General features: G+C 59.5%; 55 protein-coding genes (2 of these 55 running past the window's edge). 29 read left to right on the top strand and 26 right to left on the bottom strand.

The window, feature by feature from the left end:
* The 4 genes in view from K5E80_RS13045 to K5E80_RS13030 are tightly spaced (at most 51 nt apart) and all read right to left on the bottom strand, a layout consistent with a single transcriptional unit that may run on beyond the window.
* Positions 1-891, bottom strand: the beginning of a protein-coding gene (locus K5E80_RS13045) for an AsmA family protein (RefSeq protein ID WP_220636568.1). Its footprint begins 1110 nt before the window's first position; only the first 891 of its 2001 coding nucleotides appear in the window; its start codon is at positions 889-891; its stop codon lies off the left edge, out of view.
* A gap of 10 nt (positions 892-901) precedes the next feature.
* Positions 902-1546, bottom strand: coding sequence for an MBL fold metallo-hydrolase (locus tag K5E80_RS13040; RefSeq protein ID WP_220636567.1), 645 nt, complete (start codon positions 1544-1546; stop codon positions 902-904).
* 51 nt (positions 1547-1597) lie between these two features.
* Positions 1598-2017, bottom strand: coding sequence for a large conductance mechanosensitive channel protein MscL (gene mscL / locus K5E80_RS13035; protein WP_220636566.1), 420 nt, complete (start codon positions 2015-2017; stop codon positions 1598-1600).
* On the bottom strand, positions 2014-2613 hold the full coding sequence (locus K5E80_RS13030) for a ubiquinone biosynthesis accessory factor UbiJ (protein ID WP_220636565.1): 600 nt from the start codon (positions 2611-2613) through the stop codon (positions 2014-2016). The genes mscL and K5E80_RS13030 overlap by 4 nt, the downstream gene beginning before the upstream one ends.
* Before the next feature lie 76 nt (positions 2614-2689).
* On the opposite strand from K5E80_RS13030, the gene K5E80_RS13025 reads away from it, so the two are divergent.
* The 12 genes from K5E80_RS13025 to K5E80_RS12970 all read left to right on the top strand — a co-directional run bounded on the left by K5E80_RS13025 (position 2690) and on the right by K5E80_RS12970 (position 13458).
* On the top strand, positions 2690-3481 hold the full coding sequence (locus K5E80_RS13025) for a tRNA threonylcarbamoyladenosine dehydratase (RefSeq protein WP_220636564.1): 792 nt from the start codon (positions 2690-2692) through the stop codon (positions 3479-3481).
* Positions 3482-3715: 234 nt separating this feature from the next.
* Entirely contained in the window at positions 3716-4486 is a 771-nt protein-coding gene (locus K5E80_RS13020) for an alpha/beta fold hydrolase (protein WP_220636563.1), read from the top strand.
* Positions 4487-4737: 251 nt separating this feature from the next.
* A complete protein-coding gene (locus K5E80_RS13015; RefSeq protein WP_220636562.1) occupies positions 4738-5475 on the top strand; it encodes a pteridine reductase in 738 nt (245 codons plus the stop codon).
* 9 nt (positions 5476-5484) lie between these two features.
* The gene (gene ttcA / locus K5E80_RS13010; RefSeq protein WP_220636561.1) at positions 5485-6378 is read left to right on the top strand and encodes a tRNA 2-thiocytidine(32) synthetase TtcA; all 894 of its coding nucleotides are present in this window, start codon (positions 5485-5487) and stop codon (positions 6376-6378) included.
* A 372-nt stretch (positions 6379-6750) separates the two neighbouring features.
* A complete protein-coding gene (locus K5E80_RS13005; protein ID WP_220636560.1) occupies positions 6751-7212 on the top strand; it encodes a hypothetical protein in 462 nt (153 codons plus the stop codon).
* 42 nt (positions 7213-7254) lie between these two features.
* Positions 7255-7818, top strand: a complete 564-nt coding sequence (locus K5E80_RS13000; protein ID WP_220636559.1) for a plastocyanin/azurin family copper-binding protein — start codon at positions 7255-7257, stop codon at positions 7816-7818.
* Positions 7819-8105: 287 nt separating this feature from the next.
* Positions 8106-10769: a pyruvate dehydrogenase (acetyl-transferring), homodimeric type gene (gene aceE / locus K5E80_RS12995; RefSeq protein ID WP_220636558.1), complete on the top strand. Its 2664-nt coding sequence runs from the start codon at positions 8106-8108 to the stop codon at positions 10767-10769.
* Positions 10770-11064: 295 nt separating this feature from the next.
* On the top strand, positions 11065-11748 hold the full coding sequence (locus tag K5E80_RS12990; protein WP_246590982.1) for a superoxide dismutase: 684 nt from the start codon (positions 11065-11067) through the stop codon (positions 11746-11748).
* 65 nt (positions 11749-11813) lie between these two features.
* Entirely contained in the window at positions 11814-12035 is a 222-nt protein-coding gene (locus K5E80_RS12985) for a CDGSH iron-sulfur domain-containing protein (RefSeq protein ID WP_220636557.1), read from the top strand.
* A gap of 18 nt (positions 12036-12053) precedes the next feature.
* On the top strand, positions 12054-12776 hold the full coding sequence (locus K5E80_RS12980) for a ferredoxin--NADP reductase (protein WP_220636556.1): 723 nt from the start codon (positions 12054-12056) through the stop codon (positions 12774-12776).
* Positions 12777-12876: 100 nt separating this feature from the next.
* A complete protein-coding gene (locus tag K5E80_RS12975; RefSeq protein ID WP_220636555.1) occupies positions 12877-13266 on the top strand; it encodes a DUF6306 domain-containing protein in 390 nt (129 codons plus the stop codon).
* A 15-nt stretch (positions 13267-13281) separates the two neighbouring features.
* On the top strand, positions 13282-13458 hold the full coding sequence (locus K5E80_RS12970) for a hypothetical protein (protein ID WP_220636554.1): 177 nt from the start codon (positions 13282-13284) through the stop codon (positions 13456-13458).
* A 4-nt stretch (positions 13459-13462) separates the two neighbouring features.
* Here K5E80_RS12970 and K5E80_RS12965 read toward each other — a convergent pair whose 3' ends face one another.
* Positions 13463-14338: a DNA-3-methyladenine glycosylase family protein gene (locus K5E80_RS12965; RefSeq protein ID WP_220636553.1), complete on the bottom strand. Its 876-nt coding sequence runs from the start codon at positions 14336-14338 to the stop codon at positions 13463-13465.
* 319 nt (positions 14339-14657) lie between these two features.
* Here K5E80_RS12965 and K5E80_RS12960 point away from each other — a divergent pair, with 319 nt between their 5' ends.
* The 4 genes from K5E80_RS12960 to K5E80_RS12945 all read left to right on the top strand — a co-directional run bounded on the left by K5E80_RS12960 (position 14658) and on the right by K5E80_RS12945 (position 18171).
* A complete protein-coding gene (locus tag K5E80_RS12960; protein ID WP_220636552.1) occupies positions 14658-15014 on the top strand; it encodes a carboxymuconolactone decarboxylase family protein in 357 nt (118 codons plus the stop codon).
* 56 nt (positions 15015-15070) lie between these two features.
* Positions 15071-16123 carry a PAS domain-containing sensor histidine kinase gene (locus tag K5E80_RS12955; RefSeq protein WP_220636551.1) on the top strand — a complete coding sequence of 351 codons (1053 nt, stop codon included), beginning with the start codon at positions 15071-15073 and terminating at the stop codon, positions 16121-16123.
* 3 nt (positions 16124-16126) lie between these two features.
* Positions 16127-16771 carry a response regulator gene (locus tag K5E80_RS12950; RefSeq protein ID WP_220636550.1) on the top strand — a complete coding sequence of 215 codons (645 nt, stop codon included), beginning with the start codon at positions 16127-16129 and terminating at the stop codon, positions 16769-16771.
* Between the two features lie 203 nt (positions 16772-16974).
* Positions 16975-18171: a sensor histidine kinase gene (locus K5E80_RS12945; protein WP_220636549.1), complete on the top strand. Its 1197-nt coding sequence runs from the start codon at positions 16975-16977 to the stop codon at positions 18169-18171.
* 173 nt (positions 18172-18344) lie between these two features.
* Here the strand turns inward: K5E80_RS12945 and K5E80_RS12940 are convergent, their stop codons facing one another.
* From K5E80_RS12940 to selD, 3 genes are all read right to left on the bottom strand, one after another.
* Entirely contained in the window at positions 18345-18986 is a 642-nt protein-coding gene (locus tag K5E80_RS12940) for a heme-binding beta-barrel domain-containing protein (RefSeq protein WP_220636548.1), read from the bottom strand.
* Between the two features lie 167 nt (positions 18987-19153).
* Positions 19154-20086: a sugar phosphate nucleotidyltransferase gene (locus K5E80_RS12935; protein ID WP_220636547.1), complete on the bottom strand. Its 933-nt coding sequence runs from the start codon at positions 20084-20086 to the stop codon at positions 19154-19156.
* Positions 20087-20983: 897 nt separating this feature from the next.
* A complete protein-coding gene (selD, locus tag K5E80_RS12930; protein WP_220636546.1) occupies positions 20984-22060 on the bottom strand; it encodes a selenide, water dikinase SelD in 1077 nt (358 codons plus the stop codon).
* A 98-nt stretch (positions 22061-22158) separates the two neighbouring features.
* Here selD and mnmH point away from each other — a divergent pair, with 98 nt between their 5' ends.
* The gene (gene mnmH, locus K5E80_RS12925) at positions 22159-23211 is read left to right on the top strand and encodes a tRNA 2-selenouridine(34) synthase MnmH (protein WP_220636545.1); all 1053 of its coding nucleotides are present in this window, start codon (positions 22159-22161) and stop codon (positions 23209-23211) included.
* 163 nt (positions 23212-23374) lie between these two features.
* Here mnmH and K5E80_RS12920 read toward each other — a convergent pair whose 3' ends face one another.
* The 5 genes from K5E80_RS12920 to thiC form a co-directional block, all read right to left on the bottom strand.
* On the bottom strand, positions 23375-24028 hold the full coding sequence (locus K5E80_RS12920; RefSeq protein WP_220636544.1) for a DsbA family protein: 654 nt from the start codon (positions 24026-24028) through the stop codon (positions 23375-23377).
* On the bottom strand, positions 24025-24483 hold the full coding sequence (locus K5E80_RS12915; RefSeq protein ID WP_220636543.1) for a disulfide bond formation protein B: 459 nt from the start codon (positions 24481-24483) through the stop codon (positions 24025-24027). Before K5E80_RS12915 ends, K5E80_RS12920 begins: the two co-directional genes overlap by 4 nt.
* 73 nt (positions 24484-24556) lie before the next feature.
* Complete coding sequence (locus K5E80_RS12910; protein WP_220636542.1) at positions 24557-25345, bottom strand: protein NO VEIN domain-containing protein; 789 nt, start codon at positions 25343-25345, stop codon at positions 24557-24559.
* A 93-nt stretch (positions 25346-25438) separates the two neighbouring features.
* The gene (locus K5E80_RS12905; RefSeq protein WP_220636541.1) at positions 25439-25621 is read right to left on the bottom strand and encodes a hypothetical protein; all 183 of its coding nucleotides are present in this window, start codon (positions 25619-25621) and stop codon (positions 25439-25441) included.
* A gap of 16 nt (positions 25622-25637) precedes the next feature.
* On the bottom strand, positions 25638-27551 hold the full coding sequence (thiC, locus tag K5E80_RS12900; protein WP_220636540.1) for a phosphomethylpyrimidine synthase ThiC: 1914 nt from the start codon (positions 27549-27551) through the stop codon (positions 25638-25640).
* Between the two features lie 595 nt (positions 27552-28146).
* Between thiC and K5E80_RS12895 the strand changes: the two genes are divergently transcribed.
* On the top strand, positions 28147-29118 hold the full coding sequence (locus K5E80_RS12895; protein WP_220636539.1) for a cyclic di-GMP-binding domain-containing protein, MshE-related: 972 nt from the start codon (positions 28147-28149) through the stop codon (positions 29116-29118).
* Between the two features lie 247 nt (positions 29119-29365).
* On the opposite strand, the gene K5E80_RS12890 is transcribed toward K5E80_RS12895, so the two are convergent.
* From K5E80_RS12890 to K5E80_RS12870, 5 genes are all read right to left on the bottom strand, one after another.
* Entirely contained in the window at positions 29366-29851 is a 486-nt protein-coding gene (locus tag K5E80_RS12890; protein ID WP_220636538.1) for a Csu type fimbrial protein, read from the bottom strand.
* A complete protein-coding gene (locus tag K5E80_RS12885) occupies positions 29835-32426 on the bottom strand; it encodes a fimbria/pilus outer membrane usher protein (RefSeq protein ID WP_220636537.1) in 2592 nt (863 codons plus the stop codon). The genes K5E80_RS12890 and K5E80_RS12885 overlap by 17 nt, the downstream gene beginning before the upstream one ends.
* An 11-nt stretch (positions 32427-32437) precedes the next feature.
* Positions 32438-33193 carry a fimbrial biogenesis chaperone gene (locus tag K5E80_RS12880; RefSeq protein WP_220636536.1) on the bottom strand — a complete coding sequence of 252 codons (756 nt, stop codon included), beginning with the start codon at positions 33191-33193 and terminating at the stop codon, positions 32438-32440.
* Between the two features lie 63 nt (positions 33194-33256).
* A complete protein-coding gene (locus K5E80_RS12875) occupies positions 33257-33781 on the bottom strand; it encodes a spore coat protein U domain-containing protein (protein WP_220636535.1) in 525 nt (174 codons plus the stop codon).
* A gap of 52 nt (positions 33782-33833) precedes the next feature.
* Entirely contained in the window at positions 33834-34295 is a 462-nt protein-coding gene (locus tag K5E80_RS12870) for a spore coat protein U domain-containing protein (RefSeq protein WP_220636534.1), read from the bottom strand.
* A 297-nt stretch (positions 34296-34592) separates the two neighbouring features.
* Between K5E80_RS12870 and K5E80_RS12865 the strand changes: the two genes are divergently transcribed.
* Both K5E80_RS12865 and K5E80_RS12860 read left to right on the top strand, forming a co-directional pair.
* Positions 34593-35030 (top strand): bacteriohemerythrin, encoded by a 438-nt coding sequence (locus tag K5E80_RS12865; protein WP_220636533.1) that lies wholly within the window; start codon positions 34593-34595, stop codon positions 35028-35030.
* A gap of 27 nt (positions 35031-35057) precedes the next feature.
* Positions 35058-35936 (top strand): GGDEF domain-containing protein, encoded by an 879-nt coding sequence (locus K5E80_RS12860; RefSeq protein WP_281420278.1) that lies wholly within the window; start codon positions 35058-35060, stop codon positions 35934-35936.
* 93 nt (positions 35937-36029) lie between these two features.
* On the opposite strand, the gene K5E80_RS12855 is transcribed toward K5E80_RS12860, so the two are convergent.
* Both K5E80_RS12855 and K5E80_RS12850 read right to left on the bottom strand, forming a co-directional pair.
* Positions 36030-38309 (bottom strand): CHASE2 domain-containing protein, encoded by a 2280-nt coding sequence (locus K5E80_RS12855; RefSeq protein ID WP_246591104.1) that lies wholly within the window; start codon positions 38307-38309, stop codon positions 36030-36032.
* 17 nt (positions 38310-38326) lie between these two features.
* The gene (locus tag K5E80_RS12850; RefSeq protein WP_281420277.1) at positions 38327-39025 is read right to left on the bottom strand and encodes a response regulator transcription factor; all 699 of its coding nucleotides are present in this window, start codon (positions 39023-39025) and stop codon (positions 38327-38329) included.
* A 429-nt stretch (positions 39026-39454) separates the two neighbouring features.
* Between K5E80_RS12850 and K5E80_RS12845 the strand changes: the two genes are divergently transcribed.
* The 5 genes from K5E80_RS12845 to K5E80_RS12825 all read left to right on the top strand — a co-directional run bounded on the left by K5E80_RS12845 (position 39455) and on the right by K5E80_RS12825 (position 46324).
* On the top strand, positions 39455-40099 hold the full coding sequence (locus tag K5E80_RS12845; protein ID WP_220636529.1) for a TetR/AcrR family transcriptional regulator: 645 nt from the start codon (positions 39455-39457) through the stop codon (positions 40097-40099).
* Between the two features lie 64 nt (positions 40100-40163).
* Complete coding sequence (locus K5E80_RS12840; RefSeq protein WP_220636528.1) at positions 40164-41210, top strand: efflux RND transporter periplasmic adaptor subunit; 1047 nt, start codon at positions 40164-40166, stop codon at positions 41208-41210.
* Complete coding sequence (locus tag K5E80_RS12835) at positions 41207-44266, top strand: efflux RND transporter permease subunit (protein WP_220636527.1); 3060 nt, start codon at positions 41207-41209, stop codon at positions 44264-44266. Before K5E80_RS12840 ends, K5E80_RS12835 begins: the two co-directional genes overlap by 4 nt.
* 38 nt (positions 44267-44304) lie before the next feature.
* Positions 44305-44958 (top strand): protein-L-isoaspartate O-methyltransferase family protein, encoded by a 654-nt coding sequence (locus tag K5E80_RS12830; protein WP_220636526.1) that lies wholly within the window; start codon positions 44305-44307, stop codon positions 44956-44958.
* A 40-nt stretch (positions 44959-44998) separates the two neighbouring features.
* On the top strand, positions 44999-46324 hold the full coding sequence (locus K5E80_RS12825; protein WP_220636525.1) for a TolC family outer membrane protein: 1326 nt from the start codon (positions 44999-45001) through the stop codon (positions 46322-46324).
* A 500-nt stretch (positions 46325-46824) separates the two neighbouring features.
* Here K5E80_RS12825 and K5E80_RS12820 read toward each other — a convergent pair whose 3' ends face one another.
* From K5E80_RS12820 to waaC, 3 genes are all read right to left on the bottom strand, one after another.
* Positions 46825-47736 (bottom strand): hypothetical protein, encoded by a 912-nt coding sequence (locus K5E80_RS12820; RefSeq protein WP_220636524.1) that lies wholly within the window; start codon positions 47734-47736, stop codon positions 46825-46827.
* Positions 47737-48121: 385 nt separating this feature from the next.
* Complete coding sequence (gene waaA, locus K5E80_RS12815) at positions 48122-49387, bottom strand: lipid IV(A) 3-deoxy-D-manno-octulosonic acid transferase (RefSeq protein ID WP_220636523.1); 1266 nt, start codon at positions 49385-49387, stop codon at positions 48122-48124.
* On the bottom strand, positions 49384-50352 hold the full coding sequence (gene waaC, locus K5E80_RS12810) for a lipopolysaccharide heptosyltransferase I (protein WP_220636522.1): 969 nt from the start codon (positions 50350-50352) through the stop codon (positions 49384-49386). Before waaC ends, waaA begins: the two co-directional genes overlap by 4 nt.
* Positions 50353-50662: 310 nt before the next feature.
* Here waaC and K5E80_RS12805 point away from each other — a divergent pair, with 310 nt between their 5' ends.
* From K5E80_RS12805 to K5E80_RS12790, 4 genes are all read left to right on the top strand, one after another.
* Positions 50663-51433, top strand: coding sequence for a glycosyltransferase family 2 protein (locus K5E80_RS12805; protein WP_220636521.1), 771 nt, complete (start codon positions 50663-50665; stop codon positions 51431-51433).
* An 88-nt stretch (positions 51434-51521) separates the two neighbouring features.
* A complete protein-coding gene (locus tag K5E80_RS12800; protein ID WP_220636520.1) occupies positions 51522-52529 on the top strand; it encodes an NAD-dependent epimerase in 1008 nt (335 codons plus the stop codon).
* A 257-nt stretch (positions 52530-52786) separates the two neighbouring features.
* The gene (locus K5E80_RS12795; protein ID WP_220636519.1) at positions 52787-53932 is read left to right on the top strand and encodes an NAD(P)/FAD-dependent oxidoreductase; all 1146 of its coding nucleotides are present in this window, start codon (positions 52787-52789) and stop codon (positions 53930-53932) included.
* A 38-nt stretch (positions 53933-53970) separates the two neighbouring features.
* A complete protein-coding gene (locus K5E80_RS12790; RefSeq protein WP_220636518.1) occupies positions 53971-54798 on the top strand; it encodes a symmetrical bis(5'-nucleosyl)-tetraphosphatase in 828 nt (275 codons plus the stop codon).
* An 80-nt stretch (positions 54799-54878) separates the two neighbouring features.
* Here K5E80_RS12790 and K5E80_RS12785 read toward each other — a convergent pair whose 3' ends face one another.
* The 3 genes in view from K5E80_RS12785 to K5E80_RS12775 are tightly spaced (at most 16 nt apart) and all read right to left on the bottom strand, a layout consistent with a single transcriptional unit that may run on beyond the window.
* Complete coding sequence (locus K5E80_RS12785; protein WP_220636517.1) at positions 54879-55814, bottom strand: carbohydrate kinase family protein; 936 nt, start codon at positions 55812-55814, stop codon at positions 54879-54881.
* 16 nt (positions 55815-55830) lie between these two features.
* Positions 55831-56652, bottom strand: coding sequence for a DUF3426 domain-containing protein (locus tag K5E80_RS12780; protein ID WP_220636516.1), 822 nt, complete (start codon positions 56650-56652; stop codon positions 55831-55833).
* Positions 56652-56707, bottom strand: the 3' portion of a protein-coding gene (locus K5E80_RS12775) for a 50S ribosomal protein L11 methyltransferase (protein WP_246590981.1). The gene runs 907 nt beyond the window's last position; the window shows 56 of its 963 coding nt (coding positions 908-963); its start codon lies beyond the right edge, outside the window — the gene reads right to left on this strand; it ends in the stop codon at positions 56652-56654. Before K5E80_RS12775 ends, K5E80_RS12780 begins: the two co-directional genes overlap by 1 nt.

Here is a 56707-nt window from a genome sequence, read left to right as displayed (position 1 = left end):
GCCGGACAGGTCGGCCAGCAGCAGCGTGCCGGCATCGAGGTCGAGCGCCAGCGGCGACTTGAGCTTGCCCTTGAGCGACTTGTCGCCGATTTGCGCATCGAGGTCGAGGGTTATGCCGCCGATCCTGAGCGCTTGCGGCGGGCCTTCGATATCGCTCACCTCGAGGCTTGCCGCGGCACTGCGCGTCGCACCCTTCAAGGTCGCCTTGAGACCGACTTTCGCCGCGCTGATTTGCTCGCCCTTGCGCGCAAAGTCCGGCACATCGAGCGCGAGATCGAAATTGCCGGCATCGAGTTGGCCGCGCGTGGCCAGCTTGAACGCCTCGACATGCAAACCGTCCTTGTTGATAGCGACGCGGCCTGTCGACAGATCGAGTTTGGCAATCTGCAGCGTCCGGCCGCTCTTCTGGTCGCGCCATTCGATCTGCGCATTGGCAATATTGACGCCCGCCACCTCGAATTCTGGCGGCGGCGTTTTTTCGCCATTGTCTTTTTTGCCACCGAGCAGGTCGTCGATGTTCAAATGGCCCTCGCGGTCGCGTATCAGCACGAGTTTGAGGCCGTCGAGTTCGATGCGCTCGGCGACAATCTGCTTCGATAGCAGCGGCATGACCTTCACAGAGACATGCGCCGCATCGAAAGCCGCAAAACGATCCTTGCCGTTGCGTTCGGAGAGCGCGGCCTTGTCCACTTTCACGCCGAGGCTGGGCCAGAAACTCAGCGCAAGGTCGCCATCGATGGTCAGGATGCGGCCGGTTTTGGCCAGCACCGCCTGCGCCACCTCCTGCTTGATGCGCGCCGCATCGAAAGTGAATGCGACATAAGCCGCCAGCGCAGCGAGCACCAGGACTATGCCCGCGCACGCGATGCCGATGGCCCTGATGATTTTCATCGGGCGGGCATCATAAAAACTGGGCGTCGGCTACGTAAGGATTGGTCGCGCGCTCCTTGCCGAAGGTCGAGTTGGGTCCGTGGCCGGGGATGAACTCGACGTCGTCGCCGAGCGGAAACAGTTTCTCGCGGATCGAACGAATCAGGTCTTCATGATTGCCGCACGGAAAGTCGGTGCGCCCGATGGAGCCGGCGAACAGCACGTCGCCGACCACGGCAAATTTGCCGCGACGATGAAAGTAAATCACATGACCGGGGGTATGACCGGGACAGTGCATCACTTCCAGCGTCTGCTTGCCAAAGCTCACCGTGTCGCCCTGATGCAGCCAGCGGTCGGAAACAAACGGCTGTACCGGCGGGAAACCATAAGCAGCGGCCTGCTGCGGCAGGGCCTGCAACAGGAACAGGTCGTCCTCGTGCGGACCCTCGATTTTCACGCCGAGTCGCCGCGCGAGTTCTCCAGCAGCGGCGGCATGATCGATGTGGCCGTGGGTCAGCAGCACTTTCTCGATGATGAGGCCGGCCTTGCTGGCCACGCCAACAATTTTCTCGATATCGCCGCCGGGGTCGATGACCACGGCGGATTGTGTCTCGTCGCAGACCATGATTGAACAGTTCTGGACAAAAGGCGTAACGGGAACGATGGTGTATTTCATGGTGCTTCAGTATACCGGGGCCGCGCACCGGCAGCCCCGGCCGCGCTGCGGCTATTTTTTCAGTGAATCGCGAATCTCGCGCAGCAGCACGACATCTTCCGGCGTCGGCAGCGGTGCAGGGGCGGGTTCCGCCTTTTTCAAACGGTTGATCTGCTTCACCATCATGAAAATGATGAAAGCGAGGATCAGGAAGTTGACCGCGACGGTGATGAAGCTGCCGTAGGCGAACACCGGAACCCCGGCCTTCTTCAACTCGGCCAGTACCGTGAGGTTGTTGGGGTTCTGTCCCAGCACCACGAAGAGATTGGAAAAGTCGAGCTTGCCGATCATGGCACCGATCAGCGGCATGATCAGGTCGTTTACCACCGAATCGACGATCTTGCCGAAGGCGCCACCAATGATGACGCCGATTGCAAGATCCATGACGTTGCCCTTGACCGCAAATTCCTTGAATTCAGATGCAATGCTCATGAGCTTTTCTCCCTTAATAGTGTGATGCGGGCTTCGATAACAGCAAGGTCGCTGCACAGACGTTTAACGTCGTCTGCAAAGACGCCAGCGGCGGCAGGCTTCACCAGCGTCGGATTTTCCTCGACCAGATATTCGCCGATGTTTTCGGCCAGGTTGCGCGCCGCCTGACGCTGCCAGCGCGTAAAGTCATCAAGCGCGGAGACGATCCGGTGCGCGGCAATGTCGCCGACGACTTTCGACAAGTCTTCCTCAATGTCCCAGCGCAGATGGCGCAGTATCAAGCGCAGCGCATCGGCAAGATCGACCGGGCCGTTGACCTGCACCGCCTGCATCACCGCTTCGCCGCCCTGTAGCGCCAGCAATGGCGTGCCGGCAGGAAGAACGATATCGAGATCGGCGCTCGCCGTGCTGGTCTGCAAACGCCCGTCGCCGTCGATGGCAAACGCGAGCGACAAGGGCGGCATGGCGATGCGCACGTTGCGCCCGGCAAAGGGCTGTAGCTTCCGCCGCGCCCATTCGGCCTGATCGAGGACGTGATTGATCGCGGCCAGCGCGGGGGTTGAAAACAGCGGGGCTGAAAAGAGTGAAGCGGTCATGTTTTTCTCATACGCCTGTGCCGTCTTAGGCGGCATCTTAACAAGTGCCGGCCGGGTTGTGCCAATATGCGCCGCCATGGACTCCCAACCCGATCTTGAGCGTCGCTTCGGCGGCATCGCGCGCCTCTATGGCGCGGAAGGTGCGCGCCGCATCGCTGTCGCGCATGTCTGCGTGATCGGCATCGGCGGCGTCGGTTCATGGGCCGCGGAAACTCTGGCGCGTTCAGGTGTGGGGCGCATCACGCTGATCGACCTCGATCACATTGCCGAGTCGAACATCAACCGCCAGATCCAGGCCGACGACGCCACGCTGGGGCAGGCCAAGGTACTGGCGATGCAGGAGCGCATCGCGCGCATCAATCCGCAATGCATCGTTGCCTGCGTCGAGGAATTCATTGATCCGGAAAACGTCGCGACACTGCTGCCCGCTTGTGCCGCGGTGATCGACGCGATCGATCAGGTACGCGCCAAGGCCGCGCTGGCGGCGCATTGCAGGCGCCACAGGATTCCGCTCATCATGACCGGCGGCGCCGGCGGGCGCATCGATCCGACGCGCGTTTGCATCGACGACCTGGCGCGCACCACGCAGGATGCGCTGGCCTCGAAAGTGCGGGCGCGTCTGCGCGGCGAGTACGGCTTCCCGCGCGACCCGAAAAAGAAATTCGGCATCGAGTGCGTGTATTCGCTGGAACCGATCCGGCGTCCCGTCAACGAGTCGTGCGACATTGATGGTGGCGGCGCGCAGCACGGCACAAGTGGTCAAATCAGCGGTCTGAATTGCGCCGGCTACGGCTCGTCGGCGGCGGTAACCGCAACCTTCGGCATGGCCGCCGCCGCGAGAGTGTTAACTCTGTTGACAAAAGCATAAGGGCGGCGCGGTGGGCATAAAACCGGGCACTGGGTTGGGGTAATTTCGGTATCGCCAACACCCATTGCTCACCTATCGACTCAACAACCTTTTACGGCACTTCTTGCGGCCATGCATTAAACTTGATTCGCCTCACATTCGACGGATTGAAATTGCAGTCATATCAGCCCAGCCTGCCCGTTCAATCGTTCAGTACTACGCACAACCAGAACTGCTCCCACCCCGAGACCACCAATGCAGACCATTACCGTTCAGAACCACAAACTCGAATTTGTCCGCCTGCCTTCCTCCCATCCGCGCAGCGGAGCGCCATCCATGGTTTTCCTGCACGAGGGGTTGGGCTCCGTGGCAATGTGGCAAGACTTTCCGCAGCGTGTGGCCGATGCCACCGGCTGCGAGGCCGTGGTCTATTCGCGGCGCGGTTACGGCCGTTCGGATCCCATCGCAGCGCCGCGCACGACTCGCTACATGCACGACGAGGGGCTCGTCGTGCTGCCGGATTTTCTCGACCAACTCGGCATTGACCACCCGATTCTCTTCGGCCACAGCGACGGCGCTTCCATCGCCTTGATCTGCGCTGGCGGCAGGCAATGCTCATTGTCCGGCCTCATTGTCATGGCGCCCCATGTGCTGGTCGAAGACATTTCGATCCGCAGCATCGCCCAGGCCAAAATCGTCTACCAGACCACCGACCTCGGCCGGCGCCTCGGCCGCTACCATGCCCATGTGGATTCGACCTTCTGGGGCTGGAACGATATCTGGTTGCATCCGGATTTCCTGGCCTGGAATATCGAGGAATACCTGCCACACATCACCGCTCCCATCCTGGCCATCCAGGGCGAGGACGACGAGTACGGCACCATGGAGCAGATTCACCGTATTACCAGCAAATGCAAGGACGTGGATGTCGTCAAATTGGCCGACTGCCGCCATTCACCTCACAAGGACCAACCCGAGGCGGTCATCACCGCCGTCGCCGAATTTGTCGCCCGCATTCTGGGCTGAACACGATCTTCAGCAAAAAGAAAGCCGCCGCTTCTCCCATTACGATCTCGCTGGCATCGTCTTCTACCCACGCTATGTGAAACTGTGTAACGGGGTTGTCGAAGACTGGTACCACGAAGCCCTGGACGTCAATTTCCATGTCCTGCACGAGAAGCTCCGCCAAGCACAGGGGGCGGGCGAGTTGTGCAAAGCAAGCCCTGCGGAACAGAAGGGAAGATGCACCTTGTACCGGGGCGGTATACTCTGCGCCCATGTTACGTCCTGTCATTCTGATTACCGGCGCCGCGCGCCGGGTCGGCGCCGAGATTGCCCGCACGCTGCATGCGGCGGGCGCCAAGGTCGCGCTGCATTACCGCAATTCGCGTGACGAGGTCGAGCAGCTTGCGCAGGCGCTGAATGAGGCATGGCCCAATACCGCCATCGCCCTTGCCGCCGAGCTCGGCGATGGCGCCGCCGCGCCGGCACTGGTCGCTGGCGTGTTGCAGCATTTCGGCAGGCTCGATGGCCTGGTGAACAACGCCTCCGGTTTCTTCTCCACGCCTCTCGGCAGCATCGATGAAGCGGCATGGCAGGAACTGACCGGCAGCAACCTCAAGGGGCCGCTGTTTCTGGCACAGGCGGCCGCACCCCATCTGGCGCAACACAATGGCGCCATTGTGAACATCACCGACATCCACACCGAGCGGCCTTTGAAAGGTTATGCCGTATATCTATCCGCCAAGGCGGGCCTGGCTGGACTGACCCGCGCCCTGGCCATCGAACTGGCGCCGCAGGTACGCGTCAATGCCGTGGCGCCGGGAGCGATCATCTGGCCTGAAGACGGCAGTTTCAACGCCGCGGAGCGCGCCGCCATCGTCGCGCATACGCCCTTGCAGCGCACGGGAACGCCGGAAGACATCGCGCGCACGGTAAAATTCCTGCTCTTCGATGCGCCATTCATCACTGGCCAGGTCATCAACGTCGATGGCGGGCGCAGCATTCGTATTTAAGCCAGAACCATGACACTCACCGCCCACCAACAAGACAAGGAACGCTACGAGGCCAACAAGCTGGCCAAGCGGCTGCGCCGCTGCGTCGGTCAAGCCATCGGCGATTTCAACATGATCGAGGCGGGCGACAGGGTCATGGTCTGCCTGTCGGGCGGCAAGGATTCATTCGGCATGCTCGACCTGTTGCTTTACCTGCGCGATCACGCGCCGATCCAGTTCGACATCGTTGCCGTCAATCTCGACCAGAAGCAGCCCGGCTTCCCGGCCGAGGTGCTGCCGGCCTATCTCAAGGGCCTCAATATTCCCTTTCACATCGAAGAACAGGATACCTATTCCATTGTCAAGCGGTTGATCCCGGAAGGCAAGACCACCTGTTCGCTGTGTTCGCGGCTGCGGCGCGGCGTGCTGTATCGCGTCGCGGGCGAACTCGGCGCGACAAAGATCGCACTCGGCCATCACCGCAGCGACATCATCGAAACCTTCTTCCTCAACCTGTTCTTCGGCGGCAAGCTCAAGGCCATGCCTCCCAAGCTGGTGTCGGATGACGGCCGGCATGTGGTGATCCGCCCGTTGGCCTATTGCTTCGAAGACGATCTCGGCGCCTGGGCCGAGCTGCAGCAGTTCCCGATCATTCCCTGCGATCTCTGCGGCAGCCAGGAAAACCTGCAGCGCAAGCAGGTCAAACAGATGCTACAGGACTGGGACAAGCGTTTCCCCGGCCGCAGCAAGACGCTGTTCAATGCGCTATCGCGCATCACGCCGTCACACCTGATGGACCCGGCGCTGTTCGATTTCAGGAACCTTGTCGCCAACGGCGTGCCCGATCCTGATGGCGACCGCGCCTTCGATCCGGAGTCGCTCGCCTCGCCCGACGTGATTCCGCTGCTGCCGGAAGAGGACTAAGCGTTGCGCTGGCTGATTACGCCAGACGGGAACCCGTCGACCTCCACCGCCCGGGGTTACCTCCTCCTCCCCAACTCCAGGCGGAGGTTCCCTGTGCGGCGACCGGCCGGACGCAGCGGCAGCCCCGCCGCTTCCTTTTGACAACGCACGATTTCGGTCGCCTCGGCTCGTCGGCCTATGTTGGGCGCTGCCCAGAAAAACCGCATGGAAGATCTCGGCGTGTCTTGCGCGCGACCGCCCGATTGACCGATTTTGTCAAATCTTTCGTACGTCGCGCATCAGAACTCGCGGATAGTCGTGTGAGCTTCGCCCCGATATGCTGAGTCTTGCTGGAGTGTGGGCACTTTGCGCAATTTTGCGGCAGGACAAATCTTGGAGATTGACGACATGACCCGTATCCGACCGATGACGACGATAATGTGCAGCATGGTGGCGAGTGGCATCTTCTTGCTTGCCTCAATTCAGAGTCAGGCTGCGGAAGAGGATATTCACTCATCGCCTCCCGCGAGCTTCAAGAAAGTCAGTACTCTGGTCAAGCTACCCGAGTATCTTCCGGGAATGGGCACGTTATATGTCGATCCCAAGACGCTCCCGGTCGGGCCGTTCCTAGGTTATGACAAAGCCGGTCGACTCGTAAATGTGATCTACATGGTGCCGCTCAAGCAGATGGAAGACCATAAGGCATTCACCAATCTGGGTAGCGTTGCCTCTGGGCTGAGAATCAACCATACGGATATCGAGTTCAATCCCGGTCATCCAGGAGTCGAAGAGCCCCACTACCACGTCACCGAATGGCTGATAAGCCATGCAGAGCATGAGGAACGCATGAAATAGCATGCGCCGGATGCTCTCGTCGATCATGCAAAGGGGTCTTTCTTGTTGACGCTGGCACGCTCGCTGGTTCCCGGACTTGTTGCCGCGTCGCTGCTGCCGGTTGTGGTTGCCGCCAAGGACCTGGCGCGAGTGTTTGAAGTGCGTATGCAGATGTCGAAAGACGGTACCCGTGCCTATTTTGATCCGCTAGGACTTCACATCCAACCCGGTGACACGATACGCTGGGTCCAGATCAGCGGCTATCATTCGACGACAGCCTACCATCCCGAGAACGGAAACCACGAGCTGCGAATCCCTGAGAATGCAAAGCCCTGGGATTCGGACGTTCTCGTGGCTGTAAGTCCGGCGAAAGGCTCGAGCTTTCAGCGCGTGTTTCGGCAGGAAGGCGTTTACGACTATTTTTGCAGGCCGCATGAAGCCGCGGGCATGGTCGGGCGCATTGTTGTCGGAAGCCCGGGAAGCGGCCCGGGGACACGTCCTTTCGATTATGCCCCGCAGAGAAAATGGAATTCGGTGCCAGTCGTTGCACAAAAGCAATTGCCGTCCGTCGAAGAAATCATGAGGAAGAGCGTTATCCACCCGTTTCTCGACGAGCAGATCAACTAGCAGTCCGTTGGACGGAATCCAGCCGCCATGCACTATTGAAGAACGTAAAAATGACTGACAACCCGATTTCCGTTCGTGGTGAGTCTGTCGAACCATGGACAGACGCTCGGAGTGTGCCTTTCACCCTTCGACAGGCTCAGGGCGAACGGCATGAAATATCTGTCACTCACTTATACGAACCTCAATAATAGCTGGCCTACCTTGACGGAGTTCAGTACTGCCGTAATTTTGGAGTCAGCCGCGAAAGCTCGATGCGTGAGCGGGAATTCGGACAAAGAGAGATAGCCATGGATATCGGTGATCCCGATCCGGTCGAAACCCAGGAGTGGCTGGACTCCATCCAGTCGGTGCTGGAACATGAAGGGGCGGCGCGGGCCCGTTATCTAATCGAGCGCCTGAGCGAAACGATGCATCGATCCGGCGTCGATGTGCCGATGCGTCGAAACACGCCGTATGTGAACACTATTCCAGCTGATCAGCAGGAGCGATCGCCAGGCAATCCGGACCTCGAGCAGCGTATTCGCTCATACGTTCGTTGGAATGCGCTTGCCATGGTCGTTCACGCCAACCGGCACAGCTCCGAGTTGGGCGGACACATCGCGAGCTTCGCTTCGTCGGCAACGCTTTACGGTGTCGGCGGCGATCATTTCTTTCACGCGCCTTCGGAGCACCACGGCGGCGATCTCGTCTACTACCAGGGCCACTCGGCGCCGGGGTTCTATGCGCGTGCGTTCCTGGAAGGAAACATCTCCGAAGCGCAATTGCGCATGTTTCGCCGCGAAGTGGGCGGCGGCGGATTGTCTTCCTATCCTCATCCGTGGCTCATGCCGGATTTCTGGCAGTTTTCGACGGTATCGATGGGGCTGGGCGCGATCCAGGCAATCTACCAGGCGCGCTTTATGAAGTATTTGCAACGCCGCGGAATCGCCAATACGGAAGCCCGGAAAGTATGGACTTTTCTGGGTGACGGCGAGATGGACGAGCCGGAATCGCTGGGTGCCATCTCGCTCGCTTCGCGCGATTCGCTCGACAACCTGATCTTCGTCATCAACTGCAACTTGCAGCGGCTCGACGGTCCCGTCCGTGGCAACGGAAAAATCATCCAGGAGCTGGAAGCGGTATTTCGTGGCGCCGGCTGGAACGTGATCAAGGTGATCTGGGGCGGTTACTGGGACCCGTTGCTCGCCAAGGACTCCCATGGGTTGCTGTTGAAGCGGATGGAAGAGGCGGTTGACGGCGACTACCAGAACTACAAGGCGAAAGACGGCGCATACGTACGTCAACATTTCTTTGGCAAATATCCAGAGCTGCTGGATATGGTTGCCGACATGAGCGACGAAGACATCTGGCGGCTCAACCGCGGCGGACACGATCCGCACAAGGTCTATGCCGCGTATGCGGCCGCGGTGAAGCATACGGGTCAGCCCACGGTGATACTCGCGAAAACAGTCAAGGGTTATGGCATGGGACGCTCCGGACAGGCGCAGAACATCGCGCATCAGCAAAAGAAGATGGCGGAGCCGGCGCTGAAAGCGTTTCGCGATCGGTTCAAGATTCCGATTCCCGACGAAAAGATCGAGGAGGTGCCGTTCTACAAGCCATCGGATGACAGCCCCGAAATGCGCTACCTCATGGAACGGGTGAAGGCGCGCGGCGGCTTTCTGCCAACGCGGCGACGCCAGGGGCCAGCGCTCGACGTGCCCGATTTGAGCGCGTTCGAGTTGCTGCTCAGGGGCACCGAAGATCGCGAGATGTCCACCACGATGGCGTACGTGCGCATTCTCGCGGCACTACTGCGGGATAAACACATCGGCAAGCTCGTCGTTCCAATCGTGCCCGATGAAGCACGCACCTTCGGCATGGAAGGGTTGTTTCGCCAGGTCGGGATCTACTCGTCCGTCGGCCAGCACTACGAGCCGCAGGACGCGAGTCAGTTGACCTACTATCGCGAGGACGAACAGGGGCAGATACTGCAGGAAGGCATCTCGGAGGCGGGCGCATTCTGCTCGTGGATTGCGGCGGCAACTGCGTATAGCACGCATGGCACGAGCATGATTCCGTTCTTCAGCTACTACTCGATGTTCGGCTTTCACCGCTTCGGCGACCTTGCGTGGGCCGCCGCAGACATGTGCTGCCGCGGGTTTCTGATGGGCGGCACCGCCGGCGCGACGACGCTTGCCGGCGAAGGCTTGCAGCATCAGGATGGGCACAGCCACCTTATGGCTGCCACGATTCCGACTTGTGTGTCGTACGATCCGGCGTTTGCCTACGAGCTTGCAGTGATCGTTCACGACGGCCTGCGCCGAATGTACCGCGAGCAGGAGAATGTGTTTTATTACATCACGATGATGAACGAGAACTATCGCCATCCCCCGCTGCCTGCCGGAAGCGAGGAAGGCATCATCAAAGGGATGTACCTGTTCTCGCAGGGACAGGGTAAGGGGGCGGCCGAGGAGAAGCGCGTGCAATTGCTCGGCAGCGGAACCATCCTGCGTGAAGTCATCGCTGCAGGTGCGCTGTTGGAGGCGGACTTCGGTGTTGTTGCCGATGTCTGGAGCGTCACGAGCTTTACCGAGCTGCGCCGCGAGGGACTGGAATGCGAGCGCTGGAACATGCTGCATCCGGGCAGTGAAGCACGCATGAGCTATGTCGAGCGCTGCCTCCGGGATCGTGCCGGGCCGGTGATCGCTGCCGCAGATTACATGAAGGCCTACGCTGACCAGATCCGGGCGTTCGTACCGCGCCGCTACAAGGTCCTCGGCACCGACGGCTTCGGACGATCGGATACGCGCAGAGAGCTACGCAGATTCTTCGAGGTGGATCGGCATCACATCGTCGTGGCCGCGCTGACGGCTTTGGTCGAGGACAAGCAAGTGTCCGGTGTGACCGTAACCGAGGCGATCCGGAAGTACGAGATCGATCCCGAAACGCCTGATCCGGCGCGCTCCTGATCTGATCGGGGTCTGCATAAGATGCCGTCTGTCGAGAGGCGGCGCGAGGAACAAGAAGGTATGCCATGCGCGCAATCCGATCTGCTCGCATGGCTTCCTGCGAGATCGTCGTGTCTCGATCACGACCGGCGAATTGTCCGATTTTGTCAAATTCTTCGTACGTCACGCATCAGGATTCACGGACAGTCGCCTGAACTTCGCAGCGCTATGCTGAGACTTGTTCGAGCGTGATCCCATTTGGGCGTGACCAACATATGGCGTTTTGGTTTTGAAGGTGCCGACACGGTGCCATGAAATGAAAATCGGAAAGGAACACAACATGTCGATAGAATTACCTGAGCTTCTGTACCCCTACGACGCTCTTGAACCACTGATCTCCAGCACGACACTGAAAACCCACCATGGCAAGCACCATCGGGGATATGTCGACAAGGTGAGCGCACTTGTCCGCAACACACCCGTAGCCGATAGCTCACTGGAGAAAATAGTGCAGTGGCCCATCCGGCACGCGGCCACTGACAAGGCAGCCGTTGCGGTATTCAACAACGCCGCACAGGCCTGGAATCATTCTTTCTATTGGAATTCGCTCCGGCCTCGTGACCAGACGGATTCTGGTCCCCGGGGGAAGCTTGCTGCTCTGATCGCATCCCGATTTGGAGGCTACGGCGGCTTTACCGAGGCATTCAAAGCGGCAGCAACGAGCCACTTCGGCAGCGGCTGGGCGTGGCTGGTCATCAATCGAGGAGCCCTGGAAATCGTGACGACGTCGAACGCCGACACGCCGCTCGCGCAGGACCTCGTGCCGCTGCTCGTCATCGATGTCTGGGAACACGCCTACTACCTCGACTACCAGGAGCGCCGTGCAGCCTACGTCGCGGGTATCGTCGACTACCTGCTCAACTGGGATTTTGCCGAGCGCAATTTCGATCGCTTGAATAACCGATTCGGCGCGGCGAGCCCCACGTTGACCGTGGCGTAGTCGGAGTTCCTTTGGCATCAAACCTACTTTCTCGTTAGCGCACCTTTACCCGATAGGAGATCAAGATGGCACGCATTGTAAAACGCACTCACACTGAACCCTACATGCTCGTTATCAACGGCGAGGAAAAGTATCTCTGCCGTTGCGGGCTATCGAAGAACCAGCCGTTCTGCGACGGATCGCACAAGCTCACCACGAGCGAGGAAGGCGGCAAGCTTTACTGGTACGACGATGCGGGGCAACGCCACGAGGTTGCTGGCGACTTTCCGGGAATTCGTACTTTCTGAGCAGTGGAGAGCCTCGTCATGGCAGTCCACGAAACAAGATTGTTGCGACGCGAGACGGTGGCGGAAGGCACGACTGCATTTTACTTTTCCAAACCCTCCGGGTTCGAACACCAGGCCGGACAGTCGCTTTTGCTGACGCTCATCAATCCTCCGGAGACCGATGACGAGGGTAATAGCCGGCCCTTTACCGTCGCCAGCGCGCCTCACGAACCAGAATTGATGATTGCTACGCGCATGCGCGATACTGCTTTCAAGCGGGTTTTGAACACCGCGCCGATCGGAACAACAGTCAGCATAGACGGCCCCAATGGCGAGATGGTACTCCATGACGACGCGACCCGTCCTGCTGTGTTTCTGGCGGGCGGCATCGGCATCACACCGTTCCTCGCGATGGCTCGGCACGCGGCAACCGGGCGGCTGCCACATCGCCTCTATCTCTTTTACTCCAACCGGAGGCCAGAGGACGCGGCGTTTCTCGGAGAGCTCGAAGATATGGAACGGATCAACCCGCGCTATCGGTTGATCGCGCTCATGGCAGAACCGGAAAAATCGACGCGGGGTTGGTCAGGAGAGATCGGCTTCATCCGACGCGAAATACTGGAACGGTATCTCGATAACATCACGAGTCCGATGTATTACTTCGCCGGCCCGCCGCCAATGACGATGGCGATGCAGAAGATGCTGCAGCAAATTGGCATCGCCGAGCAGGCCATGCGGTACGAGGAGTTCTATGGCTACTGAACCTTACAGATCACCGCCTTGCGACGCGCATGAGCTTGCGTCGGACTACAACCGAGGTTCGCGAACGATGACGGTGGAATAACTCGTCGGATTGCTCAACATGTTGCTGGAAGCAGAGCGCGCGGGAGCCAAGGTGCTTGCCGCCTTCTTGAATGACTACGAGCGCGACACGCCGGCGTGGAGGCAGCTCGCCGCCGTGCAGCGTGACGAGGCGAGGAACTGCGCAACCCTGATGGATCTGATCCAGCGTATGAACGGCACTAGGAGTAATGCAACAGGTAGTTTTATGGGCAAGGCACTCGCAGTGGAAGGCAGAATTCCGCGGCTGCAATTCCTCAACCGCGGGCAGCAGTGGGTCGCGCGCAAGATAGGCGAAGCTCTGCCGTACGTGGAACAGGGTTTCGTGCGTGACGCGCTTTTTGCCATGCAGGAGTCACACTTGCTCAATATTAAAACGTGCGATACGCTGGCGGAAACGCCGACCGCGTAGGGTACGGGAGTTCGGGTGAACTCGATTCTTTCGAACATCATCGATACGGAGGCCAACCGGCGAGCAACGCCCGGGGCAGACTTCGCGAAGTGGCCGCGGCCCGGTGGCATTGCGCACGTGATTCTCTTTTTGTGCGGCGACAATGCCAGAGTCATTCAGGGGGAGAGCTTCCCGGTCTATGGGGACAGCTGAAACGTCACCCGCGTGGCGCGCCGAGCACATAGCCGAGCATGCAGAAGTAGAGCATTCCCCGCATCGGCGCGAAGCGCGCAGCGAACCGCACTGCAGCGGGCGGGTCCATGACGCGCCCGAGAATCCGGCCGAGCGTGTGCGCGGCACCGATGTCTCCGGAGGGAAAGACGTCGATCCGACCGAGTCCGCGAAGCAGCACATAGTCGGCGGTCCACGGCCCGACACCCGGTAGTTCGAGCAGTCGTGCTCTCGCTTGTGCGTCCGGCAGCGTGTTCAATTCGTCCTCGAAGCGTTCGAGCGGCAGGCGTGCGAGATCGCGCAGCTGGGCGGCGCGGCGGGCCGAGAGCCCGGTGTTGCGGAGCGCCGGGAGCGGCGCTCGAGCGACGAGATCGGCCCGAGGTGCACCGAAGCGAGCACCATCCGGCGTGCGGGGGCCGAAGCGCTCGGCCAAGTGTCCCATGCGTGTCATGCCGGCAGCGAGCGAGAGCTGCTGGCAATAGATGCCGTTTGCCAGCGCCTCGAACAGCGTCGGAAAACGCTGGGGCCTCAGCCCGGCGCAGCGGAGAGCCAACTCGGCGAAACCGCGCTCGCGCCGCACGCGGCGCCAGAATGGCGCGAGATCGAGATCGAGCGAGAACAACCGTGTGACGAACGCTTCGACGGCGCGCCGGTCTCGCGCACCAGCCGGAGCCGCGTCGAAGACGATCTTCGCTCCGTGCTGGCGTCCCCGCAGGAGCGTCGGTCCTTGCGAAAGTACGACTGCGCGCGTCCACGTTCCGTCCTCATCCACGCGATCGACCAGATTTCGGGTCGAGCGGCGCAGCACGCGAGCGGTCAGCGCGAAATCCAGCGGGGGCAATGGCCGCAAAGCGATGTGCATGCGTCACATGAAGGGCATCAAGTCTTTCCGGTTGTAGATCAATAGAATGATCACCCGTTCGTGATGGGTACGTAAGGGGGCATGATGGGTTTATTCCGTCCAATCGCCTCCTTCCTCCATCCCCGTCAAGATTATCGACGTCCCAATCGGTCCGGTATCAGAAAGGTTTGATTGTTCTTGTAGGCAATATTTGATGCGAGGTGGCCTCGCGTTACAAGAGGCGGTGAGGCTGTAGGATAGCCGCTCAACGACGCAGAAATGCATCTGTTGTCCAGGCATGGCGTGCGTTTCAAGGTTAAGCCAAGAAGGAGATCAGATCATGAACAATCCGATTTATCCGGCCGCGACACGTGAGATGGCTCAGAAGCGCAAACAACTGGCTCCTGAAATTCTTGAAGCCTTCAAGGCGTTCAGTGATCGGGTATTAGCGGAGGGCGCGCTGCCGCAAAAGACCAAGGAGCTCATCGCCGTGGCGGTTGCCCACGTTACGCAATGTCCCTATTGCATACGCGGACATACCGAGTTTGCGCGAAAGCGCGGTGCGACCGAGCAGGAACTCATGGAAGCAATATGGGTGGCGGCGGAGATGCGAGCGGGTGCCGCGTATGCACACTCGGCACTCGCCCTCGACACGATGAATGAACTGGAGAAGCGGAGTGGAACGGACAAAGAATGAGCATTTCTCCGCGATCTGGAAATCGCGCCAAGCCAACGTAGCGGGCTGAAATCCAATTGCGCGAAGACCGGGATGAGCTCACCGATTTGTATGAGAATGCGCCGTGCGGCTATCACTCGTGCGACGCTGAAGGCGTGGTGATCCGCATGAACGAGACCGAGCTCGGATGGCTGGGCTATTCCCGTGCCGAGATTGTGGGTAAGGTTCGCCTGTCGGCTCTGATTTCCGAGCGATATCGGTCCGAGTACGAATCGGCCTTTGCGAAGCTGACGCTATCGGGAACGCCCATCGACATTGATTCCGAACTGAACGGAAGAAATCGCACTGCGTTGCCTGTGCATGTGAGCGCAGTGGCTGTAATCGATGGAAGAGGCAGGTTTGTCAAGAGCAGAGCGAGTGTCTTCGATATAACGAACCGAAAACAGGCGGAGCAAGAGGCACGGCATTATGCATCGCAGCTACAGGCACTGTCACGCCGGCTGGTTGAAGTGCAGGACCATGAGCGCCGCTGGCTCGCAGGCCAGCTGCACGATCGCGTCTGCCAGCGCCTGGCCGCGTTGGACCTCCACCTGAATACGGTCAGGTGCACGCTGTCGCTGCAATCAAGCGAAGGCGTTAGTACACGCATAGAAGATTGCCTGTGCCTGGTAAAGGAGGCAGTCGAAAACACCTTCGACCTGGTGGGCGAGCTGCGGCCGGCGGTACTCGATGATTATGGCCTCGGTGTCGCGCTGAAGTGGTTCGCCGAGCAGTTCACCCGGCGAACCGGTATTGTTGCGATGGTGAAAGGCAATGATCTGGTGCCCCGGTTGGGGCAGGCGGTGGAGACGGCGCTGTTCCGCATCGTGCAGGAGGCCTGCACCAATATCGCCAAATACGCGAAGACTCGTGCAGCAACGATCACGGTGCAAAGCGAAGCTGAATGGATTCGCGTCGAGATCGCAGATAATGGTTGTGGCTTCGACCCCATTGCCGCAGTCCGGCAGGACCATCATAACGGTTGCGGGCTGCTTATAATGCGGCAACGGGCCGAGGTTGCGGACGGACGTTTGCTTATCCAATCCGCGGTGGGCGGTGGCACTCGAATCACTGTCGAAATCAGGAGATAGGCCATGGCGATTCAGGTTCTGCTGGTGGACGATCACGCCGTGGTGCGTGATGGATTACGCTTCCTGCTCGAAGCTCAGGGGGACATCAGCATCGTCGGCAACGCCGCGAATGGACGGGATGCGGTGCGCAAGGTAAAGGAACTGAAGCCGGACGTTGTCATCATGGATATCGCGATGCCCGAGTTGAACGGCATCGAGGCAACTTACAAGATTCATGAAGCTTCGCCCGCCACCCGCGTCCTCATTCTTACCATGTACGCTACCACCGAGCACGTACGCCAAGCGCTTCGAGTGGGAGCGCAAGGCTATCTGCTCAAGAAATCGGCTGGAGCGGAAGTCGCCGATGCAGTCCGTCAACTCCATTCCGGCGGCAGTTATTTGAGTTCCGAGATCGCGGGTACCGTGATCACTGACTATATCGCCGATTCGCATGCGACGAGCCCTCTCGAAACGTTGACGCATCGTGAGCGGCAGATCCTGCAGTTGATTGCAGAGGGCAAGTCGAGCGCGCAGGCTGCGAGTTCGTTGTTTCTTTCGCGCAAGAGCGTGGATACCTATCGCTGTCGCCTGATGCAGAAGCTCGGCATACACGATATGCACGGACTGATGAAATTCGCCCTCCAGCACGGCCTCACTTCATTGGATTGAGCCGGGAACTGGACTCGAAAAAAAGCCGCGCGCCGGCGGCTGCGGGAAACGTCACCCGTTCAGCGTCTCATGCCTCCGGATGGCCGGGCATCCCCCCGCGACGACGTGCCGCCTTGCCGTGTGATGCTCGTAGCGAGGGAGCACGCTATACTCCTTCGCGCCGCACCGAGGAGGCGGCTAATGGGTGCTCACGCGAGGTTTACATGGATGCGGCAAAGTCGTTGTCGAAGCGTCTGCTGGCGCAGCCCGTACCGCGCGTAGGCGCCGTGGCCGTCGTCGTTTCCCTGCTTGCTGCCTACCTGGACTGGACTACGTGGCTCGAGCTCAACATCCCCGTCATCTATGGCCTGCCGCTCGTCCTCAGCCTGGCCACACGCAACCGGCGCCTGCTGTGGGGCATGACGGCTTTCCTGCTGATTACGACGTTCGTCGTCTATTCGCTGCAAATCGCGCCTGGCCGGTTTTCGCCGGTCGAGCCGTTTTTCATCGACCGATTGCTCGCTGCAGCGGCAGTGTTGGTAATCGCATGGCTGCTTCATCACAGGATGGCGGTGCTCGACACAATGGAAGCGCAGCGACGGATGCTGAGCCTGCAGAACCAGGAGATCGATCGGCGGCGTCGCGAAGCCGAAGAAGCAAGCGAGCGCAAGAGTCGCCTGCTCGCGTCCGCTTCCCATGACATCGGCGCGCCCCTCTATGCCATCACTCTCATGGCTGAGGTGATCCGCCAGGCTGCGGGGAACCCGTCGTTGGCGACACAGATTCCTGAACTCGCGGAGCGCGTGAAGACCAACGCGGCCTCTTTGGAACACCTGATTTCCGACCTGCTCGATGTTGCCCGCCTTGATTCAGGCTGTATCGAAGTGCGGGAAAGCGCCTTCTCGCTCAATGATCTGCTGGTCGAACAGTGCAGTAACCTGCTGCCGCTGGCTCAAGCGAAGAACCTGCGACTGGAAGTGGACACGCCTGAACGGCCGATCAATTTGCAGACCGATCGGGTGAAGTTGGCCCGCGTCGTCACAAACCTGCTCGCCAACGCGATCAAATTCACTCAGAACGGCGGCGTTGTGGTGAGCGCGGGCGTGATGATGCCGGAGCAGGTGCTGATTCGTGTCCGCGATACCGGTGTCGGCATTGCAGCGGAGCATCTCGATCATATCTTCGACGAGTTTGCGCGACTGCAAAATGCGCAGGGCGATCACAGCGAAGGATGGGGGCTCGGCCTGCCCATCTGCCGCCGTCTGATCGAGGCGCTGGGCGGCACAATTACGGTCGAGAGCAAGCCGGGGCAGGGAAGCATCTTCATCGCGTGCCTGCCATCGCGCTGCCTTTTGGGCGGCTCAGGAACAGTTGCATCGCGAGGTGGCGCGCATCCTGAGGCACCAGGGCGATCACGCTGATAAAAGCAGCGGGTGCGGCGATGCCCTTGCCTTGCGGCCAGGCCGCCAATCGCCGGGCGCCGCGATCAAAGTGATCCCATTCCGCGAGTGCTCGCGCTTCCCACCACCCGGACTTGGGAATACACACGGCCTGTCCATGGTGCGGGACGGTCGCGTCCCGGGAGTTGGCGCCGTCAGGTTTTTTCGGTGCTCGGGTGGATGCGTTTCACGAGATGCAGCGTATTGCGATCGGTATGGTGCATTTCGCGACCGGTCGCAGCGAGCTTCAGGACGAGGTCGGATGTGTAGCTGAACGTGCCGTCGTCATTGACGGTAAACGTGCACTCGAAGGCTATGGCCCTTGCGCGCTCGATGAGGTATTTGTTCTGGGAGAGACCGTAGGACGCCGATCCTGGCTCCGACTTGAACTTGAATGACTTGTCGCGCGGACCCGCATCACCGCCTGCGAGAATGGCAAGCCCGCGCGGCACCGCGAAACAGCGTATGACCTGTTTGTTGGCCTTGTCCCAGAGGAGATAACCGACTTCGTCGTGGAACGGGTCCATGGCTTCCTCGCCATGGCGCCAAGCCGTCATCTCGTAATTCAGCCCCTCCATCGTCTGCAGGCCGTTTTCGACAATCGGTATGGGCCGGAACCACGCACGCTCGAAGTACCCGGTTTGCGTCGTTTCGTCGTCCTTGTTGTGATAGGAAAGATCGACGCCAACGTCACCCTCCCACTCGCCGACCAGTGGGGTCAATGGCCCTAGCTTCCGAGGGCCCATTATCTCTGCCATCGTCACACCTCCGCTGAGTTTCCTTGCTTCGTCGCTCATTGATGCTTCCTCCAGTTCAAGTTGAACAAGGTTCATGCGGCTTCGATCGCGACGCGCTAATCGACGCCTTGCCATGGATCGACGGCCGGCCAGCATGCAGCACCCGTTTACGGGGGAAAGCCGCCACGGTTGCCGCGGTGCGCGACTCGATTGGCTCGGGCTTCACGTCAGATCTTCGCAACGGAGACTCTGGGCCACCGCACACTTGCGGTGTCGCGTCCGGCTTTTGCCGGAGCGGCCGCAAGCCCCAAGGGATGGATGGGCCACGAGGTATTGTGCAGATCGAAGCGCGGTGTCGGTCCTGCGATGTCATGCTGTGCGGCCACGTAGGCTTCGACGGTGCCCACGTCGCGCCAATAGCTGCGCTCCTCGTGCGGCTGCAGGCCGGGAACCTTGTTCGCACCGAAGTTGTACGCACACACCCGATGCGTGCTTATCAAGTGCGGCAATACATGCAGGCCGAAATCGTGCTCGCCGCGTTGAGCGGCTTCGGCGAGCGCCTGGCGCAGCACCTCGGGCCGAAAAAGGTAATTGCCCATCGACGCGTATGCAAGATCGGGATCATCCGGCAACGATTGGGGCGCCTGCGGCTTTTCATCAAAGCCGTGGATGCAGCCTTGCTGGTCAGCTGAAATGACGCCGAATCGGGACGCGCACTCGATGGGAACCGGAATGGCTGCTACGGTTGCGTCTGCATTACGCTCACGATGAAAATCGATCATCTGCCGCACGTCCATGCGATAAATGTGATCGGCGGCAAATACGGCAACGATGTCGGGCTGCAGCCGGTCCACCAGATGCAGGTTCTGTCGGACCGAATCGGCCGTGCCCTTGTATGGCGAGAGCCCGCTGGCTCCCGAAGCAAGCAGGGGCTGCACGAAATTGGCTGCGCGCGCTGGGGTTCGCATCCATGCATGCGCGATGTGCCGCAGCAGCGGCTCGGGGCAATATTGCGCGAGCACGTAGATCGAGCGCACCTTCGAGTTGTAGAGATTACTCAAGGCGAAATCGATCAGACGATACGCACCGCTGACGGGCAGCGCGGGCTTTGGGTAATGAACGGTGAGCGGGCGCAGGCGTCTGCCTTCTCCGCCGGCCATGACGAATGCAACGACTCGTGGCGAAATCATGTGTCCTCCGCTTGCCAGAGGCCAGATCGTTCAGCGATCCGGCCGATATGTGTCGAGAATATTGACCTTGACGGCGGCTGAATATCTGCAGGGTTTGAGGCGGAGTGTAGGCATTTGCCGATACGTGGTGACCTGTTGAACATTCGGCAAATGTTCGACGCTCGAGCACCTCATCCCCGGCCCTTCTCCAGCGTTCGTCTCTGGGAAAAGGGAGGTGTCTTCCGCAAATGGTCCCTCAACTATTGGCCGAATTGCCACGATGGCAAGACCCCACGCGTCGGTTTCGGTAGAGGTAACCTCTAGCTAAGTTAGCGAGTCTGGCATAACTAAAGGTCTATCCGCCAAACTCGCGGCGGTGCAGTCAGCTTCGACCACGCCTCAGCCAGTGCGTCATCATTTCGAGCGTTGTGTTGCCGGGTTCATCAGTGCTCAAGTTGGGCGATCTGGCAACGGGTGCGGGTGGACCCTTTGCTTCAAGCACGGGGTGTATCTGAGGGCGATGTTGATGCAGATCACGCCCCCCGAAATCGTGGTGGTGCATCGGGACATTGCGGCGCAGCCGATAGCGCGTACCGCATTACGGGCACGTTATCTCCTTCTCGTTGACCGCGTCTAAGAAAATCCGCGGACGCAAAGCCCACAATGGCATGGACGGGAGAGGGCAGACCGCCGGAAGATCAGCAGTCAAAAGCTCGATGATGTTCGCCTTGGGTACACTCGCATTCAGGATGCTGTCGGGGAAAGAAGTAACGAAAGGATTATCCATGGCAATTACGACCTCGACTTCGCGCGAGCCGGACATAGCGAGCGTGCAGATCGACTGCCTCTTCGATAGCGTCGTCCCCGATGGTCGATACCCTGCCGTGGCTATGTCACCTGAATCTCTGGCGTGTCCGCCGTCATGCTTCCGATCACGGCCGCCGCGTCGAAGCCCTCCGCGCGCAACAGGTCCAGCACCTTGTCGGCACTCCCGGGTGCGCAGGCCACCAGCAAGCCGCCGCTGGTCTGTGGGTCGGTGAGCAGGTTTCTTTGCCAATCGGCGCATCCCGTTGGCAAAAGCAGTTGCTCGCCATAGGCCGCCCAGTTGCGCGCCGAGGCGCCGGTGGCGATGCCAGCGCGAGCATGCTGCACGGCTTCCGCAATCAGGGGCAGGCTGTCAAAGTTGATACGCGCGCCAATGCCAGAGCCACGGCAGATTTCAAGCAGATGACCGGCGAGGCCGAAACCGGTGACATCGGTCACCGCATGAACGTCGGCCATTTCCGCCAGGGCAATCCCCGGCGTGTTCAGCAGCGTGGTCCATTTCAGCATTTTGTCATAGCCCGCCGTGGAGAGCCGGCCCTTCTTCAATGCCGCCGAAAGCATGCCGATACCCAGCGGCTTGCCGAGGATCAGCGTGTCACCTGCCTGGGCCGCGCTGTTGCGTTTGACCCGCGCCGGATGCACCACGCCGATGCCGACCAGACCGTAGATCGGCTCCAGCACATCGATGCTGTGCCCGCCGGCGATGGGGATGCCCGCCGCGGCGCATACCGCCTCGCCTCCAGCCAGAATGCGACGGATGACATCCTCCGGCAGCTTGCCCAATGGCATGCCGACGATGGCCAGCGCGAACAGGGGCTTGCCGCCCATGGCATACACGTCGGACAGCGCGTTGGTGGCGGCGATGCGGCCGAAGTCGTAGGGATCGTCCACGATCGGCGTGAAGAAATCCGTGGTGGCGACAATGGCCTGCTCGTCGTTGAGGCGATACACCGCCGCGTCGTCGCTGGTCTCGGAGCCCACCAGCAGATCGGGCGGCAGCCCGCGCAGAGGCGTCTCTGCCAGCAGGCGGGAGAGCACGGCCGGCGCGATCTTGCAGCCGCAGCCGCCGCCGTGGCTGAATTCGGTCAGGCGTATCCGGACAAAGGCAGGTACATTGGACTCGGGAATCTTGTCATTCATGGTGCATGAGATAAAGCAGAATTAGTTGAGCATTTCGCGGCGGGGAATCGTCGATTCGCTCTAAGATACTGCCTCCCCAACGCCCGGATATTGCCTTGATGAAGGCCCCCGATCATACCCTCGCCACCGCCGCCCAGCTGGCCGAGTTTGACACCATCATCGACGTGCGCTCGCCCGCCGAATACGCCGAGGACCACATCCCGGGCGCCATCAGCTGCCCGGTGCTGGACAATGAGGAACGCAGCCGCGTCGGCACGCTGTACAAGCAGGAGTCGCCCTTCGCAGCGCGCAAGGTAGGCGCGGCGCTGGTGGCGCGCAATATCGCCCGCCACATCGAGGAGCAATTCAGCCATCAGCCGAAATCCTGGCGGCCGCTGGTCTACTGCTGGCGCGGCGGCCAGCGCAGCGGCGCCTTCACCCATGTGCTGCGCGAAATCGGCTGGCCGGCGCGACGGCTGGAAGGCGGCTACAAATCCTGGCGGCATCAGGTGCTGGAAAATCTGGCTCGCTTGCCCGCCACGCTGCGTTTTTGCGTCATCTCCGGCCCGACCGGCAGCGGCAAGAGCCGGCTGCTCGAAGCCATGGCCCGGCAGGGCGCGCAAGTGCTGCATCTGGAGGAACTGGCGGCGCACAAGGGCTCGGTTCTCGGCGATCTGCCCGACGCACCGCAGCCTTCGCAAAAGAAGTTCGAGACCGGCATTCATCAAGCCCTCACCGGGTTTGATGCCAGCCGGCCGGTATTCATCGAAGCCGAAAGCCGCCGCATCGGCCGGCTGCAACTGCCGCCCGCGATCTTCGATGCCATTGGCAAGGGCCGCCGGCTGCGCATCGAGGCCAGCGTCCCGGCGCGGGTCGATTTCCTGCTCGCCGACTACGCCTACCTGTGCGATGCCGGGCTGCTGCATGATCTGCTCGACCGCCTCATGGAAATGCAGGGACGCGAGGTCATCGCGCGCTGGCAGGGTCTGGCCCGCGCCAACGATTTCCGCACGCTGGTAACCGAACTACTGACTTGTCATTACGACCGGCTCTATGAGCGCTCCCTGCACCGGCAGTTCCCCGTCCTCGCGGAAGTACCGGTGTTTCAGGCGTACGATCTGTCCACCGCAGGCATTGAAACACTGGCGGCGGAGATCATCGCCCGCAACTGAATGCCCTAGCGCAGCGTTGCAATCCGGACGGAGCACTCAATAAATATTTGTCATTCCCGCGCCGGCGGGAATCCAGCGTCTTTACTGCAAAGTCACTGGGTCCCCGCCTGCGCGGGGACGACAAAATCCTGGTTTATAAGCCACTCTTTGTGTACAAACCGCGCTAGCGCCGGGTAGCCGCCAATTCTCCGTCCACCAGCGCCTTCAACTGTTCCCAGCCGAATTCCGGCAATGGCTTGCCATTCACGAAATACTCTGGCGTCATGGTCACATTGAGGCTGCGCGCATCCTCAAGATCCTGCGCAATAATCTGGCCGATCTCGGGCGCCATCATGTCGGTCTGCAGCTGCGCCATATTGAGGCCGAGGCGTTCCATGTGTTTCCAGGCCTGCTCCGGCTGCGCCACGTGATTGACCACCCAGTCGGCCTGCGTCGCAAACAGTTCCTCCAGCACCGGCCAGAGCTGGCCCTGCTTGCGCGCCGCTTCCAGCATGGCCACCACCTTGTCGGAGCCGGGATGGAAGGGCGCGTAACGCAGCACCAGACGAATCCGGTCCGGGTTCGCCGCCATCATTTCCTTGACCCGCGGATAGAAATCGGCGCAGGTGCCGCAGGCAGGATCGAAGAACTCGACAATGACCACCGGCGCATCGGCCTTGCCGTGAGTCGGCGAATGCATGCGCATCAGCGCGGAACTGTTGACCACAGCGTGCGCCGCGGCCTGCTCGTTTTTCTGCGCGGTAAAGACCAGCGCAGCAATGATGAAAGCCAGCAGCAAAACGGCAGCGGCAACGATGAACAGCGTCTTTTGCTTCATTTGGAACTCCGAAAATGCGTCGCGGCCAGCAACGCCAGAATGGTTGAAAAAGCCAGCACCGAAAGCAGAGGAATCGTCACGAAGCCGAACCACTTGATCACGGTCACTGAGCACGGTACACCCTGCGTGCAGGGCTTGATGCTCTCGGGAATCACCCCCGCCACCAGCAGCATGTGAAACACGGCGAATAGCAAGCCGAGAACAGCCAGCGGCGTGGCATAGCGAATCACCTTGCGGTCGAAGGGAAACAGCCCGAACGGCAGGATCAGCGCCAGCGGGAACATGAAAATGCGCTGATACCAGCACATGACGCAGGTGGGTACCTTCATGACTTCGCCGAAGAACAGCGCGCCCAGCATCGCGCTGGCGGCAATCAGCCAGGCGCTGAAAATCAAGGTCCAGCCGGCAGCCTCATTTCTCTTGGGGGTGATGGACAGATCTTGTTTGTCGGTCAATGCATTCTCCAGACAGCGGTATATCGAACCGGGCGCACATGAATTCGAGACGTTTCACTTTGCAACATAAGGCTCACGAAAACTCGCAGATGTAATTAATCGGATTCATCGTGCAATGCTTTTCAATCATGCCTTGCAGATCAAACATCCTCGGCTCTTTTCTAAAATCGAAAAGCCGATACAGGTGAAATTCTTCAGAATATCTTTGCGCGAATTTAACTTCGCCGCGACTGACATAAAACGGCGTTTCCTTGCCGAAGGCCGTGGTCTTAACTTCAATAAATCTTTCACGCCCAGAAGCCTCAAAAGAAAGGATGTCGAATCCAAGCCCGTCGCCTTTTGTTTTTGCGACGTGCTCCACTTTGTCGGCCAATGCCTTGTGACCAAGGCTCCGCAGCCGGAAGTGTTCAAAGTTCATAACAAACTCTTCTCCGACTGTACCAAGCGAAGCATTTCTCGCTTCACGTTCAAGATAGTCGCATTTATGCGAGCTCGGTGCTACATATTCATTTTGGTGTGCTTCACGTGCCGAGAATGCCACTTTTGGAGCATCAACCAATAGCGCAGAAAAATCTTCCACTAGAGGCACGGCAGCAGGAATCAATACCGCCGTCAGAGCAGCAGCATCGAGTAATTTATCTTGTGCGATACGAGATTCGATCACTTCGCGCAAGAGCGATTGATAGTTGCCGAGGGGCTTATAGCCGGAAATGTAGGGGCAGCCCAACGCAATCAAAATTGCGCTGATATTTTGATGTTTACGTTCTACCGCACCCTCTGATCGACCATCCAGCTTTGCAAGTAGAGACTTTCTATGGGCCGTCTTGTTGTAGCTTTGCCCTGACAACTCAAGTGTCAGCATGTGAAAGTAATCTGCAACTGTGGCTTCAACCTCTATCCTGCTCCACGCCATGTCAGCGATTACCTCGATCAGAACTCTGCTCCATTGCAGGCATCAGAAAATACACTCTCTGAAATCCTGAAGCACTTCTCCAGCGCCACCGGCATTGAGCAGTTCGTTGAGCATGTTGATGGCCGAATCATATTCGCGTTCATTGCGGATGCGGGCCAGCGGCGATGCTTCGCACAGTGCCCTGCAATGTCTTTCGAGTTTAATGATGTCGCCAGTATCCATCATGATTCAGCAGCCAAGGTCAGGCCTTGCGATACACCTCCGCCCCGCTCTGCACAAATTCCACCGCCTTGGTTTCCATGCCCTTGGTCAAGGCTTCCTGTTCGGAAACGCCCTGCGCCGCGGCGTAGTCGCGCACGTCCTGGGTGATTTTCATGGAGCAGAAGTGCGGCCCGCACATGGAGCAGAAGTGCGCCACCTTGGCGCCTTGCTGTGGCAGGGTTTCGTCGTGGAACTCGCGCGCCTTGTCGGGGTCGAGGCCGAGGTTGAACTGGTCTTCCCAGCGGAACTCGAAGCGCGCCTTGGATAGCGCGTTGTCGCGGATCTGCGCTCCGGGATGGCCCTTGGCCAGATCGGCGGCATGGGCGGCGAGCTTGTAGGTGATGATGCCTTCCTTGACGTCGTCCTTGTCGGGCAGGCCGAGGTGCTCCTTGGGCGTGACGTAGCACAGCATGGCGGTGCCGTACCAGCCGATCATGGCGGCGCCGATGCCGCTGGTGATGTGGTCGTAGCCCGGCGCAATGTCGGTGGTGAGCGGGCCCAGCGTGTAGAACGGCGCTTCGTCGCACCACGCCAATTGCAGGTCCATGTTCTCCTTGATCAGTTGCAGCGGCACATGGCCGGGGCCTTCGATCATCACCTGACAATCGTGCTTCCATGCCACCTGGGTGAGTTCGCCCAGCGTTTTCAGTTCACCGAGTTGCGCTTCGTCGTTGGCGTCGTAGATCGAGCCGGGGCGCAGGCCGTCGCCGAGGCTGAAGCCGACGTCATAGGCTTTCATGATCTCGCAGATGTCCTCGAAATGCGTGTAGAGGAAGCTTTCCTTATGATGGGCGAGGCACCACTTGGCCATGATCGAGCCGCCGCGCGAGACGATGCCGGTCATGCGGCTGGCGGTCATCGGCACATGGCGCAGCAGTACGCCGGCATGAATGGTGAAGTAGTCCACACCCTGCTCGGCCTGCTCGATCAGCGTGTCGCGGAAGATTTCCCAGGTGAGTTCCTCGGCCTTGCCATCGACTTTTTCCAGCGCCTGATAAATCGGCACCGTGCCGATCGGCACCGGTGAATTGCGCACGATCCATTCGCGCGTTTCGTGGATGTTGTTGCCGGTGGACAGATCCATCACCGTGTCGCCGCCCCAGCGGATGGCCCAGGTCATCTTGTCGACTTCCTCGCTGATCGAGGAGCCGAGCGCCGAGTTGCCGATGTTGGCATTGATCTTGACGAGGAAGTTGCGGCCGATGATCATCGGCTCCGACTCGGGATGATTGATGTTGCTGGGGATGATGGCGCGGCCGCGCGCCACTTCGGCGCGCACGAATTCGGGCGTGATTTCCTCTGGAATGGAGGCGCCGAAATTCTGCCCGCGGTGCTGGCGACCCATCATCTCGGCCAGGCGCTGGCCGGTGGGGCCGGATGTCCTGAGCGACTCGATATATTCGCGGCGGCACAGGTTTTCGCGGATGGCGATGTATTCCATTTCGGGTGTGACGATGCCGCGCCGGGCATAGTGCATTTGCGACACGTTCATGCCTGCCTTGGCGCGGCGCGGCTGGCGCTTGAGGTCAAAGCGCATCCCGGCCAGCGCCGGATCGGCGAGGCGCTGGCGGCCGAATTCGGACGACAGCCGGTTCAACACTTCGGTGTCGTTGCGTTCCTCGATCCACTGCTGGCGCAGCGCGGGCAGGCCGCGGCGGATGTCGATCCTTGCCGCCGGATCGGTGTAGGGACCGGAACAGTCATAGACAAAAATCGGCGGGTTCTTCTCGACACCCATTGCAGCGGGGGTATCGGACTGGCTGATCTCGCGCATCGGGACGCGGATATCGGAGCGCGATCCGGTGACGTAAATCTTGCGCGAGTGCGGCAAGGACTGGATCGCTGCCGCGTCGACATGGGCTTCGGCGGCGATAAATTTTTCGTTGGCGTTCATGGGGTATTCCTGATTTCGGTTGCCAGTTTTTTCTGGTCTGAATGGGGTATCCAAGCTACTGGAAAGGGTCGCCCGATGCAAGCTCAACGGCGGAATTCATAACAATAGCGGCAACCTGCGGGCAGCGCTCGAATCAGCAGCAATATGTGCACGGCAAACAGTATTGATTATATTGGTTCCCCAAGGGACCTGCGACTGCCTGAAATTTGCGGCAAAAGCACATTGCAAGTGGTTTCTTTGGCCCATGGTATGCGCGATACCGATTACCCGATCTGTGCGAGATGCGATATCCACCGTTTCGCAATAACAATAGCGATCTGGCGTTGTTTTACGTATATTCGATAATCCCTGCCACGCATCAACGCTCCGCCATGGGCGCCCAGGCGCAGGTTGTGCTGGCCGGGACTGGTACTCGCCATTGACGGTGTTCCCGATGCGTTATTGCTCGGGCTTGCCACTTTCTTTCCTGCTGCGGCACCAGTGGGGCTGACTCTGTTGTTGTATTATGAATTTATAAAGATTATGTGGCCAATGCCGTTGACGCAGGACACAAGGCTTGCGAATTTCGGCTTGAGGAGTCATTCCTTACACTAATATGGACAACAGAGAACTTGACATAGTACTGGCCGCACTTGGCGTTACTGAAGTAGCCGGGCAGCCCGCCAGTTCTGACGATCACGACCATACGACCCAGATCGATGGTTTGTTGACCTTGGCTGCTGGTGAACGCAAGCGGCTGGGCGAGATGCTGGTTGATGTGGGCCGCGCTGAACCGGAGCAGCTCATGGATGCCCTTGCCGAGCAGGCGCGTACCGGAGAGAAGCTGGGTGAAATAGCGATCCGACGCGGTTGGCTTGATCCGGGCCAACTGGATCGGGCTCTTCGGTTTCAGGATGCGCAATCCCAAAAGTGCGACACGAAGTCGCGGCTCTGTCTTGGCGAAATATTGGTTGCCACAGGCGAGATCAGCCGCGCTCAATTAGATGATGCCCTGGCGCGACAACGCGATTCGGGAAGGCAGCTCGGCAGCGAACTGGTCAATGCCGGTCATCTTAAGCCTCACCAGCTCGCCAGCGGATTACATCTACAACGAAGGCTGGTGGCGTTGGCAATTGCAGCCACACTTGCCGTGGGTACGGCAGTGGAGACTACACCGGCCGAAGCTGCGGTTGGCGCCAATGCCCAAGTCGCGGTCAGCGCCACGGTATTGCGTCATGTCAGCATCCGAGTGCTGTCGGCGCCACACACGATCCATATATCGGAAGCCGACATCGTTCGCGGCTATGTTGACGTGCCTATCCCTTTAATGCTGGAAATCGTTTCGAACAGTCCGACTGGGTACCTGCTTACTGTAGAGAGTCAAGCCGACTTCGCCAGAGGAACCGAAGTGCGCGGCATCGGCAGCCCCGTCTCTTTCGGCCGCTTCGGTGGCGTGCTGAGCGTGCAGTCCGGCGGCCACGGCATGCAAACGATGCCCGCCGAATTGAATTTCCGGGTACTTCTCTCGGAGGAGGCCCGCCCCGGCGTCCACCCCTGGCCGATCCAGATATCCGTGATGCCCACCTAACGCTCATGCATTGCTTGTTGCACCCCTGATGATGAAACACCGCAAAGGCAAATTGAACGCCCGCCCCTCCCATCGTCCAGGGCCGACTTTGCACAGCCGGCCCGCTGCGACGGCGCGGAGCAGTGCTCCGCGAAACCCCGCCTTCGCCCCCTCGCGGGGAGGCTATTGCCCGCTGCGCTCGACATTACGAGGGGCTCCGTAATTCGCTACGGGCGTTTCGCGGCTGCGCCGCAATGTGTGTTTTGCGTTATGGCGTCACCGTTACCACCACACTGTCGGAATATGTTCCCTTCATAACATCCTGGCCAGCGGGGATGCGGCCGAAAATAGTGGCGGTCAATTGCGCCGACGAATTGTTCGGCACAACCAGCGTCTGCGTAAACGCGTCCAGTCCGGACACATTGCCCCATACGCTCGTCCTGCCGGCATCCTTGTACAGGTTGTAGGCGAGGAAGTCTGCACCGCCGTTCATTTTCATTTTCCGGGTAGCGGTTGAGCCGCCATAGGCCCCGGAGCCGATAGCAAGGGTGACGGTCGGGTTCGCACCGCCGGATCTTGTGCAGGTAACTTTAATCGACCCGCTGGTATCGAGGCTGGTGGCGCTGAACACATCATAGCCGCCGAATGCCACATTGCTGATCGCCAACGTACAGGTCGTGGCGGCGCCGGCGGCACCGGACAGGAGCGCAAGCGCTAGAGGCAACGCGGCCCTGATTTTAGAATTGGCAGACATGCAGCTCTCCCAGGTCAACCAGCATTTGCTGCGATTCCGGCACCGTTAGCTCGAACGCACACTGCCGCTGGCCAAAGACGAAGCGGGCAAAATAGCGCCCTGGCTTCAGGTTCTCGATATAGAACTCACCCGCCCTTCCAGTTGGGAAATGCATCTCCTTGCCGTCGGCTGTGACGAGTAGATCGATGTATTCAACTGGTTTAACCACACCAGCTTCCCGGAGAGAGAGTCGTCCGATGATAGCTTGAATGCGCGTAACATCGAAGCGGATCAGCGAACCGCTACGCAGGGGCGGCGAGATATTCTGTTCCTTGTCGGCGATGACGTAATCGATCGGGATATCCCGATCATCGATGGCCACATGGTTGGCGACATATGAGCCGAGGTTGGGCAGGAATAGCGTCCCCGCGGCATTGGTCCGGCCGATTTCCTGCGCGCTCTGATACACGCGCACACCCTCCAGGCCGCCGACTTTGACAATGCCGAAGCTGTCGGTGATGGGCCGCGAGAAGGCGAGCGCACCACCTACATAGGCGATGCCGCCGCCGATACCCAACTGGTAGGTTTCCTGCGAACTGCCGCCGGAGCTGCGAGTGGAATTGAGGGCCGCCGTATATTCGCCATATTGTCCATTGTACTGAAGCGACGGTACGAGACTGTAAGTGCTGCCCAGGTCCGCGTCGGTGCGCTCGCTGACAACGCGATAACCAAAGCCCTCGCCGACCGGCGTGTTGTTGCCGAACTGCAACACGTCGCTGGAGTTGCCGGCGCTCGAGTTGTGGAAGAAATTCGTAATGAAATCCTTCTTCGGGCTGTAGGTAAGGCCGAAGAATACATTGGTCGTGGGCGGCAGGGACGACGTACCCGCAACCCGGCTGATAGATGCCAGCAGGCTGAGTGTGCCAAACAGGTTGCGGGAGTAACCCAGGGACACCGAGCGCTGATCGTCGCCCTGGTATTGCCTGAGTTGGTGCCAGTCGACGCTCAGGCTGCCGATCGATACAAAGCCGTAGCTGGCGCTGACGGTCTGTTCCGTTTTCGGGCGAGCTGTGATGATTGCCTGGCCAACCGTCTCGTATTGTGCCGAGTAGTGCCTCAGTTCGATCCGACCGTTGAATTGCCGCGCCTGATAGGCGTACTGGGCCACTTCGGCCGAACCACTGCCGGAGGGGCTGCGCCCTGCCGCCACGCTGCCGGAAAGAACGCCCCAGCGGTCCGAGCGTAGCGCCGCTGTGGGACCGAGATTGAAGCGACCCGGTTCGGCTTCGCCACGCCCCCCCAACGTCAGGCTATCGCTAACGCCATAGCGGTGAAAGGCAGACAACGCTGCCTTCCCGTAGTCGTTGCTGGCGACACCCAGATTTTTCCTCTGGAAGCCGACGTTGTAGCTGTATTCGTGTAATCCCTCGCGCAGATTCACATCGGTGAAATAAAAAGGATTAACCAGGCGCTGCTCCCGGCCAAAGGCGTCGCGGATGACGACTTCGACCTCGCGCTGGCCGCCGAAATAATTCAGGTTGCGTAGCGCGAACTGCCCCGGCTGCAGCGTTTGGGTGCTTATACGCATGCCATCGAGATAAATATCCGCCTGCGCCACTGACGCGATATTGCCTGTGAAGGCGGCCATCGGCTGCCTGATGAAATAGGGATCAATCTGATAGGTTTTCGAAAAGCTAATGCCACCCAAGTTGAGAACGTTGCCCAGATCGCCAGAAGCGGTGCTGAAGTCGCCGAGAATCCAACGGTTCATCGAGCGCCGGTCATCGTGGATCAAGCTGCTTCCATAGCGGATGTCTTGACCGGGGCCAGTGCCACCGCGTACATGGGCTGACTCGGAGCGCAGCAGAGAGTCGCCCACGCGCACGCCCACCTCGGTCGCTAGTGCCAGGCTTTTTGCCCCTCCTGCATCGTCGCCCGAATAGAGGAGGCGGTAGTTGAAAAAGCTGCTGTTGTCGCGTGGCTCGACGACTCTTGTCGGCCGCCCCGGTTGCAGGTCGACGGCTGTTTTCGGCAATCGTTCAGGCGGCAAGGTCACGAACAAAGCCAGTTTCGCTTCGTCGAAGCGCAGTTCGCTCGCCTTAAGCGCGCGGAGGGAATAATGCGCTTCCCCCTCCAACGCTATCGGCACGCCGTAGGGTGGCTGTACCCCCATGGCCTTGAGATCGGACTCGCCGACGAGGAAATCCCCGCCGGCAAGGGCCATGACGGTGAACTCGCCCTTGGGCACGCCATTCAGGCTAATTTCGGCGATCAGGAGTTGGTCGGCGGCGGGAAGCTGCGCATGAGACTGAGCGCCAGCTCCGGCGCCAAGCGTCAGGCTTGGTGTCAGAGACACGCCGACGTCGCTGTCATGAGGCGAGACTCTTTGGGGGTCTGTAGCCGCGCTGCCGAGTTCCCGGCTCAGCATTAGAACAGGTCCGGGGTTGTCACCGCGGCTGACCGGAGCGAATTCCCCCGCTGCCGCCGCTCCGGCGCGCACGGCAAACGAAAGCGCATACGCCATGGCGCCAGCGGCTCTGCGCCAAGCCCATACACTTTCGTTCGCCGTCCGTGCCGGAGCAATGTCCGGCGCCATCGGTTTCCCCTTCAGCGCCTGCACATCGATGCGATGACTTCCAGTGTTCCCTTGAGTTCGAGCGACCTGTCCGTTTTCACTGCGATATCGAGCCACTTCAGCCGATTACAGGTCTCTTCCGGTAGTTCGATGGCATACTCGCGGCTGGCCCCTGCCAGCAGGTACCAGCCTGCTACTTCCTTGGAGAAAGCCTCACCGGAGCTAGCCGCAACTGATTTGATGGTGAACTCCACGTTGCCTTTGTTGCGCACGCCGACTCGCAGCACGCCTTTCGCCAGACTGATTTTCTCGATCGCTCCCCGAACTTCCTCTTTCACCGGCTTGACGAAAATGGGCACACCGAAGCGCACGGCGATCGCGACCTGGGCGCCGGGCGCCGCACCGGCCGCTGGTGGTGCCGACAGTTCCTCGATAAACAGGCGGTAGGTTTTCTCCTGTACCGTCACCGGTACGCGCAGACCGACGCGCACCAGTTTCTGCTCGCCCTTTTCCAGCGTCATTAGCCGCGGAAAGTAAAGCAGGTCGTCACTCTCCCGGTATTCGTCCTTACCGGTCGCATCCTGCGTCCATTCGAACAGCCTTAGCTGAACGCGCAGGGTCTCCCCCTCTTCGTCATTGGCGACGGTAATGGCGCCGGACTTGGCCCCGCGATCGAGTTCGATCCTGATCGGCGAGACCCCGAAGTTGGCCGCCACCGCCGGCAGGATGACGAAACTGAAAAGGAGACCAGCAAGGCGGCGGAGGGTTGTCGTTTTAAAAAGGCTCATTGATTTTCCTAGTCAGGCGGGAGTCCGCTCCACTGCTCCGTGTGCCCCGCAGCGACGTTTCTGTCAGGGATTCAGCGTAATAACAACGGTGTCGGCGTAGACGCCCGCCGTCGCATCTTGAAAGTCCGCCGGAGCGACGCTGCCAGAAACAGTGACGCTTTGGGTAGCGTTTTTCGCTACTGTACCCGAGGACGGGGTAATGGTAAGGGTGTAGGGCAGATAAGCCGCCTGCGTCGCATGCTTCATGCGGTTGGCATTGGGGCCGGCCTTGTACATGCCACTGTCTTGATTGAGGGCATAGGTCACGCTCGGCGACGCGCCGCCGCACGAGAATGCGAGGCTGGCGCTGGCCGTCGCCGGCGTTGCGCTGGCCGGACTGATGTTGCCGAAGGCCAGCGCAATCGCCACGCTACCTTGGAACTTGCAGCTATTCTTTGATAATACGGTAGCGCTAACCGACACCCCGGCATTGCCACCGGCCATTGCAGGTACAGCCGCACTGAGCAGAAGCAGGACGCAGACAAGCCACTCCGATCTCTGTCGTAGCTGGGCCAGGTTGGTCGTGAGCCGGAAATTTAAGCGCACCACGACTCAGCCACCTGAACGCTTAGGCGGCCGAGTTTCCTTTGCTGTAATGGGATTACGGTGTAATCGACAACGTGACGGTGTCGGCGTAGCTGCCGGCCGAAGCGTTGATGTAATCGGCTTGGAGGACCGACGCAGCGATGTTCATGCTGATCGGGGTACCCGCGCCCGATCCGGAGCCAGTGGTCGTATAGCTGAGGCTGTAGGGGATCAAATCGGCCAGCGTGGCATGCTTCATCTTGGTCGCCGTCCCGCCTCCGTTGACACCTTTGTTGTCGGATAGGGTGTAAGACGCGCCCTTGGTGCACCAGAAGGCCGGTTGGGTCACTGTCCCGTTGACCGTGCCACCTACGCTTGGATCGAGCGTAAAGGCCACCGAACCACCGCTGTTGAACTTGCAAACACCGGTCACGGTGGCGGAGACAGCCACCGTTGCGGAGTCGCTCGCCAGCGTGGCGGTGCTGCCCAGGATGCCGACCAGCGTGGCGATAGAAGTCAAAAGTATCTGTTTGTTCATGTTTGTTCCCATCCTGTTCTCGATTTTATTCAAATGGAATTATGGCCAAAGTCATACGGTGCGCATGATCAATACATTCGCCAGGCAAGTCAATATCGGATTTGTTAAATACTGTGATTTCCCCGCCTAACTTCACATAATTTTCTTATAGTCGGTGCCCATTCAAAACGTCACCCCAGGTTCGTTGGCCGTCTCGGATCAGCCAGGTCCAGCCAGTCGAGATTGCGACTACGCAGGTTGAGTGAGTAGCGTGCTGCGCATGCTTGTCCGCAACGGGGTCGATGGAGGATAGTCGCAATGCAATGGAAGCCTGAATATTTTATTGGCATCAAAGAAATCGATGACCAGCACGAAGATCTGATTGCTCAATTCTCCAACGTGGAAAAGTTTGTCACCGCAAGGCGCAACCGGGGACAAACACACTACGCGCTGGTTGAACTCGCTCAAGTCGCCCGCCGGCACTTCGATTTCGAGGAAGCACTAATGCGTCTGTTTGGCATTCCGGGCGCCGAAAAACACAAAACTGACCATGAATATTTTTTTATCAAAATGGCCGAGATAGAACAACATTCGCTCCGCGCGTCCACCGATACGGAGATGATCAGGTTTCTGCATGCGTGGCTACGGGACCACATCCTGGCGGCAGACAGGCAGGACTATGCTGAGTTTATTTTAGGCGTCGCCCCAGTGGTGAAGTCAAAGATGCCGACATCATTGCCAGAAAATGCGATCTGAATCGCCGCAGCTTTCTCTTTAGGCCCCGTGGAAAAAATTTCGCTCGTAGCGACTGACCTTCAAGAGCTGATTTCGCTGAGTCCCGACCCGATCATTGCGGTGAACCGAGCCGGAATTATCGTTATGTTCAATATCGCTGCGGAAAAGTTGCTCGGTTACAGCGGCGAAGAAGTAATCGGACGGATTTCCATCAAACAGATATTCGCCACCGCTGACCAGGCGCGTTTCGTTAACAAGCTGCTTTACACGAGTCCAGATCGAAATATCCAGGGCCATGAAACGCAGTTGCTCTCCAAGAAGAAGCGCATTATTGACATTCGTCTGTCGGCCAAGCTCATCGTACGCGATGGAGAGGAGGTTGGCAGCATCGGTTTCTTTCACGACTTGACTGAGTCCAAGAAAGTCGAGTTGAAGCTCAAGAGCATGTCGATAACTGACAGCCTGACAGGTCTGTACAACCAGCGTCATTTTCATGCCGTGCTGGAAACGGAAATAGAGCGGGCCAAGCGCCATTTCCGGCCCCTGAACCTGATTTGTACCGACTTGGACAACTTCAAGCAGGTGAACGATGCACTTGGCCATCTGGAAGGCGACAAGGCGCTGCGCTTTGTCGCAAATACGATACGGAAAGTGCTCCGCAAGACTGACATGGCATTTCGCTACGGCGGCGACGAGTTCATGCTGCTGCTGCTCGAGACGTGCAGTGAGGAAGCCGAAGCCATCGGCCGTCGGTTAAAGGAATCGTTTGATAAACGCTGGGCCGAAGAATGGAGTCCCAAGCGGGGCTGCCCGCTGGTCAGCATCAGCATGGGCATCGCGGAGTTCGATCGGAAAGAATCCCCGAAAGGGCTGATACGCCGGGCGGATTTCCTTATGTACGAAGCGAAGAATCGCGACAGGCGTTAAGCAAACGCAGTTCATCACGGCGAACACGGCGAAAACACAAGGCATGGCAGGCATGCGGTGTCTCACCCATGGTTCAAAATAAGGCTTTCAGGTTCATTCGGCATCCAGGGGATCTATACGCGGCAAAACAATGGAAAACGTCGCCCCACGCTCGGGAATGCTTTTTACAAGCGTGCGTCCCCGATGCCGTCGGGCGACAACGTCCACAAAAACCAGGCCCAATCCAGAACCGGAAATTCTCGAATCCCTGCTTTGCGCCCGTGAAAACCGCCGGAATAGTTTGGGCAAATCATCCTCATGAATCCCCGGGCCGTTGTCGGAAATACTGCAAATCGCATCCATAACGGAAATTTCGCATTTCATGATGATTACTCCTCCCTGTGGTGAGTACTTGACAGCGTTGACCAGCAGATTGCCTATCGCGCGGACCAGCAGGGAACGATCCGCCATGACGACAGCCCTATCGTCTGCTTCGGAAATCTCAATCGAAATTTGCTTGGCACGGGCCTGTGGCTGGATTTCTGCGACGCAATCATCAACCAGCGATTGCAGGTCATACTTGTCCAGATTCAATGTTTTCGAATCCGCCATGGCCAGGTACAAAAAGTCCTCTGCCAGCATGACCGTCTTTCGCGCCAGGGCCTCGACATCAGCCACGAACTCGGCTTCTGGCTTGCGCATCCCGCTATCGCGTTGAAGCTCAGCCAGCGCCATGATGGAATTTTGCGGCGCGCGGATATCGTGCGAAAGGAAGGACAGTGCATCTTCGCGCTCGCGCTGCGCTAGGCGCAGTGCAGTAACATCTTCGATCACGATGATCAGACCGGACACGACCCCCTCATCATTCCGGAACGGAGCCAGGGCGACTTCGAATTCGCTACCCTTTGAATCGCCGGCCTTCAAGTCAAGTTCATCGCCCTTCAATGCCGATAATACCGCGGTGAGCCAGTCCGATCCATCGAGTTCGACGTGGTGGGCCAAAGCGTGATCAATACGATGGCGGCTCAAGTCCATCTTGTCCAGCTGGCACAATTCCAGCGCCCGTTGATTGGCCGTCACCAATTTTCCGTCGGGGGTGACCACGAGCGCCGCGAAAGGTAATCCATCCAGGCTTTCGCTTAGAAACTTTCGCGCTGCGCGCAAATAATTGATGTTGACGTGAATCAACTCAACCCGATTCTGGATGTAGTCGGCAAAACTGATAAGGCCTACTGCCCGAACCGGCGGCACCTTATGTTGATCGTGCTCGAGCCTGACTATTTCCTCATCAAGATAGTTGCAAATGGTTTCGAGCCTTTTCCAATTCCAGTACGGATACGCGAAGAGGGCAGAAACGGTTACCGACATCGGAGGAAACCACAGGCCGAAGCGATAAAGCAATACCAGCGCCAGCACAGGCGCAAATACTGCAGTGGCAAACATCAGGCACAAGGAAAGCCACTGGCTTGCCCGATAAAAGGCAATCAACAGCAGCAACATTGCAGTTGCCGTGACGAGTCCCACGAATAATATATCGGGTTGCCTGATGTATTTGCGATCCAGCAATGAACACAGTATGTTCGCCGTTACTTCAACTCCAGCCATTTTTTCACTGCCGATAACAGACGGCGTGAGATGCCAGTTTGCCAATCGAGATGCGGTAAACCCGAGCAATATGAACTTGCCTGCAAGCAGGTTCGGCGGAACATTTCCCTGTAGTACTGCTGCGGCGGAGACGTGTTTAATCGTCCCCGGAGGCCCCACATAGGAAATCAGATATTCATTGGCATCGCCGGGAGGTGCCGCAATACCGGCCACTTTCGCCATGGCAAACGCCATATGGGGCCTTGGGTTGCCGGTTTCCTGTGATACGAGGCTGACGTTGTGTAATACCTCGTCCGGGTAGATCTGGGGGTTGGTGCTCACGAGCTGTGCGTTCCGGGCAAAGTCCACGGCTGGCTTTACCTCCTGCCCTTGCACCTTGAACACAGGCAGCATGGCGTTCGGCGTTTTGCGCAAGGCTTCGGCGAGCAGCTTGTTATCGCGGCGGCTAAGGGTATCCGGCCCGGCAAACACCATATCGATGCCCACCGCCTTTGGTCGGGCCGCGGACATATGATCAAGCAACGATGCAATCGTGGCGCCCGGCCAGGGCCACGGCCCCACGGTTGCTATGCTTTCATCATCGATTGATACGATTATCACATCTTCGCGCGCCGGCCGTTTGAGCAAAAAGATGCCTGCGTCATAAATCACCTGATCAAGGTTCCAGGTCCAGGAGCCGGCAACCAGCAGAAATGAAATAATGGTGACGACGCCGGTGACTATCCCCCATTCGTAGGCGAGGCTGTGTTTCTTACGCCTGGACGCCAATGCCCCCTCCGGTGCCTGCATTTTTGACAACCCGTCCTTCAGGAATCCTCGGCCGGAGACTGGCAATCAAGACGATAACCAAAACCATACACGGGAACGATCGAATAACCATTATCGGGCGAAAGCGGCAGTTTCCGCCGTATGGCGCTGACATGGGCATCGATAGTTCGCATGCTGGGGGAACCATCTTGCCCCCAGATCTTCTGGAATAGTTCGGTACGTGACACAATGCGGCCCAGATTACGAAATAACTCCAAAGCGAGCAGGTACTCCTTATTGGTAAGAGATACCGCTTCACCGTTGCGGTACAACTCGGACTTGTCTGTATCGATCTCGAAAGGTGGGAATGACAACAGTTTAGTCGCGGAGACTGGATAGGCGCGACGGATCAAGGCCTTGACTTTAGCCAAAAGGATGTTTTTCCTGACTGGCTTGACCAGATAATCGTCCGCACCGGAATTTAGCGCTTCGACAATGTCTTCTTCAAAGTCACGCTGAGTTGCAAATATGACCGGCAGCTTCTCGCCGAAGCGCAAACGTATCCTGCGCAGCACTTCGATGCCACTCAAATCCGGCACATTCCAATCAATGATGAACAAATCATAGCTCTGCTGGCGCAGACTTGCCATCAGCGAGCGTCCAGTACTGAACTGAAAAACAGTGTAGTCCGCTTGGCACAGCCACATGTTCAACAAGTGCAGTTGGGCCATATCATCTTCAAGCAAACAAATTCTCACGTTCTTTTTTCCATTTTATTGTTGATCGCGCCACATTGATAACATGGACATTTATTTCATAGTATGCGCTAAAGTAAATCAGAGAAGACCTATTGCAGCAAATCCTGCCATTTCACAATTTTTTACGCTTTGCCATAGTAGGCAGACTGTTAGTCCGTACCGTAACAAGTCGTCGATTGACAAGATAAGTCGTAGTGTTCATAGCGGCGAGCGGTTTGGAACTGCTAACAAAAATAAATTTCGCCAAAAGGCAGCATCAAGTTCACAAAGCGGACTTGTATTGCAAATTTGGTCGAAAGTCCGCGTTCATACCTGGTTCTTGCGCAGGAAGAGCCAAATTGCCAGCTATCCCCACCAGAACAACAAAACCTCGCATGTAGCGCTCCGGCAGGCGCTTGCTAATGACTGACTGGTCAGTTATTATTTTTTATGTCCTCCGCAAGCAAAACTTCCTCCCCACGTCACCGCCGCAAGGAAGCCCGCCCCGGAGAGTTGCTGGCGGCCGCACTCGATTTGTTCGTCGAGAAGGGCTTTGCCGCGACGCGGCTCGAAGACGTGGCGGCACGCGCCGGCGTTTCCAAGGGTACGCTCTATCTCTATTTCGACAGCAAGGTGTCCCTGCTTAAGGCGGTAGTCGAAAATGGCATGGTGCCGGTGCTCGATCGGGGCGAAGACATCATTGCCAACTTTAACGGCAGCACCGCGGATCTGCTGTGCCAGATACTGCTGCTCTGGTGGTCGCGGGTGGGTGAAAGCAAGTTGTCCGGCCTCTGCAAGCTGATGGTGGCCGAGGCGTCGAACTTTCCCGAGATCGCCACCCATTTCTACAATACCGTCATCGTGCGCGGCGAGGCGCTGGTGCGCCGCGCGCTCGAGATCGGCATCGCCCGCGGCGAATTTCGCCCGGTCGACGTCGAGGTGGCGACCTATTCCATCTTTGCGCCGGCGCTGGAACTCAACCTGTGGCGGCATTCCTTTGCCGACAGTTGCGGGCAGCGCGGCGATCCCGAACCTTACCTGCGCACCCACCTCGACATCGTGCTCAACGGCCTGCTGGCGAAGGCGCCGGCATGACAAATATCATTATTCCAAAGAAATTATCGATGGAAGGCCAAACATCTTGAAGAGACGAATCCCCATGCGCGCGATATCGGCGCCGCTGCTCGCCACACTGCTGCTCGCCGCTTGCGGCAACAACGCCGCGCCGCCCGCCGCCGAACCGGTTCGCCCGGCGCTGGTGCAAAAACTGGCGCCGGTAGCGGGATCCGCGGTGAACACATACCCGGGCGAGATCCGGGCCCGCCACGAAACCGACATGGCGTTTCGCATTCCCGGCAAGATCGTGGCGCGCGAAGTCGAGGTCGGCAGCACGGTGGCAGCCGGCACCGTGCTGGCGCGCCTGGATCCCGCCGACACCGGGCTTCGTCTCAGTCAGGCCGAGGCGCAGTTGGCGCTGGCGCTGGCCGACGTAAAACGCTTGCGCGAACTGAGGACGAAAAACTTCATTAGCCAATCGGCGCTGGAAGCGAAGGAAACCGAGTTCAAGTCGGTGGCGGCGCAGGCAGACCTGGCACGCAACCAGGCTGCCTACGCGGTATTGCGCGCCGACCGGCCGGGCGTGGTCACGGCGGTCAACGCCGAGCAGGGCCAGGTCGTGGCAGCCGGGCAGCCCGTGGTAAGGCTGGCGCGCCCGGAAGAGCTGGAGGTCGTCGTCGACATAGCGGAGAACCAACTGCAAGCGTTGCGCGCCGCAAAGCAGATCTCAATCATGCTATGGGCATCGCCGGGCAAGCGTTACCGGGGACGGCTAAGGGAACTGGCGCCGGCGGCGGACGCGGCAACGCGGACGTTCCGGGCCCGGATCAGCGTGCTGGAACCCGATGCCGAAGTGCGTTTGGGAATGACGGCAAACATTGTTCTCGGCGACAATGCCGGCGCAGAAATTTTTATCCTGCCGCTTTCCGCCCTGACCCGCAACGACGGCAAACCGGCGGTCTGGGTTTTCGACCCGGCCACGCAAACTGTTGCTCCGCGTAGCGTGTCATTGTCGGATTTCAGCGGTGAAGACCAGGTCAACATTGCCGACGGACTCAAAGCCGGAGAAATCGTGGTGATTGCCGGGGTGCATAAACTGCGCGCCGGGCAGAAGGTGAAGCCGGAAACCACTTCGACCGAACCCCTGTGAAATTTCCCAACCTCTCGGAATGGGCGCTGGCGCACCGTTCCTTTGTTCTGTTCCTGATGATCGTCACGGCGATTGCCGGGGTGCTCTCCTACGGCAAGCTGGGCCAGTCGGAAGACCCGCCGTTCACCTTCAAGGTCATGGTGGTACAAACCGTGTGGCCGGGCGCCTCGGCCCGCGAGGTGGAACTGGAAGTGACCGACCGGCTGGAGAAGAAGCTCCAGGAGACACCGCATCTGGATGTCCTGCGCAGCGATTCGAAACCGGGGGAATCGAGGATCTTCGTCCTGCTCAAGGATTCCACGCCGCCGGCTGAAGTATCCGGGATCTGGTACCAGGTGCGCAAAAAAGTCGGCGATGTCCGCGAGACTCTTCCGGCCGGGGTTTATGGGCCGTTTTTCAACGACGAGTTCGGCGATACGCTGGGCAATCTCTACGCGCTGAGCGGCGACGGCTACAGCTATGCCCAGCTCAAGGACTATGCCGATAAGCTCCGCCAGAAACTTCTGGCCGTGCCCGATGTGGCCAAGGTCGAATTGATCGGCGATCAGGACGAAAAAGTCTACGTCGAAATTGCAAATGCCAAACTGGCCACGCTCGGCATTGACCCGCAAACCCTGGCCGATACCCTGCAACGACAGAATGCGATGACCGTGGCGGGCAGCTTCGAGACGCCCAGCAGCCGGATTCTGTTGCGCACCAGCGGCGGGTTCGATTCCGTCGCGGCCATTGCGGATACCCATTTCCGCGTCAATGGCCGCCAGTTCAGGCTCGGCGACATTGCCCGCGTTTACCGCGGCTATGTCGATCCGCCCGCGCCGCGGATGCGCTTTATGTCGAAGCCGGCAGTTGGCCTCGGCGTATCGATGGCGAACGGCGGCGACATCATTGCGCTCGGCCACAATCTGGAGGCGGAAGTGAAACGCCTCCAGGACGACCTGCCGGTCGGGCTTGATCTGTCCACGGTGTCGAGCCAGCCCAGGGCGGTGGCCAATTCGATCCGGGAGTTTCTGCGCTCACTCGCGGAAGCCGTGACCATCGTGCTATTGGTGAGTTTCTTCAGCCTGGGCCTGCGTACCGGGCTGGTGGTTGCCCTGTCTATCCCGCTCGTGCTGGCCGCCACCTTTCTTGCCATGAACCTGTTCAATATCGGCCTGCACAAGATATCGCTGGGCGCCCTGGTACTTTCCCTGGGACTGCTGGTCGATGACGCCATCATCGCGGTGGAGATGATGCTGATCAAGATCGAGCAGGGCTGGGATCGGGCCAAGGCGGCCAGCTTCGCCTATACCAGCACGGCCTTTCCGATGCTGACCGGCACCCTGGTAACGGTGGCGGGCTTTTTGCCTATCGCCACCGCGGCTTCATCCACGGGCGAATACACCCGCTCCATATTCCAGGTCACGACGATTGCGCTGCTGCTTTCATGGGTGGCAGCGGTGGTGTTCATTCCCTATCTCGGCGACAAGCTGTTGTCGGCGGCCGGCCGCACGCACCAACAGCCGTTGAGCGAATACGCCGTTTATGACAAACCGTTTTACCGGCGCTTCCGCCGCCTGGTGGAATGGTGTGTGCATCATCGTAAAACCACGATCCTGAACACGCTGGCCGTCTTCGTTCTGGCCCTGTTCGGCTTCGGCTTTGTGCAGCAGCAGTTTTTCCCCGATTCGACGCGTCCGGAATTGCTGGTCGACCTGCGCCTGGCGGAAGGCTCGTCGCTACGCGCGACCGAAGTCGAGGTGAAAAAACTGGAAACCATTCTGGCCAGAGATCCGCGTATCGAAAACTACGTCAGCTATGTCGGCAGCGGCAGCCCGCGCTTCTACCTTTCGCTCGATCAGCAACTGCCGCAAGCCAATTTTGCCCAGTTCGTCATTCTGGCCAAGAGTCTGCAAGATCGCGAAGCCCTCAGGACCAGCCTGATCGGACTATTCGAACGGGATTTCAGCGCGGTGCGCGCCATTATTTCCCGCCTCGAAAATGGCCCGCCGGTCGGCTTCCCGGTGCAGTTCCGGGTTTCCGGGGATGAGATCCCGGTGGTCCGGGCGTATGCCCTGGAGGTGGCTGACGCCATGCGCAAGAATCCGCATGTCTCCAATGTGCACCTGGACTGGGACGAACCCTCGAAGGTGATCCGCATCGATATCGACCAGTCCAAGGCAAGATTGCTCGGTATCTCGTCGCAGGAGTTGTCGATCTTTTTGAATACCGAACTGTTGGGGACGCCTGCCACCTACTACCGGGAACGCGACAAACTGGTGGCTGTGCTGCTGCGTGGCGCCGAACCGGAACGCGACAAGCTTTCCTCCCTGCGCGATCTGGCGATTCCGACCCGCGCCGGCAAAACGGTACCGCTGTCCCAGATCGCGAACATCTCCTACGACTTCGAGCCCGGCATCATCTGGCGCCGCAACCGCTTGCCGACGATTACGGTGCGGGCAAACCTGTACGGCAACATCCAGGCGCTCACGGTAACCAGCCAGATCCTGCCCGATCTCGCTCCGATCAAGGCCAGGCTGCCGTCCGGTTATGTGATCGAGACCGGCGGCGCCGTGGAAGAAAGCGCGAAGGGCGGCAAGTCGATAGCCGCGGGAGTGCCGCTGTTCATTATGGCTGTTCTGACGATATTGATGATGCAGTTGCAAAGCATGACCCGGACGATGATGGTGGTCTTGACCGCACCGCTGGGCCTGATCGGCGTCACCCTCTTCCTGCTGGTCTTCAACGTCCCCTTCGGCTTTGTCGCCATGCTCGGCACGATTGCGCTGTCGGGGATGATCATGCGCAACTCGGTGATTCTGGTCGACCAGATCGAGAAAGATATCGGCACCGGAAAAGCACCATGGAATGCCGTGATCGACTCCACTGTGCGCCGCTTCCGCCCCATCGTACTGACGGCCCTGGCAGCCATGCTGGCAATGGTGCCGCTGACACGCAGCGCTTTCTTCGGGCCGATGGCGGTGGCGATCATGGGCGGTCTGCTGGTTGCCACGGTGCTCACGCTATTGTTCCTGCCTGCGCTGTATGCAGCGTGGTATCGGGTGCGCAGACCCGCCTGAGCTAAAATACTGTCATTCTGTTGAGCGAGGAAACAACCATGGATTTCGACCAAGCCAGATACACCATGATCAGGCAGCAGATTATCGGCTGGAAGGTGCTGGAGCCGAATGTGGTCGGTTGCCTGTTCGCGGTCAAGCGCGAACAGTTCGTCCCGGCTCCTCATCGCAACTTGGCTTTTGCCGAAATACAGATCCCGCTGGGTCATGGCGAGTGCATGTTGATGCCCGGCGTCGAGGCAAGGATCGCCAATGCCCTGCGCCTGAAAGCAAGCGATCGCGTGCTCGAAATCGGCACTGGCTCCGGCTATATGGCGGCGCTGCTCGCGGCCAGGGCGCAGCAGGTCGATAGCATCGAAATCGTTCCCGAACTGGTCGAAACCGCGCGCGCCAATCTGGCCAGCGCCCGGATCGCCAATGTCACGGTAAAGGCGGGCAACGGCCTCGACCCTGCGACGATCCATGGCAACTACGATGCCATCGTGCTCTCCGGTTCGCTGCCGCTGCTGCCGCAGCACATCAGCGCTCATCTCAATATTGGCGGCCGCATGATCGCGATCGTCGGCGAGGGAGTCAACATGGAAGTGCAGTTGATCGTGCGCGACAGCGAGTCGTCATATACCACCACCTGCCTGTTCGAAACTGTCGCTCCGCCGCTGCATAACGTTCTGCAACGCAGCGCGTTTGTCCTCTAGTCCCGAAACTGACGGCAGGCGAAGCCACCGGAGTCACTTGATGAAAAAAACGCTCGGCCTCCTTATCGCCCTGGCACTGGCACCGGCAGCGGCGCCAGCCGCGGATCTGCTTGGACTCTACAACGAGGCCAAGGGCTATGACGCACAGTTTGCCGCGGCACGCGCCTCGCTCGATGCGGGACGCGAACGCCTGCCGCAGGGACGTGCCGGACTGCTGCCCACGGTCGGCGCGTCAGCCAATACGGTATGGAATGAAACCAACACCACGCCCAAGAATCCCGTACCCGGGGTCTCGATCGGTCGCGCTGATTACAACACCCATGGCTGGGCCGTGAATCTGACCCAGCCGCTGTTTCGCTGGCAGAACTGGGTGAATTACACCCAAGCGGAACTCGCCGTGGCGATCGCCGAAGCGCAATTCACCCAGGCCGCGCAGGACTTGATCGTGCGCGTAGCGCAGGCTTATTTCGACGTCTTGCAGGCGCAGGAAGTGCTGGCCAGCACGCAGGCGCAAAGGAAGGCGATTGCCGAGCAACTGGAATCGGCCAAGCGCAACTTCGAAGTCGGCACCTCGACCATCGTCGATACGCACGAAGCGCAGGCGCGCTACGACCTCGCCGATGCGCAGTTGATCGCCGCGGAGAGCGATCTTTCGATCAAGCGCCAGGTATTGCGCACCGTGGTCGGCAAGGAGCATGAAGACCTCAAGTCGCTCAAGACGGGCGTTGACATACCCCAGCCGCAACCCGAAGACATCAACCAGTGGACCAAGCAGGCCGAAACCGCCAATATCGGCGTGCAATTGGCCGAGAGCAGCAACGAGATCGCCGATCAGGAAATCTCCAAACAGCGCGCGGGACACTTCCCGACACTTGACGCGGTGGCTTCGCGCAGCAGCAACTCCTTCGGCAATCAGCCTTTTTTCGGCGGTTATGACAACACGGCGACCACGCTGGGCCTGCAACTGCAGATCCCGATTTTTGCGGGCGGCTATACGGCGTCCAAAAACAGCGAAGCCGTCGCCCTGCATCAAAAATCCTTGGCCGATCTCGAAGCGGCGCGCCGTGGCGCGGCACTGCAGGCACGTCAGGCCTACCTCGGCGTGACCTCGGGCCTGGCACAGGTCAAGGCGCTCGAAGCCGCGCAGGTGTCGTCGCAGTCGGCGCTGGATTCCAACAAGCTCGGCTACGAAGTCGGCGTGCGCATCAACATCGACGTATTGAATTCGCAGAGCCAGTACTACGACACGCGGCAGAAGCTGATGAAGGCGCGGCTCGACACCCTGCTCGCGCAACTCAAGCTCAAGGCCGCGGCGGGCAATCTGACTGAGGCTGATCTGAAGGCGGTCAACGCGCTGCTGGACTGAGTCCGTTCGCCCTGAGCTTGTCGAAGGGCAACCCATAAGCATTCACCGTTCGTGGTGAGCCTGTCGAACCACTCGTCATTGCGAGGAGGCGTAGCCGACGCAGCAATCCATTACGATTTCGTCATTCCCGCGCAGGCGGGAATCCAGAGGTTTTCTTATATCCGTTCGGTCTGAGCTTGTCGAAGACGCGAACGGCATCATTGAGGTTGCCGGGACTCGCCCCGGCGGGCGAGGTACTTTCTTGCTGCACGGCAAGAAAGTACCCAAAGAATCGTGCCCCGCTGCACCGGCCCTTCGGGCTATCCTCGCTGCGAAAGACTCGCCGGGCCGGCATCGCAAACTCGCCTACGGCTTCGGACAGCGACGCCGGACTTCTCCCGGCAATCCTTTCTCCGCTCGGCGGTGCAGAGGGGGTTGGAGTGCCATCTTGGCGCTCATGCGATATAAGTACAGCGTCGAAACCAAAATCACACTGACCCCTTTGATTCTTGACCGAGAGGTTAGGCATTAGCGTCATGATCGTTCCAGCCACATGACTCGCACAAACTTACGTAGGGTGGATCTCGCTCTAGATCCGGCTCATAGATTGCAACGATGCGGTATGACCCACATGTGGGGCATGCCTCAGGTGAGCCCGCCTCAGCATGCATGACCATAAGACTGACCATTCCCAAGAGGTTGGAAGTTGCCTCAAGTGCCAGATGCGCCTCGTGTAAGGCAGCCTTTGACGTATGAGTCAGCCAGTTAACAAGCTGCCACGTCTCTTTGGCGGTTATCTTTATGTAGCTACGTATATGTTCGTTACGAGAACCTAAAGCAAAGTGCTGCGCGATCAGCGCAGACCAACCAACAAAATCGGCGGCTTTAGGTGGTTCTGTGCCTTGAGGAACTGTGATGCCCTTCTGCAATGACTTTGCGAGGCTGATAAGAGTCTCTCGGCACCGCATGCCAACGGCCTGAAAGTCTTCCGACTCGCGAGCAAGATCGATGGCATCGGTTGCGGTTTCCCATCGGCGCCACGTTGAACGTAGGCGATCTCCACGAGACGGCGGTGCACTTTTTGCGCTGCGGGCTGCGACTCGCGCCGTGACTCCAACATGAAACGACAGCGTGTAATCGAGCGATGGGAACTCGTGCTGCGAGTAGAGATTAGTGGGGCCTGTGATAACCCACCAGCGCCCGGGCTCGTCTGTGTGAACGTCCCAGACAACGTGCTCGGTTCCAAAAACAACCTCGGATTTAAGGCGCTCCAAGTGCACAACCTTGTATGTTGTTTCCGCACCCTTATTCACCTGCCATTCGACGTACTCCGCAATTTCCTGTCGCTGGTGATCTGGTTCCGGTAGCACGACCTGCCGAATAGCGGCGATTGAAGGCGGTTTAGGAATCGTGCAAGGCGTCTTCTTTGGCATAAGGGAATCCAAAGGGGTCAGAGTAAATTAAATTCCCGGCAGCATAACGTTTCTGACATGGCAAGTCGATCACCTACAGACAACCCCCTCTGCGCCGCCGAGCGGAGGAAGGATTGCTGGGAGAAGTCCGGCGTCGCTGTCCGAAGCCGCAGGCAAGTTTGCGGCGCCCGCCCGGCGAGCCTTTCGCAGCGAGGGTAGCCCGAAGGGCCGGTGTAGCGGGGCACGATTCTTTGGGTACTTTCTTGCCGTGCAGCAAGAAAGTACCCCGCCTGCCGGGGCGAGTCCCGGCAATCTCAATGATGCCGTTCATGTTTCGACAAGCTCAACATGAACGGACAACAAGTAAGCCACTGAATTCCCGCCTGCGCGGGAATGACTGAGAAAATTACCGAGGATGATTGCCTTGCAGTATGGTGGCAATCCATTCCATCGTGCGCGCGGTCGCCCCGCGATGCGCGCCAGCGAAGGCCAGCGCGTTTTGCTCCATCTGTTTTCGCAGTTGCGTGTTTTCCAACAGTGTTGCAGCGGCAGCGATCATTTCGTCGGCATTTCCCACACGGCGGCAGGCCCTGGCGGCGACCGCATCGTCTGCCGCACGCGCAAAATTGAAGGTCGACGGCCCGATCAGTACCGGACGCCCGACGGCGCAGGGTTCTATCAGGTTTTGCCCGCCATGGTCGATCAGGCTGCCGCCGACGAAGGCCACGTCGCAAGCGGCGTAGTAGGCGAACATCTCGCCCATGCTGTCGCCGAGCCAGACCTGGGTGTCGGCTTCAATTCCGTGATCGCTGGAACGACGCTGCAACTTGAGGCGATGCATGCCGACCAGTCCCGCTACATCTTCGACGCGCTGCGGATGGCGCGGCACTATGACAAGTAAAACATCGGGAAGCGGGGACCGCATCCATGCATCCAGAATCAGCGCCTCTTCGCCTTCACGGGTGCTGGCGCAGAGCAGGACACAACGCGTACCGATCATTTGACGAAAACTTGCGCCGAGTTCGAGTTGCCCAGGTGGTGGCATGATATCGAACTTGAGGTTGCCGAGAACGGCGACATTTTGCGCACCGAGTGCCGCAAGACGCCGTGCATCGCTGTCCGTTTGCGCGGCGACGCCGGCCAGATTGTTGAGCGCTTCGTGCGTCAGTGCGGCAAAACAGGCATAGCGGCGCGCGGACTTTTCCGAGAGCCGGCCATTGACCAGCATCAACGGAACGCGCCGCGCCTTGCATTCGGCAATCACATTGGGCCACAGCTCGGTTTCCATGATGAGACCGAACTCGGGGCGCCAGTGATCGAGAAAACGCTTCACCGTGCCGGGAAAATCGTAGGCGAGATAAATGCGTTCCACCGTATCGCCGAACAGCTCGATGCCGGTCTGGCGGCCGGTCGGCGTCGTTTGCGTGAGCAGGATGCGATGCGCGGGATATTTTTCGCGCAACGCCTTGATCAGCGGCTGCGCGGCGCGGGTTTCGCCGACCGATACGGCGTGGATCCAGATCACCGGCCGATTCGCCGGCCGGGTGTAATGAGCGAAGCGCTCGTCCCAATGGCGCAGATACTCCGTTTGCCTGCGGCTGCGCCAGAGCAGATGCAGCAGGGCCCACGGTAGCAGCAACCAGAGCAATAACGTATAGAGGCGCCGTGTCATCGCAGCAAGCCGCGTGCGGTGGCGATGACTTCAGCGACAGTTGGTGGTGCGCCGTTGCGGCCGAGATTGATGGCCGCATTTGCCAACATGTCTCCGGCATGGGCGCCGGTAAGTTCGGGGGCGGAGCCGGAAAAAATTGCCAGCGTGGGTTTGTTCAAGGCAGCGGCGAGATGGGTGAGCCCGGTATCGAGGCCGATCACGATTTGTGCGCCCGCCATCAGGCCGGCGAGTTCGGCAATGCCGAGCGGCGGCACGGCGCGGGCGCCCGGCATCTGCGCCGCCAGACGCTGCGCGCGTTCCCGTTCCGCGGCGCTGCCCGCGGGCAGAATGACGGAGACATTCAAGGCTTTTGCCAGGGCAACCCAATAGGACTCGGGCCACAGTTTGTCGGCGCGCGAAGTGCCGGTCAGCAGCACGGCGTAAGGCCGGGCGGGCAACCAACTCGTGGCAAGGGGCGGCGCGGCGATGCCATAGTCGAGCGGCGTATTCAATGTGTAGTCAAACGCCGCCGCGGCCAGCCGGCGATTGCGTCCGATGGCATGGGCGTTTTTTGCGATCATGAAGCCGGCATCGTAGAAACGCGCGGCCAGGGGTTCGCGCGCCGTTGCGGCATCAAAGCCGAGGCGGCGGCCATGCGCCGCCAGTTGTGCCTGGCGCGCAATCAGCGCACTCTTGATCAGGCCCTGGGTATCGAGTACGACATCGTAGGCGTCATGGCGCAACCCGCGCCTGAATGCCGCCATTTCGCGCCAGGTGGCGGCCGTGAAAAGCCGCTTGCGCCAGCGCCGCAGCGCCACGGGAATGACGCGATGCACGCCGGGATGCAGGCGCGGAATATCGGCAAAGGCTTCTTCGACCACCCAGTCGATGACGGCGCCGGGATAGTGGCGCTGGATGTCGGTCACCACCGGCAGGTTATGGACGACATCACCGAGCGACGAAGTCTTGACGAGGAGAGCGTGCATGTACCGGTAGAATCGCGGAATTGTTAGGGTCTGCTCTTGTTCAGGCGACGTGTGCGAACGCGGCGAATCTGGTGCAGGGCAAGGCGCGAGGAGAGCAATTTGGTATTCCAAATAAACGACGAGCAACGCCGCCATGCGGCAGATTCGCCCGTTCCCTTCGGGTTGCGGCAAAATGCGGCGTCTGCGGCGTTGTCGGGTTTGCCAAGGGGGATGACCACTGCCTGCACCCTCCGCCTTGCATCCATCCGCATTTTGCCAGCAACGCATCGCGCCGACTGAACAAGAACAGACCTTGGGATTATAGCCGCCGATGCCTGCTCGCTCGCCTCTCACCGCTGTCCTCATCACGCTCAACGCCGCCATGCAACTGGAGGCCTGCCTGCGCTCGCTGGCTTTTTGCGACGAGATCGTGATCGTCGATTCCGGCAGCAGCGACAGTACGCTGGATATCGCCGCGCAATACGGCGCCAAAGTCATTGGTTCGGAATGGCTCGGCTTCGGCCCGCAAAAGCAGTTCGCGGTGACGCAGGCAAAGAACGATTGGGTGCTGTGCATCGATGCCGATGAGCGCGTCAGCGAGGAGTTGGCGAAGAATATTGCCGCGACGCTCGCGGCTCCGGAGTTGCGCGTTTATAAATTCGCGCGCCGCAACCGCTTCATGGGCCGCTACCTGCGCCATGGCGAGGGCTATCCGGACTGGAGTCTGCGTCTGTTCCATCGCGGCGATGCGCGCTGGTCGGATGATGCCGTGCACGAAAAGGTGCTGACCGATATACCGGTCGGCACATTGCGCGGTGACCTGCTGCACGATTCGGCCGAATCGCTTGACCACTATCTGGCCAAGCAAAATCGTTACACGACGCTGGCGGCACAGGAAGCTCTGGCGCGCGGCAAACGCGCTTCAGCCAGCAAGCTGCTGCTTTCGCCGCTGCTGCGCTTCATCAAGTTTTATTTCCTGCGCCGGGGCTTCCTCGACGGTCTGCCGGGATTGGTGCACATCCTCATCGGCTGCCAGAACAGCTTTGCCAAGTACGCGAAAATGCTGGCCATTCAAGCCAACTCAGCAAAATCTCCGCCGTGAAAATCCTTGTTACCGGCGCCGCCGGGTTTAGTTCCGGCATAACGTCCGCTTGGCGGACATTAGCCTTCTCTGAAACCGGCACAAAACAATGAAGATATTGGTTACTGGTTGTGCCGGTTTTATCGGCATGCACGTCTGCGAGCGCCTGCTCGCGCGCGGCGATGAGGTAGTCGGCATCGACAACCTCAACGACTACTATGACGTTTCGCTCAAGGAAGCGCGCCTGGCGCGACTGACACCCAACGCGGCGTTCCATTTCCATAAGCTCGACATTGCCGACCGTTCCGGCATGGCGGAATTCTTCGCGCAGGAAAAGCTGCAACGCGTTGTGCATCTTGCCGCCCAGGCCGGCGTGCGCTATTCGCTGAAAAATCCATATGCCTATGTGGACAGCAATCTGGTCGGCTTCGTCAATGTTCTCGAAGGCTGCCGTCACGCCCACGTCGGGCATTTTGTCTTCGCCAGCAGCTCCAGCGTCTATGGCGGCAACACCCGGATGCCCTTTTCCGAGCACGACAACGTCGATCACCCGGTCAGCCTCTACGCCGCGACCAAGAAGGCCAACGAGCTGATGGCCCACACCTACAGTCATCTCCACGGCCTGCCGACGACCGGCCTGCGCTTCTTCACCGTCTATGGCCCGTGGGGCCGGCCCGACATGTCTCCGATGCTGTTTGCCAAGGCCATCCTCGAAGGCCAGCCGATCGACGTGTTCAACCACGGCAGGATGCAGCGCGATTTCACCTATATCGACGACATCGTCGAAGGCGTGATTCGCGTGCTCGACAAACCGCCGCTTGCCAGCCCTGGCTTTGACAAGAACAATCCCGACCCCGCGAGCAGCTGGGCGCCCTATCGGCTGTTTAATATTGGCAACCACCAGCCGGTGGAATTGATGACTTATATCGAGACCCTGGAAAAAGCCCTGGGCAAGACCGCGCAAAAAAACTTCCTGCCCTTGCAGGAGGGTGACGTGCCGGCGACTCATGCCGATACGGAAGCACTGCGCAGCTGGTCCGGCTTTGCACCGGCCACCACGCTCAGCGAAGGAATCGGCCGCTTTGTAGAGTGGTATCGGCGCTACTACCAGCAGTGACAAGGAACGGAGAACAAGCGCTCGCAGCCGGCGCTTGCCGTCCGGCTCATGGCGGCAATGCAAGGGGTGTTCTCGCCGGCCTCGTTGGGCCGGTATTTTGGCAAGGATGACAATCTGGTACTGTTGGTCTTGGGCGAAATGTGTGCGGTTCATTCAGTAACTTCGACCTGGTGGCCGAAGGCGCCGATGCCAATGCATTTCGCTTATCCAACCGTTAAACAAAGTGATACTTCAAACTTGAACACGCGAGTCAATCGATGCTGAGCAGTCCGCAGCCGGAAGTGGTGGATGCGGTGGTGATCGGGGCCGGGGTAATCGGCCTGGCCTGCGCGCGGGCGCTCTCCAGTGCCGGCCTGGAAACGCTGATACTTGAGCAGCATGATGCCTTCGGCACCGAAACCAGCACACGCAACAGCGAGGTCATCCACGCCGGCATCTATTACCCCGAGGGATCGCGCAAGGCCCGCCTGTGCGTGTCGGGCAGGAAGCGCCTCTATGCGTTCTGCGAGACGCACGGCGTGAGCCATCGCCGTTGCGGCAAGCTGATCGTGGCCAATTCCCCCGCACAGGAGATTGCGCTGCTGAAGATATTTCACCACGCGCAAGCCAACGGCGTCGCCGATATACGATTGCTGACGCGGGCCGAGGCCGCCGCCCTGGAGCCACAACTGAAGTGCGCCGCGGCGCTGCTCTCGCCAGCGACTGGAATCATCGACAGCCATGGCTTGATGCTAGCCCTGCTCGGGGATGCCGAACATTGCGGCGCCATGCTGGCGACGAACAGCCCGGCGCTTTCGGCTTGCGTGCGGGAGGATGGAAAAATCGGGCTGAATGTCGGTGGCGCAGCGCCGATGAAAGTCGCGGCGAAGATGGCGGTCAATGCAGCGGGGCTGCATGCGCAGAAATTTGCCGCGGCCTTCGAGGGATTTCCGGCGGACCGGATTCCCCCTGTTCATTATGCAAAGGGCAATTATTTTTCACTGTCGGGACGCTCACCCTTTTCGCGGCTGGTGTATCCGGTGCCCGAACCCGGCGGGCTGGGCGTTCATTTCACGCTCGATCTGGCCGGCCAGGGCCGCTTCGGCCCCGATGTCGAGTGGGTTGATGCGCTGTCGTACGAGGTTGATGCCGGGCGCTGCCAGCGCTTTTATGGCGCGGTGCGGAAGTATTGGCCCGGGCTGGCGGACGGCTCCTTGCAACCCGCATACTCAGGCATCCGGCCCAAGCTGTCGGGTCCGGGAGCGCCTGATGGCGATTTTGTCATCCAGGGCCATGATGCGCACGGCATTCGCGGATTGGTCAATCTGTTCGGCATCGAATCTCCCGGCCTGACTTCCTGCCTCGCCATCGCGGCGGAAGTTTGCGCATTGTTGGGAATCGAGGAGGCCTGCGGCGGCGAGTGACGATGATGTGCGGGGATTTATCGTAGACTGCAGTCACCATGGCAACTTACGCAATCGGCGACATTCAGGGTTGTTTCGATGCCCTCATTCAATTGCTCGACAAGACGGGCTTCAATGCGACGCGAGATCGCCTGTGGCTGGTCGGCGATCTCGTCAATCGCGGCCCGCAATCGCTTGAGGTGTTGCGCTATGTGAAGGGCCTCGGCGACGCCGCCCAGGTGGTGCTCGGCAATCACGACTTGCATCTGGTCATGCGGGCGGAAGGCCAGGGCCGCGCCAGCAGCGAAGATACGCTGGATGCTGTGCTCGCCGCCGCTGATCGCGATGAATTGCTGAAGTGGCTGCGCAGTCGTCCGCTGTTTCACCAGGAGGACGAATATGCGATGGTTCATGCCGGCCTTCTGCCGCAATGGTCGATTGCGCGCAGCAATGAACTCGGCGCTGAAGTTCAGGCCGCGCTGATGGCGGCAAACTATCGCGAATTTCTTGCCCACATGTGGGGCAGCGAGCCCAATGCCTGGCGCGAGGAGCTGCGCGGTTGGGAGCGGCTGCGCGTGATCGTGAACGCGATGACGCGCATGCGCTTCTGCACGCCGGAAGGCGTCATGGAATTTCAGGTCAAGGGTCCGCCGGTCCAGGCACCGGCGGGATTCCTGCCCTGGTATGCCTTGCTGCATCGCGCCGGCATAACGCATACGGTCATCTGCGGTCACTGGTCGGCACTCGGCTTTTATCGCGAAGCCAATCTGCTGGCGCTCGATTCCGGCTGTCTTTGGGGTGGCCCGCTGACGGCAGTACGACTCGAAGACCGCCGCGTGTTTCAACTGCAATGCGAGCCAGCGCCGGGTATCAATTTAGTCCACTGATCCGGTGACTTGAGAGAGGGGGCGTCACGGCCGCCGTGTTTAGCGCGACTAAAAAGTTGTACGAGCCTCAGGCTGTCTTCCTACCAAAGTGAACTGCCGAATGCTGCCGCATAACGGCTCGCGATGTCATCGCGCGTCAGCTTGTGGTTCTGTCCGCCGCGATGCGCGATTTTGATCGAGCCCATCAGTGACGCGAGGCGCCCGGTCTTGCCCCATTCCCATCCGCGTACGATGCCGTAAAGCAGCCCGGAGCGGTAAGCGTCGCCGCAACCAGTGGGATCGAGCAGCGCTTCAGGTTTAACGCTCGGAATGTCGATACGATGGCCGCCCGTGTAGATGTGCGAACCCTCCCCGCCCAGCGTCACGATCAGCGCCTCGACCATTTGCGCCAGTTCTCTCAGCGTCTTGCCGGTGCGGTCGCAGATCAGTTTCGCTTCATAGTCATTGACCGTGCAGTAGTCGGCGAGTTTCAGAAAATTGAGCAGTTCTTCGCCACTGAACATCGGCAATCCCTGGCCGGGATCAAAAATGAAAGGAATCCCTGCCGCGTGGAATTCGGCGGCATGGTTGAGCATGCCCTCGCGGCCATCGGGCGCGACGATGCCGAGGCGCACGTCCTTTGCATCAGGAATGCGATTCCGGTGCGAGAAGCTCATGGCGCCGGGATGGAAGGCGGTGATCTGGTTGTCGTCGATGTCGGTCGTGATGAAAGCCTGCGCGGTGAAACTGTTTTCCACCTGACATACGTAACGGGCATCGAAACCGAGTTGCTTGAGCCGGAGCATATACGGCCCCGAGTCGTCGCCGATGGTGGCCATGATCAGCGCTTCACCGCCGAGCAGCTTGAGGTTGTAGGCGATATTGCCGGCACAGCCGCCGAATTCGCGGCGCATCTCCGGCACCAGAAAAGCGACGTTGAGGATATGAATCTGCTCCGGCAGGATGTGGTTCTTGAAACGATCGGGAAATACCATGATGGTGTCGTAGGCCAGGGAGCCGCAAATCAATGTTTTCACTATGCAGTCTTTCTCGTCAAGGATAGAAAACGTACAACCGATAGCCTACCGCGGGCAGGTCGCCGACATCGAGCGGCAGGGCGACTGCGATCTCGCCATTGGCGGGAAATCCCGCCTCGATCGGCTGACCTTTATCCTTGTCCCTGGGCAGGTAGTCGCCTGCCGCGAAATGCTTGACTGCCAGCGTGTGGTCGGCGACATCGGTCAGCGTAAGTTCGAGCAACGGCCATTCCTGCGCGTACGCCGCCTTGCTGCGCAGCGTGGCGGTGAGCGTCAAATGACCGGGATGTTGCGGCTCGGGGTGCAGATCGGAAGTATCAATGCCCAGGGTGTCGATGCTGCGCGGACGCGGCACTTCGCAATGCAGCGGCTTGCACGCTGCTTGCAGCGCCGAGCGCCAATCGGGACGCAATACCGCAAGCTCGACGCGGTAATAATATGTCGCCTGGGTCAGCAGGCCGAGTACGGCAATCATGCTGCCGAGCGCCCACGGCCAGCGCCGTACCTTTGCCGTGGCTTCGTCCTGCAACGGCTCGGCCGGATAAACCTCAGGCTGGGCGTCGGTTTTCGCTGCATGCTTCCGTGCCGGCTCGACTACCTTGTTATCAGTCCATGTTTCGGCTTCACCGATCCAGATATCGAATACGTCGCCGGTTTCTTCCCGCGACGTCGGCATGGGCGAAATTTCCGCAGGGGGGCTGGGCGGTTCGTCCAGCAGCGTTTCGAGGGCATTGAAGACGAAGTTGCACTGCCCGCAACGTACCGTGCCAGCCCGAGCCTTGAGTTGTGCGGGCGTAACCCGGAAATGCGTAGCGCAGCTTGGGCAGCAGGTAAGCATCAGTCCTTGCTTCCTTCGAGTCGACACCAGCCTTCTCTCACAGCACCAACTCGCA

Source organism: Georgfuchsia toluolica (genome assembly GCF_907163265.1).
GTDB lineage: Bacteria > Pseudomonadota > Gammaproteobacteria > Burkholderiales > Rhodocyclaceae > Georgfuchsia > Georgfuchsia toluolica.
The sequence above is the reverse complement of the archived record's forward strand: the minus strand, read 5'-3'. Positions and strand labels throughout refer to the sequence as shown.

What these genes read in the sequence shown, in the direction of transcription:
- K5E80_RS12825 (WP_220636525.1), top strand. Translation starts at nt 44,999, where the DNA reads ATGAAAAAAACGCTCGGCCTCCTTATCGCCCTGGCACTGGCACCGGCA.
- K5E80_RS12985 (WP_220636557.1), top strand. Translation starts at nt 11,814, where the DNA reads ATGGCACGCATTGTAAAACGCACTCACACTGAACCCTACATGCTCGTT.
- mnmH (WP_220636545.1), top strand. Translation starts at nt 22,159, where the DNA reads ATGAAGGCCCCCGATCATACCCTCGCCACCGCCGCCCAGCTGGCCGAG.
- K5E80_RS12920 (WP_220636544.1), bottom strand. Translation starts at nt 24,028, where the DNA reads ATGAAGCAAAAGACGCTGTTCATCGTTGCCGCTGCCGTTTTGCTGCTG.
- K5E80_RS13020 (WP_220636563.1), top strand. Translation starts at nt 3,716, where the DNA reads ATGCAGACCATTACCGTTCAGAACCACAAACTCGAATTTGTCCGCCTG.
- K5E80_RS13025 (WP_220636564.1), top strand. Translation starts at nt 2,690, where the DNA reads ATGGACTCCCAACCCGATCTTGAGCGTCGCTTCGGCGGCATCGCGCGC.
- K5E80_RS12870 (WP_220636534.1), bottom strand. Translation starts at nt 34,295, where the DNA reads ATGAACAAACAGATACTTTTGACTTCTATCGCCACGCTGGTCGGCATC.
- K5E80_RS12950 (WP_220636550.1), top strand. Translation starts at nt 16,127, where the DNA reads ATGGCGATTCAGGTTCTGCTGGTGGACGATCACGCCGTGGTGCGTGAT.
- K5E80_RS13040 (WP_220636567.1), bottom strand. Translation starts at nt 1,546, where the DNA reads ATGAAATACACCATCGTTCCCGTTACGCCTTTTGTCCAGAACTGTTCA.
- K5E80_RS12885 (WP_220636537.1), bottom strand. Translation starts at nt 32,426, where the DNA reads ATGGCGCCGGACATTGCTCCGGCACGGACGGCGAACGAAAGTGTATGG.
- K5E80_RS12905 (WP_220636541.1), bottom strand. Translation starts at nt 25,621, where the DNA reads ATGATGGATACTGGCGACATCATTAAACTCGAAAGACATTGCAGGGCA.
- K5E80_RS12975 (WP_220636555.1), top strand. Translation starts at nt 12,877, where the DNA reads ATGTTGCTGGAAGCAGAGCGCGCGGGAGCCAAGGTGCTTGCCGCCTTC.
- K5E80_RS12880 (WP_220636536.1), bottom strand. Translation starts at nt 33,193, where the DNA reads ATGAGCCTTTTTAAAACGACAACCCTCCGCCGCCTTGCTGGTCTCCTT.
- ttcA (WP_220636561.1), top strand. Translation starts at nt 5,485, where the DNA reads ATGACACTCACCGCCCACCAACAAGACAAGGAACGCTACGAGGCCAAC.
- K5E80_RS12990 (WP_246590982.1), top strand. Translation starts at nt 11,065, where the DNA reads ATGAAAATCGGAAAGGAACACAACATGTCGATAGAATTACCTGAGCTT.
- K5E80_RS12895 (WP_220636539.1), top strand. Translation starts at nt 28,147, where the DNA reads ATGGACAACAGAGAACTTGACATAGTACTGGCCGCACTTGGCGTTACT.
- K5E80_RS12790 (WP_220636518.1), top strand. Translation starts at nt 53,971, where the DNA reads ATGGCAACTTACGCAATCGGCGACATTCAGGGTTGTTTCGATGCCCTC.
- K5E80_RS12980 (WP_220636556.1), top strand. Translation starts at nt 12,054, where the DNA reads ATGGCAGTCCACGAAACAAGATTGTTGCGACGCGAGACGGTGGCGGAA.
- K5E80_RS12965 (WP_220636553.1), bottom strand. Translation starts at nt 14,338, where the DNA reads ATGCACATCGCTTTGCGGCCATTGCCCCCGCTGGATTTCGCGCTGACC.
- K5E80_RS12840 (WP_220636528.1), top strand. Translation starts at nt 40,164, where the DNA reads ATGCGCGCGATATCGGCGCCGCTGCTCGCCACACTGCTGCTCGCCGCT.
- waaC (WP_220636522.1), bottom strand. Translation starts at nt 50,352, where the DNA reads ATGCACGCTCTCCTCGTCAAGACTTCGTCGCTCGGTGATGTCGTCCAT.
- K5E80_RS12820 (WP_220636524.1), bottom strand. Translation starts at nt 47,736, where the DNA reads ATGCCAAAGAAGACGCCTTGCACGATTCCTAAACCGCCTTCAATCGCC.
- K5E80_RS12960 (WP_220636552.1), top strand. Translation starts at nt 14,658, where the DNA reads ATGAACAATCCGATTTATCCGGCCGCGACACGTGAGATGGCTCAGAAG.
- K5E80_RS12865 (WP_220636533.1), top strand. Translation starts at nt 34,593, where the DNA reads ATGCAATGGAAGCCTGAATATTTTATTGGCATCAAAGAAATCGATGAC.
- K5E80_RS12935 (WP_220636547.1), bottom strand. Translation starts at nt 20,086, where the DNA reads ATGGCCGGCGGAGAAGGCAGACGCCTGCGCCCGCTCACCGTTCATTAC.
- K5E80_RS12855 (WP_246591104.1), bottom strand. Translation starts at nt 38,309, where the DNA reads ATGCAGGCACCGGAGGGGGCATTGGCGTCCAGGCGTAAGAAACACAGC.
- K5E80_RS12795 (WP_220636519.1), top strand. Translation starts at nt 52,787, where the DNA reads ATGCTGAGCAGTCCGCAGCCGGAAGTGGTGGATGCGGTGGTGATCGGG.
- mscL (WP_220636566.1), bottom strand. Translation starts at nt 2,017, where the DNA reads ATGAGCATTGCATCTGAATTCAAGGAATTTGCGGTCAAGGGCAACGTC.
- K5E80_RS12890 (WP_220636538.1), bottom strand. Translation starts at nt 29,851, where the DNA reads ATGTCTGCCAATTCTAAAATCAGGGCCGCGTTGCCTCTAGCGCTTGCG.
- K5E80_RS12940 (WP_220636548.1), bottom strand. Translation starts at nt 18,986, where the DNA reads ATGAGCGACGAAGCAAGGAAACTCAGCGGAGGTGTGACGATGGCAGAG.
- K5E80_RS13015 (WP_220636562.1), top strand. Translation starts at nt 4,738, where the DNA reads ATGTTACGTCCTGTCATTCTGATTACCGGCGCCGCGCGCCGGGTCGGC.
- K5E80_RS12910 (WP_220636542.1), bottom strand. Translation starts at nt 25,345, where the DNA reads ATGCTGACACTTGAGTTGTCAGGGCAAAGCTACAACAAGACGGCCCAT.
- K5E80_RS12945 (WP_220636549.1), top strand. Translation starts at nt 16,975, where the DNA reads ATGGATGCGGCAAAGTCGTTGTCGAAGCGTCTGCTGGCGCAGCCCGTA.
- K5E80_RS12800 (WP_220636520.1), top strand. Translation starts at nt 51,522, where the DNA reads ATGAAGATATTGGTTACTGGTTGTGCCGGTTTTATCGGCATGCACGTC.
- aceE (WP_220636558.1), top strand. Translation starts at nt 8,106, where the DNA reads ATGGATATCGGTGATCCCGATCCGGTCGAAACCCAGGAGTGGCTGGAC.
- selD (WP_220636546.1), bottom strand. Translation starts at nt 22,060, where the DNA reads ATGAATGACAAGATTCCCGAGTCCAATGTACCTGCCTTTGTCCGGATA.
- waaA (WP_220636523.1), bottom strand. Translation starts at nt 49,387, where the DNA reads ATGACACGGCGCCTCTATACGTTATTGCTCTGGTTGCTGCTACCGTGG.
- K5E80_RS12780 (WP_220636516.1), bottom strand. Translation starts at nt 56,652, where the DNA reads ATGCTTACCTGCTGCCCAAGCTGCGCTACGCATTTCCGGGTTACGCCC.
- K5E80_RS12830 (WP_220636526.1), top strand. Translation starts at nt 44,305, where the DNA reads ATGGATTTCGACCAAGCCAGATACACCATGATCAGGCAGCAGATTATC.
- K5E80_RS13030 (WP_220636565.1), bottom strand. Translation starts at nt 2,613, where the DNA reads ATGACCGCTTCACTCTTTTCAGCCCCGCTGTTTTCAACCCCCGCGCTG.
- K5E80_RS12845 (WP_220636529.1), top strand. Translation starts at nt 39,455, where the DNA reads ATGTCCTCCGCAAGCAAAACTTCCTCCCCACGTCACCGCCGCAAGGAA.
- K5E80_RS12805 (WP_220636521.1), top strand. Translation starts at nt 50,663, where the DNA reads ATGCCTGCTCGCTCGCCTCTCACCGCTGTCCTCATCACGCTCAACGCC.
- thiC (WP_220636540.1), bottom strand. Translation starts at nt 27,551, where the DNA reads ATGAACGCCAACGAAAAATTTATCGCCGCCGAAGCCCATGTCGACGCG.